Consider the following 57,671-nt stretch of genomic DNA (forward strand, 5'->3'; position numbering starts at 1 on the left):
TTATTCGATAAATTAACAGGTACAGAACTTGCAACAGTAACCACAACTCTGCCATTAACAGAAGATTTAAAGGTAAAAGTTTTAGCAAAAGTTAAAGAACTTACAGGAAAAGAAGTTGCGGTAGAAAATATTATAGACGAAAACATCTTAGGAGGTTTTGTTCTAAGAGTTGGAGATTTACAATACGACGCAAGTATTTTAAATCAACTAAGCAAATTAAAAAGAGAATTTATATTAAACTAATTATGAAAACTATTAAAACAACATTATTTATTGGGATCCTTCTTTTAGCTTTTTCTGCGAATGCACAAAAAGTTAAAATAAAGAAAGATATTGCCTATGTAAATAAAGTTGAATATTTAAAGTTTGACGACTGTGGTACTTTTTCTGCATCATGTACTATCATGAATTTAGATGAAGATGATGTAATAGTATTACAATACCAAAGTTTCGATAAGCCATCTCCATCACCTAGAAATCCAAAATCTAAAGCGCCTTACCAATCAATGGTAAAAGAAAATTACGCAGAGTTAAGGTTTTTAGATATAGATTTAGAGTGCGAAGTTCAATTATCAAGAAAAAAATTAATTAAAGCTTTATACAAGTCTGAGGTTTTTAACAAAGACGGAAGCGTTAATCAAGAAAATGCTTAGCGGTTTGCAAGGAAATACGATAGAAATGTTTCAGGAAACAGACCAACAATAATAATTACAAATTAGAATACAAGGAGTTTATCCTAAAAATTAAATAAATAATAAGATGGCAGAAGTAAAACCAGCTGAAGTATCAGCAATCTTAAAACAACAACTTTCAGGATTCGAAGCTAGCGCTTCATTAGACGAAGTTGGAACAGTATTAACTGTAGGTGATGGTATTGTACGTGCTTACGGATTAGCTAACGCTCAATATGGAGAATTAGTAGAATTCGAAGGCGGTTTAGAAGGTATCGTACTTAACCTTGAAGAAGATAATGTAGGTATTGTATTATTAGGAACTTCAGTAGGAGTAAGAGAAGGTTCTACAGTAAAGCGTACAGAACGTATTGCATCTATTAAAGTAGGTGAAGGTATTGTTGGTCGTGTTGTAGATACTTTAGGAAACCCTATTGATGGAAAAGGACCTATTACTGGTGAAACTTACGAGATGCCTTTAGAGCGTAAAGCACCTGGTGTTATTTACAGAGAACCAGTAACAGAGCCATTACAAACAGGAATTAAAGCCATTGATGCCATGATTCCAGTTGGTAGAGGACAACGTGAGTTAGTAATTGGAGATAGACAGACAGGTAAAACTGCAGTTTGTATTGATGCTATCTTAAATCAAAAAGAATTTTACGATGCAGGTGAGCCTGTATATTGTATATATGTTGCTGTAGGTCAAAAGGCTTCAACAGTAGCTTTAATTGCTAAAACTTTAGAAGAAAAAGGAGCTTTAGCATATACGACAATAGTAGCTGCAAACGCATCAGATCCTGCTGCAATGCAAGTGTATGCACCAATGACAGGAGCATCTATTGGAGAATATTTTAGAGATACTGGTAGACCAGCTTTAATTGTTTTTGATGATTTATCAAAACAAGCCGTTGCATACCGTGAGGTATCTTTATTATTAAGACGTCCACCAGGACGTGAGGCATATCCTGGAGATGTTTTCTACTTACACTCAAGATTATTAGAGCGTTCAGCAAAAATTATTAATAATGATGCTATTGCTAAAGAGATGAATGATTTACCAGATTCATTAAAACCATTAGTAAAAGGTGGTGGTTCTCTAACAGCTTTACCAATTATTGAAACACAAGCAGGTGATGTATCAGCTTATATCCCAACAAACGTAATTTCTATTACAGATGGACAAATTTTCTTAGATGGAGATTTATTTAACTCTGGTGTACGTCCAGCAATTAATGTAGGTATTTCTGTATCTCGTGTAGGTGGTAATGCTCAGATTAAATCCATGAAAAAAGTATCTGGAACATTAAAATTAGATCAAGCACAGTATCGTGAATTAGAAGCGTTTGCTAAGTTTGGTTCAGATTTAGATGCAGTTACTTTAAACGTAATTAATAAAGGTAAGCGTAATGTTGAGATTTTAAAACAAGGTCAAAACGATCCGTTTACAGTAGAAGATCAAGTAGCAATTATTTATGCTGGATCTAAAAATTTACTAAAGGACGTACCTGTAGAAAAAGTAAAAGAATTTGAACGCGATTATTTAGAGTTCTTAAACGCAAAACATAGAGACGTATTAGATACTTTAAAAGCAGGGAAATTAACAGATGAGGTTACAGACACTTTAACAACTGTTTGTAAAGACCTTTCTGCTAAATATAGATCATAATTAACATTACTGCTTTTAAACATTTAGAAGCAGGAATATTATATTTCATATTTTAAAATATGGCAAATTTAAAAGAAATACGTAATAGAATATCGTCAGTGTCTTCGACAATGCAGATTACTAGTGCCATGAAAATGGTATCTGCTGCTAAGTTAAAGAAAGCGCAAGATGCTATTACTGCAATGCGTCCTTATGCAGATAAGCTAACCGAGCTTTTACAGAGCTTAAGTGCAACTCTTGATGCAGATTCTGGAAGTCAGTATTCTGAAGAAAGAGACATTAAAAATGTACTTATAGTTTCAATTTCTTCAAATAGAGGTTTAGCTGGTGCTTTTAACTCGAATATTATCAAGCAAACACAACATTTAATTGATAATGTACATTCTGGAAAAAAGGTATCTGTAATAGCTATTGGAAAGAAAATTAATGATGCTTTTTCTAAAAAAGGTATTGTAGTTGCAAATCATAGTAGTATTTACGATGATTTAACTTTCGATAATGTTGCAACAATAGCAGAGGTTTTAATGGATAAGTTTGTAACAGGCGAATTTGATAAAATAGAAATCGTTTACAACAAATTTAAAAATGCGGCTACTCAAATTGTAATGACAGAGCAATTTTTACCAATAGTACCAGTAGAAGGAGAGGCTAATGTAAATTCAGATTATGTTTTTGAGCCATCAAAAATTGAAATTGTAGAGCAATTAATACCTAAGTCTTTAAAAACACAATTATACAAAGGGATTAGAGATAGTTTTGCAAGTGAGCATGGTGCACGTATGACAGCGATGCACAAAGCAACAGATAATGCAACCGAACTTAGAGATCAATTAAAATTAACATACAATAAAGCACGTCAGGCATCTATTACTAATGAGATATTAGAGATTGTTGGTGGTGCAGAAGCTTTAAATAATTAATTTCTATTTTTTTAGAAATAGAAAATTAAAAAGTTAGTATAAAAAACCTTGTTCAAATAGAGCAAGGTTTTTTTCGTTTTACCCACATATTGAATTTAATAAAAAACGGAATGAATATTGTTTTACTATATTTAGAATTAAATTTAAAAACATGAAACGATATAAAACAGTAGTATTTTTTACTTTATCAATAGTAATGCTATCAAGTTTAACACAATGTAAGTGTTCTAAAGAATCTACAACTATGGAAAAAGCTCAATCTACTAGTCATTCTCAACAAACAGACGAAATTGGACAAACAAATGAAGGAGACGAAAACCAAGTAACACAAGTTAGAGGTAAACAAATGCCTCTTTTTATAAGAGACACTTATTTTCAACGTTCTATTTCTGGAAAGGAAGAAGGAGGGTCTGGAATAAATATTTATTTTCCTACCTTAATTAATAAATCTAATTACAAACTAGAGAAGGTCTATTTTAGAGGGATGATTGGTGAAATGCAGTCTGGTAAAGCATCACATTTTGCAAATCTAAAATCAAATAAAGTTGGTCTTATCATGAGTAATGAGGACAAAGCCGAATATGGCAATACTGTTCCAACTAAGCCAGAACCTTTTCCTTTCGAATTAAAAGATAACGAATGCATGATTAGCTATCTGGACAATGGTGAAACTAAATATTTTCAAGTGTATAATATTGTTGAGAAAGCTGCAAAATATTATCCTTCTGCTCCTCCAAAACAAAATAAAGATTAGTTTTTTAGTGTAAGAGTACATAAACTAAAATTTAAACCCATTATCAAATGGCAAAATCTAATCTAAATACTTTTATAGGTCTCACAAAAACAATACATTTAAGCTAATAATTATATACCAATTTGAGCGGATTTAAATCTCTTTTTAAACAAACATTTATTTACGGTTTAGCAACTGTATTACCACGAATGTTAACCTTTATTTTGGTGCCATTGTATACAAATCCAACTGTATTATCTACAGCAGAGTATGGACGCGTTTCTTTTATATTTGCCTACTTCGTGCTTTTTAATGTGGTTCTAGCTTATGGAATGGAAACTGCCTTTTTTAGGTTTTTTAATAAAGTTGAAGATCAAGAAAAAGTAACTAGCACATCTTCCATTTCACTAATAATAAGTTCATTTGTTTTATTAGGTGGAGCTTTTCTTCTTAGAAATCATATATCAACACTAATTAATATAGAACTAAAATATCTAAACTTAATTTTTATAATTTTACTTTTAGATGCTTTGGTTATTATTCCATTTGCTTGGTTGCGAGCAACAGCAAGACCTATGCGCTATGCAATTATTAAAATATTAAACGTAGCAATAAATTTAGGTCTCAATGTTTTCTTGTTATTGTATTTAAAAGGCTTAGCTCAGAGTCATTCTGTTTTTAATATTATTTACATTCAGGATTTCGAAATCAGTTATATATTTATATCTAATTTAATTGCTAGTGCAATTACGTTAATACTATTACTCTCATTTTACACTAAAATTAAATTTAGATTCGACACAGAGCTTTGGAAAAAAATGATGCGCTATGCTATGCCAGTTTTAATTGCTGGTATTGCATTTTCTATAAACGAAACGTTCGATCGTATTTTATTAGAAAAACTATTACCAGAAAATATAGCAGATGAACAAATAGGAATGTACTCAGCCTGTTACAAACTCGCGTTGTTCATGACCTTATTTGCAACCGCTTTCCGTTTAGGAATTGAGCCTTACTTTTTTAGTCATTCTAAAACAGAAAATCCGCAAAAAAATTACGCAAAAATATTAGAGTACTTTGTAGCATTAGGCTCTGTAATTCTATTGGGTGTTGTTGTTTTTGCAGATGTTTTAAAACCTTATATAATTAGAAGTGAAGCCTATTACGAAGCCATGTGGATAGTACCATTTATTCTATTAGCAAACTTTTGTTTAGGTATTTATCATAACCTTTCCGTTTGGTACAAAATTACAGATCGCACAAAGTTTGGTGCTTATATTTCAATATTTGGAGCTATCATTACATTGGTATTAAATTATGTGTTAATTCCTAAAATTGGCTTTAAAGGCTCAGCTATCGCTACACTTTCAGCTTATGCTTTAATGATGTTTTTGTCTTTTTTCTTTGGAAGAAAATACTATCCTGTTCCATATAATTTAAAAAAGATTATACTTTATTTTGGACTGTCAACAACACTTTCTATGTTGTATTTTTACATTTTTAGAGGTGATTATATTATTGGAATTGGAGCATTAATTGTATTTTTAGGCATCGTTTTTCAGCTTGAAAAAAAGGAATTAAAACAATTATTAAACAAATAATCTAAATCTCATTCTGAATAAAAGTTAAGAATCTCAAATAAATTTTTAATGCAAATAAAAATAATAAACAAATCTGCTCACGCTTTACCACACTACGAAACCATTGCCTCAGCAGGAATGGATTTACGAGCAAATATTCAAGAAAACATAATACTAAAACCTATGGATCGTGCCATAGTGCCAACAGGCTTGTTTTTAGAACTTCCTTTAGGTACAGAAGCACAAGTAAGACCAAGAAGTGGTCTTGCAGCAAAAAAAGGCATTACAGTGCTTAACGCTCCAGGAACTATAGATGCAGATTACAGAGGTGAAGTAGGTGTAATATTAGTTAATTTATCTACAGAAGTATTTATAGTCGAAAATGGAGAACGCATAGCACAATTAGTTATTGCTAAGCATAAAAGGGCAGAATGGATAGAAGTTAAAACGCTTTCTGAAACTAAGAGAGGAGCAGGTGGCTTTGGAAGCACAGGGGTAAAATAATTTAGGAACATTAATCGTAAATTTCTAGAAAAAATAAATCAATAACTAAATAAAAAATAAACCAACCTTATAATATGAAAATAATTGTACCAATGGCAGGAAGAGGTTCTCGACTGCGTCCACATAGTTTAACAGTTCCAAAACCGTTAATTCCTGTTGCAGGACTACCAATAGTGCATCGTTTAGTTAAAGACATAGTAAAAGTATTAAATCAACCAATCGAAGAGATTGCTTTTGTATTAGGCGATCCAGCTTGGTTTGGTGACGATGTAGTAGCCAGCTTAAAAGACCTAGCAAAAAATTTAGGCGCAAAGGCATCTATTTATAGACAAGATCAACCTTTAGGAACAGGTCATGCTATTATGTGTGCAAAAGAGTCGCTTTCTGGACCAGCAGTTATTGCTTATGCAGATACACTTATTCGAGCCAGTTTTAACTTAGATCCAGAAGCAGATGCCGTAATTTGGGTAAAACAAGTAGAAAAACCAGAAGCGTATGGTGTTGTTAAGTTAAACGATAAAAAAGAGATTGTTGAATTGGTTGAAAAGCCAGAACAATTTGTAAGCGATTTAGCAGTTATTGGAATTTACTATTTTAAAGAAGTTTCAGTATTAAAAGCTGAGCTTCAAAAAGTGTTAGATAACAATATAATTAATGGAGGCGAATACCAAATTAACGATGGTATTAAAGGCATGATGTCTAACGGAAAAGTATTTAAAACAGGTGAAGTTAGCGAATGGATGGATTGTGGTAATAAAGCTGTTACCTTAGAAACTAACCAACGTATGTTAGGTTTTTTAAAAGCAGATGGTGAAGAACAATTAATAGCAACCTCTGTAAAAAACGAAAACTCAAACATTATTGAGCCTTGTTATATAGGTGAAAATGTAGTGTTAAAAAACACAACCATTGGACCAAATGTATCTATTGGTAACCATTGCGTTATTGAAAACAGTACAATTAAAAATAGCTTAATACAAAATAATACCACAATAAAAAACGCTAATTTAGACCAAGCTATGATTGGTAATCATGTTAAGTACGATGGTAAATTTACCAAAATTAGTATTGGTGATTATTCAGTTTTGGAATAACTATTGATTGTAGAATGTTACGCTGAGCTTGTTGAAGCATTTATAAAAATGAAAAACAAAATACATTATATATTACTTTTTATCTTCGGATTGCTACTCTTCTCTCAGGCTACATCTGCACAAGTAGATTCTAAAGCTAAACCAGATGATGATCTTGGAAATGTTACAGATGAGTTTCAAGAATTATTCTACGAGGCGCTTCAGCAAAAAGCAATAGAAAATTACGATAAAGCCATTGTTGCACTTCAAAAGTGTATTGCAATAGATGATTCTGAATCTATTCTTTATTTTGAATTAGGTAAAAATTACAATAAGCTTATAAACTATGGATCAGCAGAAGATGCACTTAAAAAAGCAATAAGCATTGTTCCAGATAACGAGTGGTATTTAGATGAATTATACGAAAGCTATGCGCAGCAAAAAGAGTATAGTAAAGCAATAAAAACAATTAAGCAGCTAGTAAAATACCATCCAGATTATAAAGAGGATTTAGCAGCATTATACGTTAAAACAAAAAATTATAAAGAGGCACTTAAAGTATTAGACGATTTAGATCAAGAGTTAGGAGTTACAGATGTTAGAGACCGTTTACGAAATCAAATTTACAATGCAACAGGTCAAAAAAAACAACAAATAAAAAACCTCGAAGATCGTGTTGATAATAATCCAGATGCCGAAAAAAACTATTTAGCACTAATCTTTAGATACAGTGAAAATAACGAGAATAAAAAAGCTTTTGAAACCGCTAAAAAATTATTGGAAATTAAGCCAGAATCACAACTAGTTCATCTCGCTCTTTATAAATTTTATCTTGAAGAAGACAATGTAACTATGGCAAAACAGTCTATGAAAGTTGTTTTATCAAGCAAACAAATAAAGCCAGAAGCTAAGTTAAAAGTAATAAAAGACTTTGTGAGTTTTGTAAGTAAAAACCCTGAATACGAAAAAGACTTAGTAGAAATCACAACTTTAGTTACAGAGGATACTGCAGATGCTAAAACGTTTGTAGAAATAGCAGAATATTATTTAGAAAAAAACAATAAAGTAAAAGCAATAGAATATTATACAAAAGCACAAGCACAAGAGCCTGAAAATTTTGGAATATTAAGAAATATTATTTTATTACATATCGATTTAAATGAGTTTGAACAAGCAGAACAAAAAAGTACTTTAGGTCTAGAAAAGTATCCATCTCAACCTGTACTTTATTTAATAAATGGTGTAGCATTTAATCAATTATCTCAACACAAACAAGCCATACAAAGTCTTGAAATAGGATTAGATTACATTATAGAAGATAATAAAATGGAAGCCGATTTTTATAAGCAGTTAAGTAAAGCTTACAAAGGTTTAAACAATTTAGCTAAAGCAAAAACGTTTAGTGATAAAGCTAAAAAGTTAGAAATCCCAAATTAAATGACCTTTAGACCACAAATATTTTCGCTAATACTTTTAATCTGTATTGGTTTTGTAAGTTGTAAATCTGCTAAAACAATAGCAGATAATGGCACCTTAAATACAAACCTTTCTGCAAAACAAATTATTAAAAACAATACTAAAAATAATACTAAGCTAAATACGTTAAGTGGACGATTAAAAATAGATTCTAACGATGGAGAAAAGTCGCAGTCTGCTTCTGTATCTTTTAGAATGGAAAAGGACAAAACTATTTGGATGAGTAAGTTAGGAATTGTTAAAGCACTTATTACTCCTAATAGAGTAGCTTTTTACAATAAATTAGATGGCACATATTTTGATGGAGATTTCACTTATTTAAGTCAGTTGTTAGGCACAGAGTTAGACTTTAACAAAGTACAAGCATTACTTTTAGGAGAGCCTGTTTTTAAACCCAATGCAAAAGATTATGAAGCTTCTGTTTTCGAAAAATCGTATATGCTTAAACCTATAACTCAAAATGACGTATTTGAATTGTTTATGCTATTTAATCCAACTCACTTTAAAATGGATTCTCAGCAAATAAGCCAATCTAAAGTGCAACGTCATCTTGAAATTAATTATTTAGCATATCAAAATGTTGAAAAAGAAATAGTACCAGAGCGCATTAAAATTATTGCCCTTGAGAATGACGATCAATTAAGTATAGATTTAGTATTTAAAGGTGTAGAACTAAATAAAAACCTTAGGTTTCCTTTCTCTATTCCTTCAGGTTATAAACTAATTACTCTTAAATAATGAAAAGCTTTAAACATACAATATTAGTTTTTAGCCTACTTCTTATTAGCAGTATCTCTGTATTTGCTCAAGGAGCAAAGCAAAAAGAGTTAGAGGCTAGGCGTTTAGAATTATCCAGAGAAATTCAACAAATAAATTCATTATTATCTTCAAACCAATCTAAAAAAAAGTCTCAAATCTCTCAAATTGAAGATCTAAATCATAAACTAAGTGTTAGAGAAAACCTCATTAAAGTTACCAATCAACAAGCCAATTTATTAACTCGAGAAATTAATAATAACCAGAAGCAAATTACTGCAAATAGAGCAGAGTTAACATTGCTAAAAGAAAGCTATGCAAGCATGTTACAAAAAGCATACAAGAATAAGAACAAACAAAGTCGTGTTATGTTTTTGTTGTCTTCAAACACTTTTAAACAAGCTTATAAACGTGTGCAGTATTTAAACCAATATGCAGATTACCAAAAAGAACAGGCAGAAAAGATTAAAGTAAAAACAAAGGATTTACAAGACGCTAACCTTAATCTTCTAGAGCAAAAAGAAGCAAAAAGTAAACTTATTGCTGAAAATAAAATTGAGCAACAAACGCTTCAGAAAGAACGTAAAGAGCACGAGGAGATTATGCAATCTATTAAAAAGGATTTAAATAAATATACTGCTCAAATTAAAGCAAAACAAAAAGAAGCTAGTCTAATAGATAGAGAAATAGATAAATTAATTAGTGAAGCTATTGCAGCCTCTAATAAAAAGGCTGGAGTAAAAACAACTACAAAATCTAAAAGTTTTGCTTTAACAGCAGAAGCTAAAGCGCTTGCAGCAGACTTTTTAGGCAATAAAGGTAAATTACCTTGGCCTGTAGAAAAAGGTGTGGTAAAACTGCGCTATGGCAAACAACCATCGCCTTTAGATAGAAACTTAACCATTAACAGTAATGGTGTGAGAATTTCTACAGCTAAAGGCGAAAAAGTACGTGCTGTTTTTAATGGTGAGGTTATGAGTATTTTAAAACCTAGACGTAGCAATCCTATTGTAATGATTAAACATGGTAACTATATTACCACCTATCAAAACTTAGGTAAAATTTATGTTAAAACAGGAGATAAGGTAACTACTAAACAAGAAATTGGCGAGGTGTTTACTAACCCAACTACAGGAGAAACTATTCTAAAATTTAGAATTGATAAGGATGATAAAACGCAAAACCCATCCAGCTGGATTTATAAAATGTAAAATTCCTAAGAGGCAATAATCTTATTAAATTTATTGAAACAATGCCTTCAATTCGGTAGCGTCGTTAGGTTTCATTTTGCCAGCTAAAACTAAACTTAATTGTTTGCGTCTTAAAGCACCTTCAAAACGTTCAATTTCTATTTTAGTTTCTGGAATTAATTCTGGAACAGGAACAGGTCTTCCCGTTTCATCTACAGCTACAAAAGTATAAATAGCTTCGTTGGCTTTCGCTTTTACACCAGATTCTCTGTCTTCAATCCAAACGTCTATATAAATTTCCATCGAGCTTTTAAAAGCGCGAGAGACTTTAGCATCTACAGTAACAACACTTCCTAATGGAATAGCACGATTAAAAGCCACGTGATTTACAGAAGCGGTTACAACAATACGTCTAGAATGACGACGCGCACTAATTCCAGCAGCACGATCCATTCTAGCAAGCAGTTCGCCACCAAAAAGATTATTAATTGGGTTGGTTTCACCAGTTAAAACCATATCTGTCATTATTGTTCTTGAGTGTTTTGCTGTTCTTGCTTCCATAGAAAATGATTATTTTTGATTTTCGCCTAGGCGAAAATCCATATGCAATACCTTCAGAATGTTTTCTAAAAATATTAACCACAAAGGTAAACCGATTTAGAATTTCAGCCTTAAGATTTAGGAAAATTTAAGAGAAAGTTTAGTCTAGTGCTTTAACTAACAACCACGCGTTTTCATTATCGCTTTGTCTAACACTTTTTAACTCACGTAATGCTTCGTTTCTATCACTAAAACTAGAATAAACTACTTGGTGTAAGCCGTATTTATTAGTTCCAATTTTTCTAGCTTTAAAACCTAAGGCTTTAAGTTCAGAAACTTTTTTATCGCAGTTTGCTTCAACTCTAAAGGCGCCAGCTACAATATGGTAGTTTCCAGATTGCTTACTTACATTTAAAGTAGCAGCTGGTAAAGGATTACTAATAATAAAAGTAGCTTCTTGAATTTTAGTTTCTAACTGTGCATTCGCTTCTTCTTGAGCAATTTCGTTTTGAGCGTTAATCTCGTTTACATAATAATTACCAGAAACTAAACCTCCTAGTGTAAGCGCTATTAAAGCAACAGCAGCATATTTAAGATAAGGTTTGGTGGTTTTTGAAGCCGAACGTTTTTCTGGAGTTATGGTTAAAGGAATAACTTTTTCAATAGCTTCAACCTCTTCCTTGTAAACTTCACGCGAAACAGCTGGAGAAACAAATTGAGACAATCCAAAAGCATCCGTTAAATAGTTTAAGTGGTAACTTGGGTTAAACTCTATTTTACTATGGTTATTAAGTTTTAACTCACCAATATTTTCAAGTGAAATGGTTTCACCTTGTGTTAAATTAGATTTTAACACTTTTACACGTTTTGCAATTTTTTCTGTGGCAGTTTCGTATTGAATTTTTTCCACATCAGCAATATAACGCGCTAACAAGCCATCGTTATTTTGAATTTGCTCGTTAAACAATAATTGTTTTTTTGGTGGATAAAATGCATTAGTAGATTCATGAACAGTTGCCGAAACACGTTGTGATAAAAAAGCACCAAACTCAGGCACAGTAACACATTCGTAACGGTATAATAAATCGCTTATGTAAGTTTCTAATTGCATAAAAACAAAGTTAATATTTTTTGTTACCTAATAAAATATAGTCGCTATTAGTTATTAACACCATGAAAATTCTTTTATTGTAGTCTCAAAATCAATGAAATAAAATGACAGAAAATAATTTGCTTTACACTTTAGCGTTACAAAACGTCACTAAAATAGGCGATGTTACTGCCAAAAAGCTCATTTCGCATTGTGGTTCAGCAGAAGCTGTGCTTAAAGAAAAGAAGCAAAATTTGTTAAAAATTGACGGTATTGGTAGTGTAACAATTTCAGATTTATTTAACCGAAATCACCTTGAAGCCGCAGAAGCTGAGCTTAAATTTATTAAATCAGAAAGCATAAAAGCACACTATTTTAATTCTGAAACTTATCCTGAAAGACTTAAACATTGCATCGATAGTCCTATTTTACTTTTTGAAGCTGGAAATATTAACCTTAACAAAAAACACATAATTAGTGTTGTTGGTGCTCGAAAAATAACCACTTCTGGAATTGCCTTTTGCGAAAAACTAGTGGAAGAACTCGCCATTTATAACCCAGTAATTGTATCTGGTTTTGCTTATGGTACAGACATTACAGCACAAAAAGCAGCAATAAAACACAATTTACAAACCATAGGTTGTTTGGCTCATGGTTTAAACCAAATTTACCCTAAAACGCATAAAAAATATATGGCTGAGGTGGAGAATAATGGTGGTTTTTATACCGATTTTTGGAGTACAGCAGCTTTTGATCGCAATAATTTTTTAAAACGTAATCGTATAATTGCTGGTATAAGTGAAGCAACTATTGTTATAGAAAGTGCAGAAAAAGGAGGAAGTTTAGTAACAGCAGATATTGCAAATTCTTATAATCGCGAGGTGTTTGCAGTTCCTGGTCGCACTACAGATTCGCAAAGTGTTGGCTGCAATAATTTAATAAAACAACAGAAAGCACATTTACTCTCCACACCTTTAGATGTACCATACTTACTCAATTGGCAATTAGAAGATACTATAAAACCTGTTGTACAAAAACAATTGTTTGTAGAACTTGATGAAAAAGAAAAAGTAATCTACAATTACCTAAAAGATAACGATAAGCAAATGCTTGACATTATTGCTTTACACTGCAATATGCCAACTTTTAAAATTGCTGGTTTGTTGTTAAATATGGAATTAAAAGGTGTGGTGAGACCTTTGCCTGGGAAATTGTTTGAGGTTATTTAGGCTGTCATTCCTGCGAAGGCAGGAATCTATTTTATTTTTTCTGAGAAGTATTAATCTTTTTTCTACTATTAAAAGCTTTTAAAAATTCGCCTTCAAGTTTGCTTTTATGTTTTCCTTCTTTATATGGATCTTTAAACAGGTAATCCTCGAATGTTAGTTCATCTCCAATTATTCTTTTATAAATTATAAAACTACCATCTATTAATTCAAAAGAGATAACATTTTCATTGATATATTGAATATTTGAATGTTTGATGTTTTCATCATTAATTATTAAATAAAGGACATTTTTTTCTTGAGTGTAAAAATATTCAATATTAAAACCATAAATATCTTGATAGACACTAATAACTTTATCAGAGATAAAAATTTCTTTATATGTAAAACCTTCTAAACCTTTATGTGGTGACAAATACCAATTACCTGTAATATCAATTTCTTTCTCTTGAGCATTACAAGAAAAAACTAGAAGTATTACAAGTATTGAAAGAAAGTGTTTCATAATTAATTAGTAGTAAAAGAATTAAATATGTTACTAAAATTATTTGTTCGTGGATCCTGCTTTCACAGGAATATAAGAATTAATACCCAACTTTACCTCTCACACGCTCTAAAACAACGTCTGCAATAAGCTTTGCTTTTTCTGCACCTTTAGCTAAAGCTTCATCTATTTTATTAAGGTTATTCATATAAAAATCATAACGCTCACGTTGAGTTTTAAACGTTTTTAAAATCAATTCAAACAAGGCTTGTTTAGCATGACCATAACCATAATTACCATTTGTGTAATTGGCTTTCATGGTTGTTATTTCAGCTTCAGAAGCTAATAAACTATAAATAGCAAAGCAATTACAGGTTGTCCAGTCTTTTGGGTCTTCAAGTGGAGTACTATCGGTTTCAATACTCATTATTTGTTTACGTAGTTTTTTTTCCGGTAAAAAAATATTGATGATATTGCCTTTACTTTTACTCATTTTTGCACCATCTGTTCCTGGAATAAGCATGGTTTCTTTTTGTATTTCTGCTTTTGGAAGGACAAAAGTTTCTCCCATTTTTGCATGAAAACGTGAAGCAACATCACGTGTCATTTCTATATGCTGTTCTTGGTCTTTTCCAACTGGGATAATTTCGGCATCATACAACAAAATATCTGCAGCCATTAATATTGGGTAGGTAAACAAACCAGAGTTTACATCTTCTAACCTATCTGCTTTGTCTTTAAAACTATGTGCTAATGTTAGGCGTTGAAAAGGAAAAAAGCAGCTTAAATACCAAGAGAGTTCTGTTACTTGAGGCACGTCGCTTTGTCTGTAAAACACTGTTTTTTCTATATCTAATCCAAAAGCCAACCATGTTGCTGCTGTAGAATACGTATTGTGTCTTAATGTTGCACCATCTTTAATTTGCGTTAACGAATGCATGTCTGCAATAAATAAAAACGAATTGTTTTTTTCGTCTTTAGACATTTCTATTGCTGGCATTAATGCACCTAATATGTTTCCTAAATGTGGTGTTCCTGTGCTTTGTATTCCTGTAAGTATTCTTGCCATGGCATTTCCCATGAAAATGGGAATCTGTTTAAATTAAACTTCATTTTAATTCTTGAGAAACAAAGGTATTTTTTTTCAATTAAAATAGCTCAAAACAATTGTGTATTTTTGGCGCTTATGATTGTATTTAAATACATTTTTTGGGTCTTGTATCGCATTTGGTTTTATATTATGGTGGCTTTGCCTATTATTATTATGTTTCCATTGCTAATAATCTCTATTTTAAAAGAGACTTGGTATCCTTATTTTTTTAAATTAGCGCGTATTTGGGCCAGAGTTATTTTAATTGGCATGGGTTTTAATACTAAAATTATTAGAGAACAAAATCCTAGTAAAGATAAAAGCTACATGTTTATAGCTAACCATACGTCTATGGCAGATATTATGCTCATGTTAGTCACGGTAAAAAATCCTTTTGTTTTTGTTGGTAAAGCTGAATTATCAAAGATTCCATTATTTGGTTTTTTTTATAAGCGTACTTGTATTTTGGTAGACAGAAGTAGTGCGAAAAGCAGACAAGCTGTTTTTTTAAGAGCACAAAGACGATTAAAACAAGGTTTAAGTATTTGTATTTTCCCTGAAGGTTTAGTGCCAGACGAAGACATTTTACTTGCAGATTTTAAAGATGGTGCTTTTCGTCTAGCCATTAATCACCAAATACCAATAGTACCTATTACTTTTGCAGATAACAAAACACGTTTTTCTTATACTTTTTTTAGTGGTGGTCCAGGAAGAATGAGAGCTAAAATTCACAAATTTATAGAAACAAAAGATTTAACAATTAAAGACACTTCTATAATACGAGAGCAGTCTAAAGCTTTAATTTATAATCAATTAATTGAATTTTCTTATCCTAAATAAATTAAAAAAGCTGCTCTAGCGAAGAGCAGCTTTTAAATCATCATAGGTGTTATAAAGTAGTAGTCTAACCAACTAAAATAACCTAAAACTTAAAATTTATAACTAAAACCAGTATAAACACCAATGATGTATGGTCTAAAGTTTCCAGACGTTTCGCTGTAAGCATTAATTTGATACTTGAAAGTAGGCTCTAAATTAAACTTAAAAGCTTTATTAAATTTATAATCTAAACCTATTCCTGCATTTGCACTAAAGCTTAAATTGTTAATATTATTGGCTTCGCCAATTTTTGTTTTTCTATTATCTACTTCGGTAACAACTTCATTATCACTTAAAATAAAAGTGCTAAAACCTCCAATTAAGTTAACTCCCAAACGTTTATTAACTACTGCATATTCAAGTTCTAAAGGCACTTCGAAATAGCTTATTCTTTGGCTTAATGCTGCGTTAAGATCGTCGTTTATAAAATTGTCTATTTGTTGTATAGATAAACTGTTAGAGCTTAACACAGATATGTTTTGTCCATTACTTGTTGGAATAAAATCTATATTTCTTAATGGAGTACTACTTGGAGTATTTGTAACGTTTTCGTAAACAATAACATTAGCAGTATCGTAACTTATATTAAGTTTATTTACTCCTGAACGCACTCTTAACCTATTGTTTAAAGCATAACCAACATTAACACCATAACTTGTGTTAATCTCTCCGTTTTTAGTATTATCGATAAATTGATCGTGAATGTGAGATCCTTTGCCAAGAGTATTATAGTAAACAGGTGCAGCATTTGCATTTACTGACCACCTGTCTACGTTTTCTTCTTCTTTTTCATCAAGATCTTCTATCTTGGCAAGAGCCTCTTCGATGGTGTTAGACGAGTTTGCGCTGTCTGGTTCCATCTTTTTTTCTTCTTCTTTTTCTTTTTCTTTATCACTATTAGTTGTCGCAACTACTGTATTAGATATTGCATTATTGGTATTTATAGTATTTGTATCTATAGTATTTTTATTGTTTAGGTTATTGTCATTATTAATGGTACTGTTTGAACTTATGTTCTTTGTAACATTATTGTTAGAAATAGTACTCTCTAAATTATTTTCGTTTGTTAGTCTAGTGTTGTTGTTTGTTGAATTTTTATTATTTGTAACTACACTATTATTATTGATAGCTGAATTAGGATTTAAGTTATTAGAAACTGAACTATCTTTTTTATCTTTTGAATTACGTTGCGCAATAGATTGAGAATCCTTAGAGGTATTTAAATCTACTTTATTTATTGAAGTTGTAACAAGATTATTGAAATTCTTTTTATTCGGACTTGCAACATAGTTAATAGTGTTTGCAGTATTTTGATTTGAAACACCTTCTGTATTTAATGCTTTAGAATTTAAAGAATTAACATTGTCTTTGTTGGTTTGTATGTTATGCTTGCTTTTAGACTTATCATCAATTACAACAGATTTATTTTCTAATAAATTATATTCACTACTTTTGGAATTAGTCTTTTCTGAGGTGTTTATTGTATTATTAGAAACACTATTTATGGTCTTGGTATTAGATGTGTTAGGTGTTGTGTTTTCTAGATTAGTATCTACAACATTTGTATTATTGTTTTCTTTATCATTGTTATTAAATGCTAAATTTCCAATGGTAAACAATAAAACTAATGCTGCAGCAATACTTGCAAAACGTAACCAAAGCGGTAATACTTTTTTTGGTTTTTGTTGTGGCTGTTCCATTTTATTTTGAATGCCAGACCACACATTACTGCTTGGCTTAGCTTCAAAATCCTTAAACTTTTCTTGAAAAAGTCTATCTATATGTTTTTTTTCACTCATTATAAAGATTGAGATTTTAGTCTCGTTTTATAGTCTGTTATTTTATCTTTTAAAATCTGTCTAGCTCTTGCTAAATTAGATTTTGATGTTCCTGTTGTTATTTTTAACATTTCGGCTATATCTTGATGCGAATAGCCATCCATTACATAGAGGTTAAAGACCAAACGGTATCTATCTGGTAGTTCTTGAATGATTTTTAAGAGATAATCTAGTGAAATATTATCTTCATCTTCTATTGTAATTGCAACATCTTCTATTAAATGGTCATTTACAATATCAAAAACGCCTTGTGTTCTATAACACTGCAATGCAGTATTTATGGTAATTCGTTTTAACCAGCCTTCAAAAGAACCTTTACTTTTATATTGCCCTATTTTTTTAAAAATAGTAACAAATGCATCTTGCAAATTATCTTCTGCTTCTGCATAGTTTCTTGAATACTTCAAGCATACTGAAAACAACTTGCTCGAAAAGAGCTTATAGAGTTCGCTTTGTGCTTTGGTATCATTAATCTTACAATTTTCTATGAGTTGGTTTAAACTCAAATTAAATCCACGTATTAGTTATTAATTATTCTACCACAGTAATCTCTTCTGTTAAGTAAATATCTTCTCCATTATCATCTTCACCTTGCCAAAATTTAAAGATATAAGTGCCTGCTATAGTTGGATTAAAATTAAATGAGGCTTCAAGCTCTGCGTTTAGCTCTGTACAATTGCCATTACTTTGAAAAACAGTACCAATAACATAAAAGTTTCTTTCGTTATCATGCTTTTGTAATAATATATTATTGAAGGCATGGCAAGTTGTAGGTCTTAAATAAGTTAGTGTAATGTCATACTCTTCATTTACAATAAATTCTTGTGGTAATGCAACAGATTCTATAGGCATTGCTTCTTGATAGTCGTCAAGTGAATCGTCGGCTGAGTTACAAGAAAAAATAGTTAAACCAATTAATAAAACAAGGAGTTTTTTCATTTTTTAAATTTGTATTCTAATTTACGTGTTTATCTGTAGATGCAAAAATGTCTAAAAGGTTGCGTCTAAAAACAAAAAAATCCCGAAAAAATCGGGATTTAGTAATTATGTAATGTTTTACATATCGTCTTTAATAGCTTGTTTTATTTTCTGTTCAAGCTCATCAAAAAGTTCAGGATTGTCTTTTATTATTGCTTTTACAGCATCTCGACCTTGTCCTAATTTTGTGTCTCCATAACTAAACCAAGAGCCACTTTTTTTAATTATTTCTTTTTCTACTGCCACATCTAAAATCTCACCAACTTTACTAACACCTTCTCCGTACATGATATCGAACTCTGCTAATTTAAATGGTGGTGCAACTTTGTTTTTAACTACTTTAACTCTAGTTTTATTTCCTAAAACAGCACCATCTGTACTTTTAATTTGTGTAGAACGTCTTATATCTAAACGCACTGAAGCATAAAATTTAAGCGCGTTACCTCCAGTTGTTGTTTCTGGGTTTCCAAACATAACACCAATTTTCTCACGTAATTGGTTTATAAATATTACAGTACAATTTGTTTTACTAATGGATGCGGTTAATTTTCTTAAAGCCTGAGACATTAAACGAGCGTGTAATCCCATTTTACTGTCTCCCATTTCACCTTCAATTTCACTTTTTGGAGTTAATGCAGCAACCGAGTCGATTACAACAATATCAATAGCACCAGAACGAATTAAATTATCTGCAATTTCTAATGCTTGTTCTCCATTATCTGGTTGAGAAATAATTAAATTATCGATATCTACACCAAGTTTTTCGGCATAAAAACGATCAAAAGCATGTTCAGCATCAATAAAAGCTGCAATACCACCTGCTTTTTGTGCTTCTGCAATAGCATGAAGTGTAAGTGTCGTTTTACCAGAAGATTCCGGACCATAAATTTCTATAACACGTCCTCGTGGATAACCACCAACGCCTAAAGCAATATCCAAACCTAAAGAACCAGAAGGAATGGCTTCGACATCTACAATTGCAGCGTCGCTCATTTTCATAACTGTTCCTTTTCCGTATGCTTTATCTAATTTATCTAATGTTAGCTTTAATGCTTTTAGTTTCGCTTCTTTTTCATTGCTCATAGTATCTTTTTTTTACTGTTATTCGTGCTAAAATACTACTTTTTTAATCTTTTTTTTAATTTCTCACGCAACCTTTTCAAACTTTTTGCATCTACTAATAAAGATGGGAAAGTTTTAGCTATGAAAAAGAAAAATTAACCTCATTTTTTAATTCATGTTTAATCTATTAAGTGTAATGACATGAGGTATTTAAAAAAAGTATTAACATCAAAAGCATTAGGTGTTTCAGTCTCTGTTATAGTTAATAGTAGCTGCAAAGCCGATGGAGGTTAGCTCGTTTGTTTTTTAGAGATAAAAGAATTTAATAACGAGTTAGTCTATTAAAAGTCCGTTACGCAAATAGCGGACTTTTTTTGTGCTTTATATTTTCAAACTTGCTACTTTCATTTAAAATAATACCTTTGTAGCTTTAAACCTAAAACGCTTCCTTTTGAGAAGTTACTTAGAAATTCTTTAACCTTAAAAAATTAGTATAGCATGCAACTGTACAACAAATTAAGCGCCAAAGAAAGAGCAGAGCTTATAGAAAAAGCTGGAAAAGAACGTTTAACATTATCATTTTACGCTTATGCTCAAATTGGCAATCCACAACAATTACGTGACGATTTATTTATTAAATGGGATAGTTTAGACGTTTTAGGACGTATTTACGTAGCCCAAGAAGGTATTAACGCGCAATTATCACTTCCTGCAGATAATTTTGAAGCCTTTAAAAACCATTTAGATAGTATTCCTTTTTTAAAAGGAATCCGTTTAAATATCGCTATAGAACAAGATAATATGTCTTTTCTTAAACTAAAAGTTAAAGTAAGAGACAAAATAGTTGCAGATGGTTTAAACGACGACACTTTTGATGTTACAAATAAAGGTGTTCACCTTTCGGCTAAAGATTTTAACGAGATGTTATCTAATCCAAACACAGTTTGTGTAGATATGCGAAACCACTACGAAAGTGAAATTGGGCATTTTGATGGAGCTGTAACTCCAGATGTAGATACATTTCGTGAAAGTTTAGATATTATTGAAGCCGATTTACGTGAACATAAAGAAGAAAAAAACCTACTAATGTATTGTACAGGTGGCATTCGTTGTGAAAAAGCAAGTGCCTATTACAAACACAAAGGTTTTAAAAATGTATACCAACTTGAAGGTGGAATTATAGAATATACCAGACAAGTAAATGCAGAAGGTATTGAGAATAAGTTTATTGGTAAAAACTTTGTTTTTGACGATAGACGAGCCGAAAAAATTAGCGACCATGTTATAGCAAAATGCCATCAATGTGGCAACCCTTTCGATGTGCATACCAATTGCGCAAACGATGCCTGCCATCTTCTTTTTCTGCAATGTGATACTTGTAAAGAAGAAATGAATAACTGTTGCTCAACCACTTGTAAAGATATTCATGCAATGCCCTTTGAAGAACAAAAAGAGCTAAGAAAAGGGCAAGGTAATAGTAACGATATCTTTAAAAAAGGAAGAGCAGACCACTTACCATATAAAAAAGATTTGAGAAACATTTTTGAGACTTTAAAAAAAGAGTAATAAGTTTAATTGTTAAGTATAAACCTGAGAAAGCATTCTCAGGTTTATTTATATTTTAAAGTCATAATAATAATCTTATCTTTACCGTTAGATTTTATTGTAAGCTGAAATCTTAATATTTCGGTATAAAATAAAATAGTATTAATCGTCTTCTGATGCTTAAACCAGACATTTAGCATGGTATAAAGTATTCAGAATCAATATATCTACTAATATATGGCTTGCGCAAGTTGCTCAACTAAAGACGGCCAACCTAAAGGCTGCAAAAACAATGGTACGTGTGGTACAGATAGTTGTAATAAACTAACCGTTTTCGATTGGTTAGCAAACATGTCTGTTCCTAATGGAGAAAAACCTTTCGATTTTGTCGAAGTTCGTTTTAAAAACGGAAGAAAACATTACTATAAAAACACAGAAAACTTATCACTATCTATCGGAGACATTGTAGCTACTCAAGCACAATCAGGTCACGATATTGGTATGGTAACTCTAACTGGTGAATTGGTTCGCGTACAAATGAAACGCAAAAAAATTAATGAGAAACCAGAAGAAGTTTTAAAAATATATAGAAAAGCCTCTCAAAAAGATATAGATATCTGGAGTGAAGCACGTGATAGAGAAGAGCCAATGAAGGTTCGTGCAAGACAATATGCAATAGACTTAAAACTTCAAATGAAGATTTCAGATATTGAGTTTCAAGGCGATGCTAGTAAAGCCACTTTTTATTACACAGCAGAAGAACGTGTAGATTTTAGAGACCTTATTAAAGTTTTTGCTCGCGAATTTAGAACGCGAATAGAAATGAAACAAGTTGGTTTTAGACAAGAAGCATCAAGACTTGGTGGTATTGGCTCTTGTGGTCGTGAATTGTGTTGTTCTACGTGGTTAACAGATTTTAGATCTGTAAGCACCAGTGCAGCACGTTACCAACAACTCTCGTTAAATCCACAAAAGCTAGCAGGACAATGTGGAAAGTTAAAATGTTGTTTAAATTATGAGTTAGATTCTTATCAAGATGCTTTAAAAGCTTTCCCAAAAACAGACACTAAATTATACACAGAAAAAGGAACTGCTGTTTGTCAAAAAACAGATATTTTTAAAGGCCATATGTGGTATGCTTACGAAGGTGAGTGGATGAATTGGCATAAAATAACTACAGATCAAGCTAGAGAAATTATTGAATTAAATAAGAAAAAGGAAAAGGTTGCAAGTTTAGAAGAATACGCATCAGAACTCGAAGAAGAAGTAGCTGTAACATTCGAAAATGTAGTTGGTCAAGATAGTTTAACACGTTTCGATAGTCCAAAAGGTAATAAAAAACGTAAAAACAATAAGAGTCGTAATCGTAATAACTCTAATAGCTCAAACAATAAGCTTCATAATAAACAAGAAAACAACTCAAAGCCAAAGGCAAAACACAAACCAAGACCGAGACCAAAGTCTCAAAATAAACCTAAGGATGCCAAGTAAATTGTTTTATTTTTTTTTACTATTCGCTTTAATTTTAGTGTCATGCGACACTAAAAGTGTATTCGATGATTACAAAACCGTTCCAAAAGTATGGAATAAAGATAAAACCATAAGCTTTAATGTCAATCCGCCAGATTCTACCAAAGCCTATAACTTATTTGTTAATTTACGCAACACACCAGATTATAAATACAGTAATTTATTTCTAATTGTTGAAATGAATTTTCCACACGGAAAAAACATTATAGACACCTTAGAATATAAAATGGCAAAACCAAATGGTGAGTTTTTAGGAACCGGTTTGTCTAGTGTTAAGGAGAATAAATTATGGTATAAAGAAGGTGTCGTGTTTAACGAAACAGGAGAATACGTAGTAAATATTAAACACGCCATGCGTGAAAACGGAGAAGTTAATGGCATTGCTAATTTAGAAGGCATTACAGATATTGGTTTCCGAATAGAAAAAACAGAATAAAATTAAATGTCAATTCGATTGATTTTGCTTTTAGCATCGTTGTATTGAGAAGAATTATTACATAAATGGCAAAGACAAAAACAAAACAAACACAAGATCCCCAGAGCTTCGAAAATTACGTACGTTGGTTTTGGAAACTATTTATAGGAGGCATTCTAGCTATTGCATTATTATTTTTATTAGCATCTTGGGATGTGTTTGGAGAAATGCCAAATCATACTGTTTTAGAAAATCCTAAAACAAATTTAGCAACCGAAATTATCTCTAGTGATGGCAAAACTTTAGGGAAATTTTACTTCGATGATAATAGAACTCCTGTAGGTTACGACGAGTTAACAGAAAACCTTGTAAATGCTCTTATAGCCACGGAAGACACAAGATATTTAGAACATTCTGGAATAGACGCAAGAGGAACTTTAAGAGCTATATTGAAACCAGGAAGTGGTGGAGCAAGTACAATTTCTCAACAACTTGCAAAGCAATTATTTCATGGAGAAGGCTCAAGAAATATTGTCATGCGTGTCCTTCAAAAAGCCAAAGAGTGGATTATTGCAACACGTTTAGAACGTCAATATACTAAAGAAGAAATAATTACTCAATACTTTAATATTTACGATTTTGGTAACAATGGTGATGGTATTCGTTCGGCATCAAACATCTATTTCGATAAAGAACCCAAAGACTTAAGTATTAAGGAGTCTGCAATGTTAGTTGGGATGTTTAAAAATTCTTCTTTATATAACCCTAGAACAAATCCTGTAGGTGTTAAAAACCGAAGAAATGTGGTGTTGTTACAAATGCATAAATACGGTTATATTACAGAAGAAGTAAAAGATTCACTTCAAAAAACAGCATTAGATTTAAGGTATTCTCCGCAATCACATCGTGATGGTACTGCAACGTATTTTAGAGAATATCTAAGAAGCTGGATGAAAGATTGGACAAACGATAAAGCCAATAGAAAACCAGACGGTAAAAAATACAACATTAATAGCGATGGTTTAAAAGTGTTTGTAACTATAGATTCTCGTATGCAAAAGTATGCTGAAACTGCAGTAAACAGGCACATGCCAAGACTGCAAGCAGCGTTTGATAACCAAAATACTCCCAAAAAAAATCCTACTGCACCTTTTTTAGAATTAACTAAAGACGAGGTTGAAGATTTATTAAAAAAAGGCATGCGTCGTGGAGAACGTTGGAGGATATTAAAAAAACAAGGAAAAAGTAACAAAGAGATTGAAGCTTCATTTGAAGAACCAATAAAAATGACTGTTTTTAAATGGGTAGATGGTAAAGCTAGTGAAGTAGATACTATCATGAAACCTATAGATTCTATGCGTTATTATAAATCATTTTTACGAACAGGAATGATGAGTATGGATCCACAAACAGGACATGTAAAAGCTTGGGTTGGTGGCATGAATTATAGACATTTTCAATACGATATGGTAAAACAAGGAAAACGACAAGTTGGTTCCACATTTAAACCTTTTGTTTATGCCACAGCAATGGATCAATTACACATGTCACCTTGCGATAAATTACCACTATCACAAATAACAATAGAAGCTAATAAATATGGAAATCCAGAAGCTTGGTCACCCAAAAATGATGATGGAAATTACGGTGGAGACAAAACATTAACAGATGCTTTGGCAAATTCTGTAAATACTATTACTGCAAGATTAATGGATAAGGTTGGACCACAACCAGTAGCAGATTTAGCAAGACGATTAGGTATAACATCAAATATTCCAGAAGTGCCTTCAATAGCATTAGGAACACCAGATATTAGCGTTTACGAAATGGTTGGAGCTTATTCAGCATTTGCAAACCAAGGTGTATATACAAAGCCAGTAATGATTGAGCGTATTGAAGATAAAAACGGAACTGTTTTATACCAATTTACACCAGAAACAAGAGATGTATTAAGCGCAGAATCTGCTTATGTAACCGTTAAGTTAATGGAAGGTGTAACACAAAGTGGTTCTGGTGCACGATTACGTAGAACTTGGATGCCAAAAACAGGAGTTTATCCAGAAATAATAACAGGTTATCCTTACGAATTTAAAAATCCAATTGCAGGAAAAACAGGAACAACACAAAACCAAAGTGACGGTTGGTTTATGGGAATGGTACCAAATTTAGTAACAGGTGTTTGGGTTGGAGCAGAGGACAGAGCGGCACATTTTAAAAGCATTACTTATGGTCAAGGCGCAGCAATGGCATTACCTATTTGGGGAATGTATATGAAAAGTTGCTATGAAGACGAGAAACTAGATATTTCAGATGAAAACTTCGAAAGGCCTAAAGATTTAACCATTGAAGTCGATTGCTCTAAATACCAAGCTGAAAATCCAGATGGTGGTACAGATACACCACTTGAGGAAATTCCGGATGGTTTAGAATTGTAATTATACTAAGAGTTATTAATTCAAATAGTTCTAAAGCTTAAGGAATTGTCTCAATAATTTTTAGATTATAATGTTTAAATTTTTAAAATGAATTTCCTCAAAAAATATAAATATAATTACTTACTAATAAGTGCAGTTGTAATATTCTGCACTTTTTTAATTTTATTTTTCGGTTTTTTCTATGAAGAGGAAATAAATGAAATACCAAGCAGATACGATTCTAATTTAGGTTTTTTACCTTTTGTTTTTTTAGCACTTATTTTTGCGCCACTTTTTGAAGAAATAGCTTTTAGAGGTTATTTTACTATGCATAAAGTATTAAAAATAGCTTCAATTTTAGTAATACCATTTTTCATTTTATTAATGAAAAATTATTTTATTTTAATAATAGCACTTCCATATTTAGTTTTGTTAATTATCAACATAATAAATAAAAAGCTTCTTATAAATGAGCATTTTTTATTTATTTATAGCGCAATTTTATTTGGCGCAATGCACTATAAATTAGAGCATTTAGAAAGCGTAATTACAATTTTACCAATTTTAGTTCAATTTTCGTTGGGACTATTATTGGTTTGGGTTGTTTTAAATTTTAATATAATAAAATCAATAATAGTGCACTGTATTTATAATTTAATTTTTCTTTTACCTGTTTTTATAGGTTTACAATTTCCGAATAATGAAGTTCAAAGTTTAAATTATAATAATCATAAAATAACTTGGGAACAAACACCAATAATTGGAGGTTTAAAAACAATATCAATACCTAATCCACAAGAAGTAATTGTAAAAAATTATACACCATTCGACGTTTATAAACTGTACGATTTTGATAATAAACCAAATCTAAGAAATGCAGAAATGTTTGTTAAATACAAGCTTTCAATAGAAAAGATAAATGATAATGCTATAAAATTAGATAGTATAACAGTAAAGGAAATGTTGTTAAAAGCGGAATTACTAATTAAAGATTAATAATTTCATTATTAAAAAAATTTAAAAGCCATTCATTACAGAATGGCTTTTTTATTTCATAAATTTAAGCCACGATTAAAAATAGAAAAATGATAAACAAAAAAGTAAACTCGGTTAACGAAGCTACAAAAGGTATAAAAGACAATATGACTTTAATGTTAGGGGGCTTTGGCTTGTCTGGAATTCCTGAAAACGCAATAACAGCTTTAGTTAAAAGTGGAGTAAAAGGTTTAACCTGTATATCTAATAATGCAGGAGTAGACGATTTTGGCTTAGGTTTATTATTACACCAAAAGCAAATCAAAAAAATGGTATCCTCTTACGTTGGAGAAAACGATGAATTTGAGCGCCAAATGCTATCTGGAGAATTAGATGTAGAATTAATTCCACAAGGTACTTTAGCAGAGCGTTGTCGTGCAGCACAAGCAGGTTTTCCAGCCATTTACACACCTGCTGGTTATGGAACCGAAGTTGTAGAAGGTAAAGAAACACGAGAATTCGATGGTAAAATGTATGTTTTAGAGCACGCTTTTAAAGCAGATTTTGCTTTTGTAAAAGCCTGGAAAGGCGATGCAGCTGGAAACTTAATTTTTAAAGGAACTGCAAGAAATTTTAATCCAAATATGTGTGGAGCTGCAAAAATTACAGTTGCTGAGGTAGAAGAATTAGTACCAGTTGGCGAATTAGATCCTAACCAAATACATATTCCAGGTATTTTTGTGCAGCGTATTTTTCAAGGTGAAAACTATGAGAAAAGAATAGAACAAAGGACAGTAAGAACAAGAGTGTAAAAATCTTTCCTATGTTTTCAGGAATCTAAAGATTAAGAAATAATATAGATTTCTGCTTTCGCAGAAATGACAAAACTAAAATTATGTTAGATAAAACAGGAATAGCAAAACGCATAGCAAAAGAAGTACAAGATGGTTACTATGTAAACCTTGGAATTGGTATTCCAACCTTAGTAGCAAATTATGTTCGTGACGATATTGAAGTAGAATTTCAAAGTGAAAATGGTGTGCTTGGTATGGGACCATTTCCTTTTGAAGGCGAAGAAGATTCAGATATTATAAACGCAGGAAAGCAAACCATTACTACCTTACCAGGCGCAAGTTTTTTTGATAGTGCAACCAGTTTCGCCATGATTCGTGGACAGCATGTAGACTTAACCATTTTAGGAGCTATGGAAGTAGCTGAAAATGGTGACATTGCCAACTGGAAAATTCCAGGAAAAATGGTAAAAGGAATGGGTGGCGCAATGGATTTGGTTGCAAGTGCAGAAAATATTATTGTTGCCATGATGCATACCAATAGAGCAGGAGAATCAAAATTACTTAAAACCTGTTCTTTACCATTAACTGGTGTTGGTTGTGTAAAAAAAGTAGTTACTAATTTAGCTGTATTAGAAGTTACAGATAAAGGTTTTAAATTGTTAGAACGTGCACCTGGAGTTACTGTAGAGGAGATTCAAAAAGCCACAGAAGGCACTTTAATTATTGATGGTGAAATTCCAGAAATGGATATTTAATGATTTTAGTATAAGTTATAATCCCTTAGGAATAGCATCAATCAACTTTTGTGTATATTCCTTTTTAGGCGCACTATAAATTTCATCAGCATCAGCGAGTTCTTCAATTTTGCCTTTATTCATAACCAATAATTGATCACTCATGTATTTTACAACAGCCAGATCATGAGAGATAAAGATATAAGTAAAGCCAAAGTTTTCTTTCAATTCATTTAATAAATTTAAAACTTGTGCTTGTACAGAGATGTCAAGTGCAGAAACCGACTCGTCGCAAACTATTAATTTAGGTTGTAAAGCAACAGTTCGTGCAATACCAATACGCTGTCTTTGTCCACCAGAAAATTCATGAGGATATCTATTAAAGTGAGACGCTTCTAAACCAACACGTTCTAAAATTTCAATAGTTTTTTCTTGTCTTTCAAAGTCATTAGAAAATAGATTATGAACTTTCATGGGCTCCATTATAGCCTCACCAACTGTTAATCTAGGATTTAATGAAGAGTATGGGTCTTGAAATATTATTTGAATGTCTTTTCTAAGCGCTTTTACCTGAGAAGTATTTAGTTTTGTAATGTCCACACCATGAAACAAAACAGTACCAGCTGTTGGTCTGTTTAACAATAATATTGCGTTTCCGAGAGTAGATTTCCCACAACCAGACTCTCCTACTAAACCTAGAGTTTCACCTTCGTATAATTTAAAACTTACATTGTTTACAGCTTTAAATTTTTCTGCTTTAGAAAACAATCCAGATTTAGAGAGATATTCTTTTTCAAGATTAATAACTTCTAATAAAGGTGGTTTGCTATATATTTTTTTATGTTGTATCGCTCTCAATTCTGAAGTAATTACTTCTGCTCCAACACTGTTATTCATAACATCCTCAATTGTTGGCAGCCTTTTTAATCGCGTTTCTAAAGACGGTCTAGAATTTATTAGCGCTTTTGTATAATTGTGTTTAGGAGTTTTAAAAATAGCTTCTACGGTGTTTTGCTCCACAATATTTCCCTTATACATAACAAGCACACGATTTGCAATTTGAGAAATCAATGATAAGTCGTGTGTAATAAAAATAATACTCATTTTAGTTTCTGCCTGTAACTCTTTTAATAATTTAATTATATCATTTTGCACAGTAACATCTAGAGCAGTAGTAGGCTCATCGGCAATTAATATTTGTGGTTTAGATGCAATAGCCATGGCAATCATAACACGTTGTTTCTGTCCTCCAGAAATTTCATGAGGATAGGAAGTAAAGACACGCTGTGGTTCTGGTAATTTTACTTTTTCAAAGAGTAACAATGTTTCTGCCTTTACTCCTTTTTTAGAGAGTTTTGTATGCTGAAATAAGATTTCTTCTACTTGCTTACCGCAAGTCATCGATGGATTTAGAGAACTCATAGGTTCTTGAAAAATCATCGCTATTTTTTGTCCTCTTATTTTTTGAAATGCTTTAGAAGATAAAACAGCTAAATCTTGTGTTTCAAAAACAATATTGCCAGATGTTATTTTAGAAATTTTATTTGGGAGCAATCCAAGTATAGCTAGTGAAGAGACTGATTTTCCTGAACCAGATTCACCAACAATTCCTAATATTTCATTGGTATTTAAATGATATGATATATTATGTATAATTTCTTTTTCAATTCCGTTTGAAAAAAATGAAATGGATAGATTTTTAATGGTAAGAAGTCTATTTTCTAACATTACACATGCAAAATTTCTTCATCTGTTAATATACTGTCACCACGTAACCTTAAAAAGATTTGTGCTACTGCAATTGTATCTTTCTCGCAGTAAGTAATAATGCGATCGATATCGTTTTCTTCATAATAAACACGATAGACTTCGCTTCCATCAATATCATCTTTTGGAGATGGTATACCTAAAACGTTGGTCATTAACTTTAAAGATGTGAAGGTTTTGTAGTCGCCAAATTTCCAGAGATCTAAAGTGTCTAAATGTGGTACTTCCCAAGGTTTTTTGCCAAACAGATTAAGTTTGTATGGCAATTCTATATTATGAATAATCATACGCCTTGCTATGTACGGGAAATCGAATTCTTTACCATTATGCGCGCACAGTAAATGTTTTGCTTGGCTAAAATGAGAAATTAATAAGTTTTTAAAATCTTTTAATAAGTTACGTTCTTCTCCATAAAATGAAGTGGTACGAAACAAACGTGTATTGCCTTGATTTGTAAAATACCCAACCGAAATACAAATAATCTTTCCAAATTCTGCCCAAATTCCTGCACGATCGTAAAATTCTTCTGCCGAGAACTCTTCTTTTCTTTGGTAGCGCGATTTTGCTTCCCAAAGGTCTTGTTTAGTTGTATCTAATTCAGAGAAATGCTGTGTTTCGGGAACCGTTTCAATGTCTAAGAATAAGATGTTTTCTAGGTTGAGTTTCGAGATCATGTTATTAAATAGTATTTCTTTTTATACATATAACTAAAACCATATAGACAAATTACAGCCCTAATTTTGCCTTCACTTTTGATGTAAGATCTAAAGCCTCGAGACCAAACAATATATTTGTTTTATCGAAAACCATATCAATTGAGTTTTCTTTAGCAACTTGACTTATTGCAGCATCTATTTTAGCGTAAATTGGTTCAAGTAGTTCACTTCTTTTATTCTTTATCTTAGAAACCATGTCTTGTTCAAATTTTGCAATAGCATTCTGTTCTAATTCAAATTTATTGCTTTCTTCTTCCTGTTGTTTTGGTGTTAGTAGTCCCTGAGCAATTTCATCTTGAATCTTTTCAAGCCTTTTCTGAAAAGCTTCTACCTTAGCTTGTCCTTGACTTTGAAGTTTCTTCTGTAGAGTTTCTAATGTGGCTTCGGCTTGCTTTACTTCTTGCATTTGTGATAAAATTAACGAGCTATCTACGTAAGCATTTTTTTGTGCTTGAGACGTATGTATTCCCATAAAAAGGAGAAAAACAAGTAATGAAGGAATTGTAAATTTAAGTTTCATAATTTATGTGTTTTATTAATTGTTATTCATCATCTTATAAGCTTCATCAATATAAATAGAGATGTCTTTTGTGTAACTACCAATACCTTCATCTGGAGATTTTTGGTGACCTAAACGTACAATAATGACATTGTCTTCTGGTTGCACAATTACATATTGTCCAAGATGTCCACGCATCATTTTAAAATCTTTACCATTGTGTTTTTTTAACCACCAACCATAACCATAAACAGGATCGAATTTTGGTGTTAAAGACTTAGCAACAAATGTAGAATCCAGTATTTGTTTACCATTCCATTTTCCGTGGTCTTTGTATAGTTTCCCAAAACGCGCAAAATCTTTTGCATTACTAGCAATACAACAATAGGCTTTTACTAAATCGTGTGCTTCACTATCTACTTGCCATAAGGTTTGGTTTTCGCTTCCTAGAGGTTTCCAAAAGCTATCTTCAAAATAATTGTGTAATTTTTTGCCTGTAGCTTTTTCAATCACCATTGCTAACATTTGTGTGTCTCCACTTGCATATTTAAAGGCTGTTCCTGGCTCGTTTACTACTTTAAGGCCATTCATTACTTTGGCTAAATCGTCATCAAAATAAGCACGTGTTGTGATTGATAAAGGCGAATAATAGGCTTCGTCCCAATTGGTACCAGAACTCATGGTAGATAAGTCTCCAACTGTCATTTTTGCTGCTAAACCATCACAAAATGCTGGTAGAAAGTCGCAAACAGGTTGGTCTACACTTTTTATGTAACCTTCCATTATGGCTTTTCCTAATAATCCAGAAACATAGCTTTTTGCCATAGAAAACGAATTGGATTTTGAGTTTTCGTTGTAACCATCGTAATAGTTTTCAAACCAAATACTATCGTTTTTTATAATAACATAAGCTACAGTTCCATAATCTGTATTGGCTTTATTTAATTTTTCAGTTTCTTTTACAGAGTTGTAATTCTTATGGTTTGGCCAAGGTTGTGGTGAACTAATATCTATTGTCTGGTTATCAAATTTTTTATAATCGTCTAAAAAAGCAGTGGTATAGCCTTGTGCATAAATGGTTCTTACTGCTTTTATTAAGTAATCTGTGTCTGTAATGTATAGTATTGCGATGAGTAATCCACAAAGAATTACAAAGGCTTTAAGTGGTTTTTTTAAAAATTTCATGTAGTTGTTAATTTGGTGCTTAAATATAAGTTAAAGAAAGGAAATTAAAGGCTTGACCATTAGAATTTTTAAAGTTCTATAATCGTTGTGGTATCCTCAAGGCGTTTTTTTTATTTCCATAATTTCAAAAAATACTTTAATAATTAAAAATGGTAGAATGGCTGCAAGCGATTTATTAAAATCAATATTCAACTGCATATCTATTATTTTACCGCTTAAAAAAGCCCATAAAAAAATCCCAAATATTATAGAGAGATGAAGTGTTATAATGCCGTTAGATAAAATGTGTCTTACTTGAAGACTTTGCTCTTTATGCACATATATTAAAGCGGTTTCACGTAAGAAAAAACTAAATATAGTAAAATTAAAAAATGAATTTTTAAATAGGAGGACTTCAAAATTACCAATAACTATCGCATCTGAATTCCAATCTATTACCAGACCAAACATTACAAAAATAAAAACAAAATATACAGATAACATAAAAAACCTGCTACTAATAATCTTGCTGATAGCTCTGTCTTTGTAATAAAATTTATAGGTTAAAAAATCGGAAATAGTTTTAATAAACTCATCAAACCAGAACAAATAAATAAGATAAAATATGCTTACTTGTTGCTCTAAAATTGCAAAAATGGTAATACCACTAAAAAAAATGAGCGAGATAATTTTTGCCGTTTTATTTTCTTTAATTACCATTTACTTTTAGAAAAGTTGAAGTTGCTTTAATGGGTTTTCATGCGCAATAAGCCATTTCTTTCTATGCAAACCACCAGCATAACCTGTTAAACTACCATCGCTACCTATAACACGATGGCATGGTACAATTATCCAAAGCGGATTTTTACCATTAGCATTTGCGACTGCTCTTATCGCTTTTTCATCGCCTAATTGTCTCGATAATTGTAAGTATGATATTGTTTTACCATATGGTATACTTAATAAAGCGTCCCAAACACGTTCTTGAAAAATAGTACCTTTAGGATTTAGTTTTAAGCTGAATTGTTTTCGAGAACCTTCAAAATATTCGTTAAGTTGAAGCACACAGTCCTCAAGCATCTCAGGAATAATATCTGAAACTTTTTCGGTTGAATTCAATACAGAAACAGAAGCAATACCATCTTCATCACCAACAATTTTGGTGATTCCTATAGGAGAGTTGATATAGCAGGTTTCTTCCATTACTGGTTGTCTTGAATGTTCTCTATGATACCTAGTTTTTTTGCACGTGCCTCCCAGTTTTTTCTAGCTTGATGCTGTAAGTCGCTAACATTATCGCTTTCATCCATAATTTCTAAACCAAGCAATGTTTCTATAACATCTTCCATAGTTACTAAACCACTTACAGTTCCATATTCGTCTATAACAAGTGCCATATGGTTTCTGGTTTCTACTAATTGTTCAAATAATATAGGTATTGCCATATCTCTATTTACAATAATAATATCTCGTTTTAATTCTGATAATTTTTTAGTTCCGTTTCCTAAGGCCATTTCTTTAAAGATTTCATCTTTTAAAACAAGGCCATTTATGTTGTCTTCTGTACCTGAATATAAAGGGACTCTAGAAAAACGTAAGTTCAAGTTTTTATTAAAAAAATCCTCTACAGTAGTCTCATCACTTTCTGCTTTCATGACTGTTCTGGGAGTCATTATACTTTTAGCCATTATATCTTTAAACGTTAATAGGTTTTTAATAACCTTACTTTCACTTTCTTGAAAAACACCTTCTTCATGAGCCATATCTGCCATTACTAAAAAGCCTTCTCTACTTAGTACACTACCATGCCCTTTGCCACCAATGAGCTTTGTTGTTAATTGCATTATCCAAAGTAGACCTGTCCATTTTAATGGGGAAATTAAAACTTTTAATGCTTTGGTAGTGAAATTAGCTAAGCTTTTCCAGTAAGTAGCACCTATTGTTTTTGGTATAATCTCTGAAGCCACTAAAATTAAAATAGTCATGACAGCAGACACTATAAAAACGCCATAACCATCACCATTTCCATATAACCCTTCGGCTTCTTTTCCTACTAAAATGGCACCAACGGTGTGCGCAATTGTATTTAATGTTAGAATAGCAATAAGAGGTCTATCGACATCTTTTTTAAGGCTTCTAATGCTGTTGCATACTCTTTTCCTGCTTGTTTTTTAACATTAATAAAGGTTGGTGTTACACTTAAAAGTACAGCTTCTAAAATGGAACATAAAAATGAAAAAAAGATGGAGATAACTCCGTAAAATATTAATAATCCCATGGATTTTAAGTTTGTTTTTGGCTAATTTACGATATTAATTTTACTACATCCTTAGCAAAATAGCTTGCAATAACATCTGCGCCAGCACGTTTTATGGCTGTAATTTGCTCTATCATAACTGCATCATGGTCTAACCAACCTTTTTCTGCTGCTGCTTTTAGCATAGCATATTCTCCAGAAACTTGATATACTGCAACAGGAACATCGACTTCGTTTTTAATTTCTCGTACAATATCTAAATAGCATAAACCGGGTTTTACCATTACAATGTCTGCGCCTTCGTCAATATCCATTTCGGTTTCACGAATGGCTTCAAAACGATTAGCGTAATCCATTTGATATGTTTTTTTGTTTTTTGGAATATCTTGAGCATCTACTGGTGCAGAGTCTAAAGCATCGCGAAATGGGCCATAAAATGCTGAGGAGTATTTAGCCGAATAGCTCATGATGCCTGTATCTGTAAAACCTTCGTCTTCTAATGTTTCACGAATTGCTAAAATACGTCCATCCATCATATCACTTGGTGCCACAAAATTTGCTCCAGCTTGTGCATGAGACAAACTCATTTCGGCCAAAACATCTACTGTAGCATCGTTTACTATTTTTCCGTTTTCTATAATGCCATCATGACCAAAAGCGGAATATGGATCTAGTGCAACGTCTGTCATCACTAGCATATCAGGACATACATTTTTAACGGTCTTGATAGCTCGTTGCATTAATCCGTTTGGGTTTAGAGCCTCTGTGCCTTTATTGTCTTTTAGATTATCTGGTACTTTTACAAAGAGTAAAACCGATTTTAAACCTAGTGCCCAAAGTGCTTTCACTTCAGCTTGTAATAAATCTAAGCTAAAACGATAGTAATTTGGCATAGATGCTATTTCTTCTTTTATACCTTTTCCTTCCACTACAAATAATGGTACTAGAAAGTCGTTTGGAGAAATTATGGTTTCACGAACTAAGCTTCTAATGGCTTCGTTGGTTCTTAGTCTTCTATTTCTTTTTATAGGATACATAGTTATTTGTTTTTGGCATAACCTAAGTAATACCATTTATCGTTTTCTTTTATAAAGGCAGATTTTTCATGAATAACATCAATGTTTCCGTTTTCATAAAAATAAGCATTAAATGTTACTGTTCCTTCTTTGTCCTTTTCTAAACCATTTAAGGTTTCAAGCAGTTCTAGTTTTATCCATTCTACAGATTTTGCCCATTTTACTATTGCCTTTTTTTCTTTTATTGGTCTTGTAGATTTATGGTGTGTTTGCATTAAATAATTGCCATTTGCTAATACAAAGGCACTATACCTAGAGCGCATTAACTGTTGTGCAGTTTCGGTTTGTCCATTATTTAAATGAAAAATTTCGCAACATGTATTGTAGCTCTTAATATTTCCGCAGTAGCATTTCATCTTAAATCCAATCTATTGGGTTTTTTAATACTTCGATTAAACGTTCTTCTTCACTTCCAGCTTCTGGATGATGATCGTAAACCCATTGGACATGTGGTGGTAAACTCATTAATATACTTTCTATTCTACCATTGGTTTTTAAGCCGAAAAGCGTGCCTTTATCGTGCACTAAGTTAAATTCTACATAACGACCTCGACGTATTTCTTGCCATTTACGTTGTGCTTCGGTATAATTTAAATCTTTTCTTTTTTCCATAATAGGAAGATAGGCAGAAACAAAACTGTTGCCAACTTCGGTAACAAAATTGTACCAGTTTTCCATACTCATTTCATCTGAAGCTTTGCAATAATCGAAAAACAAACCTCCAACACCTCGACCTTCGTTTCTATGCGAGTTGTAAAAATACTCGTCGCAACGTGCTTTGTATTTTGAGTAGAATTCTGGATTATGCTTGTCGCAAGCGGTTTTACAGGCTCGGTGAAAATGTGTTGCATCTTCATTAAACAAATAATATGGTGTTAAATCTTGACCACCACCAAACCATTGGTCTACAATGTTTCCCTCTTTATCGTACATTTCAAAATAACGCCAATTTGCGTGAACCGTTGGTACCATTGGGCTTTTAGGATGAATAACCAAGCTTAGTCCACAGGCAAAAAAATCGGCATCTTTAACACCAAAATACTGTTGCATAGAATCTGGCAATTTACCGTGTACACCAGAGATATTTACACCTCCTTTTTCTATAACATTTCCATTTTCAATAACACGTGTTCGTCCACCACCACCTTCAGGACGTTTCCAGATGTCTTCTTGAAACTTAGCTTTGCCATCTGCAGCTTCAAGAGCTGAGGTTATGGTGTCTTGTAATTGGTGTATGTATTTAAAGAATTTATCTTTCATTTATTATTGTTTATATAATTCATATAATTCCATATCTAGAGCTTGTTTTCCAATAGGAGTAAATTCTTTTTCTAAGGTTCTTTGCCAAACAAAACCATTATTTAAAGCTACGTTTATACTTGACAAATTGTCTTTATGAGCAATTATTTGGAGTGTTTCTAACTCTAAAGTGTTTAAAGCATAATCAGAGAGTGCTTTTATAGCTTTCGAGATTAGATTTTTTCCTTTAAAGTTATAATCGATGCAGTATGCAAATTCTCCTTGTTTTAAAGACCAATCTAATTCTTTAATGTAAACAATTCCTATTAGTTTTTGTATTTCAGAGTGTTTTAAAGTGAATAAAAATTCTTCCTTTTTACTAAACTGTTTTGTTTTTTGTTCTACAAAAAACGTCGACAATGTTGGATTTAAATTTTCCTTTAAAGTCGCTGGAAAATAACGCTTAAAACGGTCTGCATTTGTAACCATAAAACCGCATAGTTTCCAAGCATCACCTTTGTGAATTGGGTTTATTTCAAAGCCATCAAACGTTAATAACATTTTATTACAGTTTTACTCTTTTACTAATTTATTTTCTGCTTTTAAAAGCTGAACAGTTTGTGTTGTTGCCGCTGTTACAGAAAGCGGCAGCACGATTATTATTCCAATAATTGGTATAAACAAAAACAGCATAAAAACAATACCGTTTCCTATTGCTAAACCTCTATTTTTTCTAACAAAAGCAATACTTTCTTTGTACTTAAAATGGCGTTCTAGTGTGTAGTCTATATTACCAAAACCAGTATAATAAGCTTGAATTAGTAATAATAATATTGCCGAAAAAATATTGACTACAGGAATAAATTTTAGCACTAAAAGTGGCACAGAAAAGAGTAATTCTCTTAATAAGTTTCTACCATTTATTCTAATACCTCTCCAAAGTTGTGCTTTAAAAGATGTGTTTCTGTGTTTATTATTTTTATTTTCTGTTAAATGAGTTTCAATTTTTTCTGAAACCGGACTCATAAATGGTGCAGAAAGCGCCATAACAATGTGTTTGTATAAAATAAACCCAATAACTACAATAATAATGGCACCAACAATTGTAGAAAAAGAAGTAAATGTTTCTTTTCCCCAATCCCAAATCCACACTTTAGCAAAAAAATTGCCTAGATTATCTGATAATCCATAAGCAGAAAAACCAATAATACTAGCTGTAATAATGCTTATTATAATTGGAATAAGAAAATATTTCCAAAGTTTTAATTTTGAAATTAATGCTAAAGTTCCTGTGTAAGCTTTAATACCTTTTAGTATGTTTTTAATCATTAAATAAGTGTATAATTAAACATAAATAAAAGACGCATAAAGTTTGATAAGTTACATTAATATTTACGCCTTGTATTCCTTAACAGCGTCTATAAATGCTTTAGCGTTTTCTAACGGAATATTTGGTAAAATACCATGACCTAAATTTACAATGTATTTGTCTTTACCAAATTCGTTAATCATTTGGTGAACCATTTTCTTTATCTCTGAAGGTGGTGAAAACAACCTTGTAGGATCAAAATTTCCTTGTAAAGTTATATTTCCACCAGTTAAATAACGTGCGTTTCTTGCAGAACAAGTCCAATCTATACCTAAAGCAGAAGCTCCAGATTTAGACATCTCACCAAGAGCAAACCAACAACCTTTTCCAAAAGCAATTACTGGTGTTTCGTCTTTTAAAGCATTTATTATTTGTTGGATATATTGCCAAGAAAATTCTTGATAATCTACTGGAGAAAGCATTCCTCCCCAAGAATCAAATACTTGAACAGCATTTACACCTGCTTTTACTTTTTCTTTTAAATAGGCTATTGTAGTATCTGTGATTTTTTGTAATAATTGGTGTGCAGCGATTGGATTAGTAAAACAAAATTCTTTGGCTTTATCAAAGTTTTTAGAGCCTTGACCTTGAACACAATAACAAAGAATGGTCCATGGAGAACCTGCAAAACCAATTAATGGAATGTCGTTGTTTAGTTTTTCCTTAGTCATTTTAATAGCTTCGTAAACATAGCCTAAGCTTTCTTTTACGTCTGGTACAATAACATTGTCGACATCTTTTTGAGTACGTACAGGATTTGGCAAATAAGGACCAAAGTTTGGTTTCATTTGTACTTCTATATTCATGGCCTGTGGAATTACTAAAATATCACAGAATAAAATAGCGGCATCCATTCCATATCGTCTAATAGGTTGAACAGTTATTTCACTTGCTAATTCTGGTGTTTGGCAACGTGTAAAGAAATCGTATTTAGCCTTTATCTCCATAAATTCTGGCAAATACCTTCCTGCTTGTCTCATCATCCAAACTGGTGGACGCTCAACGGTTTCTCCTTTTAATGCTCTTAAAAATAAATCGTTTTTAATCATAATCTACTCTAACCTTAATTGGTTATTACGTTAGTTATTGCAGAGAGTAAGGGATTCGAACCCTTGGTACCTTTGCAGGTACACTACCTTTCCAAGGTAGCACGATCGGCCGCTCTGTCAACTCTCTTTTTATATTTTATTTTCATTCTAGTTTTAAGCCAAAAAAGCTATACATAGTGTTCGTTAACCAATTCAATTACACTTTCAACAGTAGGAAGCTTAGCAACTCTAACATCTTTAAAATGTTTACTAGCCTCTTTTGCTGTAGAATCGCCAATACAAAACGCAATGGTATTATCTTCTACTGTATTTTCCTGTTTATAGCTTTTAACCGTAGATGGACTATAAAACATGACGCCTTCTACGTTACTATCTATTTTTATGCCATCAAATTTTGTTTGATAGGCCTCAATTTCGTTTACTTTTATATTGTTTTCTTCGAGAATATTAGGTAAATCGTCTAGTCTTAAATCACTACAGAAATAAGACACTTCGCTACCTTCCATGAATTCAACTAAATGTTCTGCTAATTTTTTAGCATTGTTTTCGCTGTGTTTTACTTTTCCTATTCTGTTTTCTACTAAACGTTTTGTTCGACGGCCAACACAGTATATGTTTTTAAATTGCAGTTCGATTGCAGAAAAGTTTGTTAGTAAAGCTTCTACAGCATTTTTACTTGTAATGACAACATTCTCAATCTCATTTTTTAAGAATCTTGGTGCAATTCTATTTAAGCTAATTTTAATAAAATCGCTACTTTTAGCATTTACTTTCTCATTAAACAATAAACGTTGATCTTCTGTAAAAGATTTTGTTGAATAGATATTTGTTGGCTTACTAGATTGTTTAATAGCATCCATTAATCGCTTACCTCCTTTATCTATAACGTAATTGGCACACCACTGAGCTAAATCGGTATGTTCGCCTAGCGCTTTTACACGTTCTACAGTAATTTTTTTAGTACCATTAGGACTTAATAAAACACCCTCAAAATAAACTTCTTCGTCTTTTATATAACATAGAGCACCAATAGGAGCAGTACATCCACCTTCTAATCGGTTTAAAAACTCACGTTCTATGGTTGTGCAAATTTCAGTCTCTTTGTCATTTATTTCTGCTAAAATATCGAGTATTTCATCATCTTTTTCTAAAGCAGTTGTCATAATTGCACCTTGACCAGGAGCAGGAACCATCCATTCTAAATTATCTGCTGTTTCTGGGCGCACGTCTAAACGACCAAGACCAGCTGCAGCAAATATGGCAGCATTCCAATGTTTTGTATTATTTAATTTTTCTAAACGTGTCGCCACATTACCACGAATATCTTCTATGGTATGTGTTGGATAACGGTTGAGCCATTGTGCTTTTCTACGTAAACTACTAGTTGCAATAACAGCTTCTCGTCCACCTAAAAATTCTTCAGTTCCTTTAAAAACGATGGTATCGCGAACATTACCACGTTTCATTACTGCGCCTTGAACAATACCTTTTGGTAAAATAGTTGGTACATCTTTTAGGGAATGCACAGCAATGTCTATTTCTCCATTTAGCATAGCAATATCTAGAGTTCTGGTAAATATTCCAGTAATACCAAGTTCGTAAAGTGGTTTATCTAAAACAATGTCACCAGTAGACTTTACAGGTACTAGAATTGTTTTATGCCCTAGGTTTTCTAATTGATTTCTTACTGCGTTGGCTTGATATAATGCTAACTCACTGTCGCGAGTTCCTATTCTAATTGTTCTAGACATTTTTTAGTGGTTCTAACTGAAATACTTTTTGAATAAGTTCCAGGCTTTCGTTTGTAGAAATGGCGTCTTCTTTTAAATGATGCGCGAAGTGATTTGTTATTTTTTGAATGAGTTTATTACTAATTAACTCTGCTTGCGCTTCGTTAAAGTCGGCATTTTTTTTACGTTGTGTCTCTAATTCTGTTTTTTTAAAGTCTTGTAATTTAATTTTTAAAGCTTTAATTGTGGGCGCAAATTTTCTTGTTTCTAACCAACTATTGAATTCTGTTTTTACGTCTTCAATAATACTTTCGGCTAATGGGATTTGTAGTTTCCTCTTTTGTAATGTTTCATCGGTAATTTGCGATAAATCGTCTAAATGAAACAGATTAACATTATTTAGTTCCTTAACGTTACTGTTAACGTTTTTTGGAATTGATAAATCTAAAATGAGTAATTCTTTTTTAGATTGAATAATATGTTTATCTATTGTTGGGTTTTGTGCTCCAGTGGCAACAATTAAAATATCTGAAGCATTAATTTCTTCTTGCAGATTTGCATAATCTTTTACAACTAAGTTAAATTTTCCTGCTATAGCCTCTGCTTTTCCTTTTGTTCTATTAATTAAGGTAATTTGTTCGTTTTTGGTATGCTTTACCAGGTTTTCGCAGGTATTTCTTCCTATTTTTCCTGTTCCGAAGAGTAAAATGTTTTTTTCTGAAATATGCTCTACATGTTTCATTATATATTGCACAGAAGCAAAAGAAACAGAAGTTGCACCTGAAGATATATTGGTTTCTGTTTTTATTCGCTTACTAGCTTGAATAACTGCATTTACCAAGCGCTCTATAAAGTGATTAAGTAAACCTTGTTTTTTTGAAGCTCTTGCAGCTGTTTTTAACTGACTTATTATTTCGAAATCACCAAGAATCTGGCTGTCTAAACCAGAACCAACCCGAAACATGTGAGAAACAGCTTCTTTATTTTTGTACACATAAGCCACTTTTTGAAATTCTTCTACTGTGCCCTTTGTGTTATCGCAAAGTAATTTTATAAGTTGAAAAGGATGTTCTGCAAAACCAAAAATCTCTGTTCGGTTACAGGTAGAAGTTACTATTAAACTCTCGATATTATTAGCTTTTGCTTGCTCTAACAGCATTTGTTTAGCCTCTTCACTTAGGCTAAAATTACCACGAATTTCAGCATCGGCTTTTTTGTAGCTTAAGCCAATGGCATAAAATGTTGTGCTTTTTGAGATGTTGTATTGTTTCATAAATCTAACTACAGCAAAAGTAATAGCTAAAAAATCTTAAAAACAACGATAAAAGAACTATTAATATCGATTCTGGTTTTTTTGCGTTGTTTTTTAATTATTTTCTTTTTAAGGACTATATTTGTTATGGAAACAAGCTTTTTTTGTTTTATAATTTAGAATAAATCTAAATAGTATTGTGACAAATTTAGAAAAGATAAGTAACAAAAGTATCGCTAGAGGTTTTTTTGTAGAAACACTTGCAGACGATGGTGTTTTTATTTTAACTCATCAAAATGAGACACAGGATGTTAAGGTTATAGAACGAGAAATTGATAGTCGTTATATTCAATTTCATTTTTGTGTTAAAGGTAATGCTCAATTTTTATTTAATAATGGTAATTATACCATAAATCTTGCTGAAGAAACTTCTTTATTATTATATAATCCACAACGTGATCTGCCTATTCACCTAGAAGTTAAACCTCATTCTTGGTTGGTATCTGTTATTATTTCAATAAAAAAATTTCATGGTTTATTTTCTCAAGAAGCCAATTATATTACATTTTTGAGTGAAGATAATCGTGATAAAAAATATTATAAAGATGGTAAAATATCACCATCAATGGCCATTGCACTAAATCAGTTGGTAAACTACAATCTTAACCATAGCATAAGAAACATTTATTTTAAAGCGAAAGCTTACGAGGTTTTAAGTTTGTATTTTAATAAAAGTGAAGATGCAGATATAGAACAATGCCCATTTTTAGTTGACGAGTCTAATGTTATAAAAATTAGAAAGGCTAAAGATATTGTAATATCAAGACTAGCAGAGCCACCAACGCTACAGGAATTAGCAAACGAAATTGGTTTAACACTCAAGAAATTAAAAGAAGGGTTTAAACAAATTTATGGAGATTCTGTTTTTAGTTTTTTGTTAGATTATAAAATGGAAGTAGCTAGAAAACTACTTGAATCTGGTACACATAATGTAAACGAAGTTGGTTTAAAAGTAGGTTACAGTACATCTAGCCATTTTATTGCTGCTTTTAAGAAAAAGTATGGGACAACGCCTAAGAAGTACGTGCAGTCTATTGGTTAGAGTTTTTGAGACAGAATACTAAATTAAAAAACACAAATACTTATAACCTACTTAAATAGGTTTTCAAGAAGTTTTATCTCCTATTTATGTGCTTTCTTGTTTTATACTTCACTAAGTCTAAAACATCATCTATTAGTTCTTCTTCTTTATCATTTTCATCTATGTATTTTCCACTGTAACTAGACTCAAAATATATATTTGTAACTAATTTGTTGTTTTTTTTTGTCTCTAAAAATGCAGCATAGTAAAGCTTACTCGAATCGTTATAGTCTTTCTTTTTAACCAATTTAAAAAAGTAAATGGTGCCTTTTTTATTGTTATCTGTTTCAAAAAATTTTTGGGCTAAAAAAGAAATGGAATCTCTTCCAGTTTCAATATTTACATCGCTAAAAAGATATGATTTTGCATACTTTAATTGAGATATCTCTTCCAATAAGTAAGGTTCTCTAAGTCCTAAATCATACAACTTATCTACCAATAGCGATTGATTTCTGTAATCGTAAAGTGTTTTGTTTTTAAGCTTAGCAGGAATTGGCTCTTTCGCTTTTTCTAATAAAACATAATAGGTGGTTAAAGCTTCTGCATTATCACAATCAATTAATTTCTCGAAAAAAGCTTTAGCTTGAGCTTCTTTTCTAAACGGGAAAATTAGCTTTACGTAGCTATAGAGTGAGCTATTTCTAGAGCCATAACCAGAGGCTTCACTTATACTGCGTTTAATTTCTATTTTACCATCGTTAATTATTGTTTTTTTATACTTTTTGTAGTCTTTAGATTTTACAATGCTACTGTCTTTTAGTTTTGCTAATAAATTATAAACTGGCTCTTTATACTCTTGAATACTTGTGTATTCTAAAAGTTCTGGAAATAAAGCTTTTTTAAGTGCTAAAGAGTCTTTATAGGTATAAAACAAAGAGCTAACAGCATATTGCTCGAGTGGTAAATCTTTACGCATGAGTGCTAAGACTTCTTTATTTAGCGTTCTGTCTTTTTTATTAAGAAAGGCCTTTAATATGGCGGTTTGAATTTTTGGATTAGAGTAAGACTCTGCATATAAATCTTTTAAAAACGGAACTGCTTTTTTCTCATCTAGTTTTATAAGCTCATTTATTAAATTTATTTTAATTTTCTCTTTGTTTTCTGGAAATTCAAAGTTTTTAACTAAGTCTATAATAGTATTCGTATGCGATGTATTGAATTTTAATAAATCGAATGCATTAAAAACAATACTGTCGTCTTTTTTTAGAGCTTCAAAAAACAGTCCTGTTTTATCTTTAAAAACAGACTTTCCCATTACGGTGTCTATTGGTTTAAACGTTTCATAAAAATTTGTAATAAATGGAGACGGATTAGTTATAGAATCGTTTAGTGATTTAATGGTATATAACACACCTTCTTTTAAAATATGCTTTACTTTAATTGATTTTGCACTAAGAGTATCTGAAAGTGTGTAACTATAGGTATAAATATTATCCTTTTTTGTTTTTTTAGTATGACCAATTTTTAATGGTTTAGTATTGTCTACATTATATTTTGATAATTTTGCATCATCCATTTCTTGCCACAAACTATCAATATCTGTGTACATTTGAAAGTCATGAAACTTAGTTCTACTTACATAAATCTGCTCATTAGCCTTAGAGTAGTAGCTTGCTTGTTTGGTCTCAGCTTCGTAGTCTTTGTTTTTATTATTGTTGTAGCTATTACGTCTTGATATTACAGGTTTTGTATTGGTTAATACAGTAAAATGCAAGGAAGTATCGGTTCTGGTTTCAAAACCATCATGAGTTGTTTTGTTAAACTTAAAGGAACTAAAAAAGGCTTTAGCTTTATTTTTCTCGAAACCAGAGTAGCCTAACAAATAATAACTTCCGTCTTTTACAATAGTTTTTAAATGGATTTTTCTTTTGGAAACCGAATCGAATGTAGCAATAGCCTCGTAACTTTTATAAGTTCTGTTATTATATTTGCCAGACATACTATCGTCTATTTTTAACTCCTTAAAAAAGTTTTCTGCTATGTATTTGGCTTCAAATTCGTCTTCTTCTATGTAATAAGTATCATGGTTTACAGATTCTTTTAAAAAATAATAATTTTCGCCAATATTGGCTTGAATTAATTTATTTCCAGCATTATTAAGATTGTCCTGTGTGTTAAATTTAGGTAAACGCACTTGGTATTTACCATATGGAGATTTAAAAGTTTCTATAATTTTAGAAGGTGTTTTAAACCGAATAGATTCGAAAAGCACTTTTTCATAATCTAAAACGTAATGTTTAGGACCTCCAAATTTTATAATTATAAGTTCTAAAGGTGTTTTGTAAATATGATACTTTTGGTAATCGCCTTTCTTTGTTTTGTTTAAAACGCTTAAGCCAGGAAAAGGACTTGTTATTATTTTTTTTGAAATAATATCGCCAGGAATATCTTCAAATAGAAAGTTCTCTAAACGCTCTAACGTAATGTTATCTTCACTTGGTAAAAACTCTAATAAATTAAACCTGCTTATAGTTAAAAAAGCACCATTAGTCATATCTGGTGAAACAGAGAATTTTTGACCATTATAGAAAAAATCTTTAAGGTCGTTAAAACTATTCATAGTTATAAAACCATCTGCTGTAGTGTATTCTTTTAAACTAGGTGGAGCAATAAAGTCTTCTATTTTTTGCTTTTGCTCTTGACCATTTTTTGTTTGTTCAGAAAGCAACGCTTTTACAGTATAACCTTTATCTCGAAGCGATTTAAGCATACCACGTTTTCCTGGTAAATGCGCAGCACCAACACCAGCAAAAACAGACTTATTCTGTATTATACTATCTAACTTTAACCATATTATCGTTACGAATAAACAACATATGCTCTCTAAAATATGGCGTGTTAGAGGCTTCACCAATAGAGTCTAAAAGTGCTAAGTTACGTTCGCGATAGGTGTTTTCTTGTAACAAATATGGGCTTTCTTTTTCATAAACCTCTGTAAGCCAAGGATCCATTTTTTTCTTGTAAGCATTTGTACTCGCTTTAGCTGTTAAGTACTCTGCCTCTTCTAAGTACTCTAGGCTTATTATAGATTTATTTTGCTTTTTTCCTGCTTGATAAATAAACATATCAAGATAGGTTTCTTCTTCAAAATTATCTAATTGCGAGTTTTTTCTATATAAATAGCCATTAAGCATTCTATTATCTTGCCTAATGGCTCCCCTAATTAAAAGTTCGTCTGGATGTTCTAAATTAAATAAAGAAGTGTAGAACCCATCTTTATAGTTACTACTAAAATTTTGAGGCGATAAAATTGCTGTTTTATAACTATGGTCTAACCAAGTAGATGGATCGCTTTCTAATGCAATAGCTTCACTTTTTTCAAGAGCTTCAAAAAAAACATCGTCTAATCTAAAGGCAACCTTTTTACTAACATGCATAGTACCATAGATGTAAGAGGATTGTTTTAAACCATTGCCAGAAATCTCCCAAAGTAAACTTTGTTCCTGTTCTTGAGAAAAACTAATAAACCCTATAAATAGAAAAAGCAATCGAAACGTTTTATGCATAGATTTGTTTTTGTGCGAATAGTAAATATATTTAATTCGTTTAAACTTAAAGTAAAATATAGAAATTTAACTTGTTTATAACATAACCAGCGTTTTAAACTATAGATAAATACCATTTAGTATTGTATTTTTGCTAAAAAGAAAAAGAAAGCAGATTTCTATCTTTACTGGAACAACTTCAGGAAAAAACGGAAATAAAATAAAGATAATTAATGAAAGGAGCACTACTCGTAAACTTAGGATCACCAGACAGCCCAGAACCTAAAGATGTAAAAAAATACTTAGGCGAATTTTTAATGGACGAACGTGTAATCGATGTGCCACTTTGGGCAAGAACATTACTAGTAAAAGGTATTATTTTAAATACAAGACCAAAAGCCTCTGCAAAAGCCTATAAAAAAATATGGTGGGAAGAAGGTTCGCCATTAATTGTATTGTCTGAGCAGTTACAGGAAAAAGTTCAAGAACACGTTGCTTTTCCTGTTGCACTTGCTATGCGTTATGGAAGTATGACTATTAAAAAAGGACTACAAGAATTGGTAGATAAAGGTTGTGACGAGGTGTTTTTGGTACCTTTATATCCACAATTTGCAATGGCAACAACAGAGACTATTTTAGTTTTAGCCGAAGAGATAAGACAAGCACATTTTCCAAACCTTAAAATAGAGTCTTTAAAACCTTTTTATAACAATCCAGAATATATTTCAGTCCTAGCCAACAGCATAAAAGAAGACTTAAAAGATAAAGAATATGAGCATTTGCTCTTCTCATATCATGGTATTCCAGAACGACATATACGTAAAAGCGATATCACTAAATCGCACTGTAAACCAAGCAATAAAGAAAATTGTGTCTGTTGCAAAACACCAAGCAAAGCACACGAATTTTGTTATAAACATCAATGTAAAGAAGTTACGCGTCTAGTTGGTGAGTATTTAGAATTGGAACCAGATACGTATTCTACTTCTTTTCAATCCCGTTTAGGTTTCGATCCTTGGTTACAACCATATACAGATAGAACCATAGAGCGTTTAGGTAAAAAAGGCATTAAAAATATGGCTATTGTAACACCTGCTTTTGTAAGCGATTGTTTAGAAACTTTAGAAGAAATAGCAATGGAAGGCGAAGAAATTTTCCACGAAGTAGGCGGAAAAGACTTTACTACTATTCCTTGTTTAAACACTAATAAAGATTGGGTAGTGTTTCTTGCAAAACAAATTAACGAATGGTCTAAAGCAAAAGTACAAGCTTAGAACATGGAATATTATTTTTACATAAAAGCCTTACACCTTATTTTTGTAATCACATGGTTTGCAGGATTGTTTTACATTCCAAGGTTATTTGTGTACCATATAGAATCTTCTCAAAAACCATCACCAGAAAAAGAGATACTAACCAAGCAATTAAAACTAATGTCAAAACGTTTATGGTCTATAATAGCATGGCCATCAGCTATTTTAGCAGTGTTTTTTGGGTTACTATTATTTTATTTAAATCCCTATTTAATACAAAACAGCTGGATGCAAGTAAAATTGGGTTTTATAGTTTTACTCATCATATATCATTTGCAAACACATGTTTATTATAAACAATTACAGAATGATGTTGTAAAAAAGTCATCTAATTTTATGCGTATTTGGAACGAAGGCGCAACCTTTATTCTATTTGCAGTAATTTTTTTAGTTTTATTAAAAAGTGCTTTCAATTGGATTTTTGGCGTCTTAGGTATTTTTATTTTAGGCCTACTATTAATGTTAGGTTTTAAGGTTTATAAAAACATTAGAAATACAAATCCAGAAGCCTAGTTTTTTTTGCATTCCCTAAAGGTCGTGTTTTACACTATATCTTTTTTTTGCATTTAGGCAACAAAAAAAAGGATGCCGTTTCAACCACTAACGCGAAATAGTGGTTCGATTATTGTTATCTTTAATGCAACAAAAAACAAATGAAGTTAAAAAAGCTGTCTTTACGAACCAGAATATTCATAGCCATGATTTTGCTGGTATTATTGTCTTCAATTTTAATTGCTGCAGTTTCTATATACCAATATAACGAAGAAACCCAAGACTATCACAAACAGCGTCTAGACAGAAAAGAAACCGCTATTATTAGAAGTTTAGATTTTGTTATTCGCGAAACTACATTTCCAGTAACAACAGCAAATGTGCCGCTAATTTTTAAAACTAAAATCTACGAAGTTGCAGAGGTACATAACATACAAATAAACCTGTACGATTTAGAAGGCTCTTTGCTTATTTCATCTAAAGCAGATATAAAACAAGAAGTTACCGAAAAATGTCTAGAACCAAACGTTTTAAATGCATTATCCAACACTGCAGAGCATCGTTTCGAAGAACGTCGAGAGGAAGAAGATAAAGCTTGGAGATCTTCTTATCTCTATATTACAGATGCAAAATTTAAAGATTTAGCAATATTAAATTTACCTTATTTAGAGAAAGATGATTTTCTAGCAAAAGAACTTGAAGAGTTTCTAGAACGGCTAGCGTATACTTCATTGCTTGTTATGCTTGCTGCAGTTGCACTTGCTTTTTTCTTGTCAAAATACATTACTAAATCGCTAAAAACCATTAGCGAAAAAATGAAGAATACGCGATTAGAGAAACGTAACGAAAAAATAAATATTAAAAACACAAGTGAAGAAATTGCAGTATTAGTGAACTCTTACAATAGCATGATTGACGAACTAGAAGAAAGTGCAGTGCAATTAGCTACAAGCGAGCGTGAACAAGCTTGGCGAGAAATGGCAAAACAAGTAGCGCACGAAATTAAAAACCCATTAACACCAATGCGTTTAAGTGTCCAAAGTTTTCAACGTAAATTTAATCCTGAAGATGAGAATATTCATCAAAAAGTAGATGAATATTCTAAAACGTTAATCCAGCAAATAGATACTATGAGTTCTATAGCAAGCGCCTTTTCTAACTTTGCGAAAATGCCAGCTCAAAAAAACGAAATGCTTAATGTTGTTGAGGTTGTAGATTTAACACTCGATATTTTTAACGAAGACTACATTACGTTTCAGTCTAATACACAAGAGATTATAGCAAAATTTGATAGAACACAACTTATTAGAGTTATTACAAATTTAATTAAAAATGGCATTCAAGCGATTCCTCAAGACAAGCAACCAGAGATTCTTGTTAATGTTTCAGACGAAAATAATTTTGTTAAAATTACAGTTTCAGATAATGGAATTGGTATAACCGATGAAAATAAATCAAAGATTTTTGAACCTAAATTCACCACAAAATCTAGCGGAATGGGATTAGGCTTGGCTATGGTAAAAAATATTATGGAAACTTATGGAGGAACAATTACCTTTGTAACAGAAAAAGGCAAAGGCACAATTTTTACGGTGGCTTTTCCTAAAAATTAAAACGTTCTCGATACAGAATTCTTAAAAAAGAATTTTACTAAAACTGATAGATCAATTTATTTTGTCACTTCGAGTAATTTTTGAAGCACGAGAAAACAGTAACAATAAGCCAAATAAAATAAAAAACAACATTTTATATGACATACGAAAACATACTTTCAGATTATCAAAATGGTATTACAACTATAACCATAAATAGACCTTCAAAATTAAACGCTTTAAACAAAGCAACCATAGAAGAACTTCATGAAGCTTTTAAAGCGGCAAATAATGATAATGAAACTAAAGTAATCATTATCACAGGAAGTGGCGAAAAAGCCTTTGTTGCAGGAGCAGATATTAGTGAGTTTGCAAACTTTAATATAGAGAATGGAGGTAAGCTAGCTGCAAAAGGGCAAGAATTGTTGTTCGATTTTGTAGAGCATTTAAGCACTCCAGTAATAGCAGCAGTTAATGGCTTTGCACTTGGTGGTGGTTTAGAATTGGCAATGGCAGCACATTTTAGAGTGGCCAGCGATAATGCAAAAATGGGATTGCCAGAAGTCTCATTAGGTGTAATTCCTGGTTATGGAGGTACACAACGTCTACCTCAACTAGTAGGTAAAGGTCGTGCTATGGAAATGATTATGACAGCAGGAATGATAGATGCAAATACAGCCAAAGATTACGGTTTGGTTAACCACGTAGTAACACAAGAAGAACTAATACCATTGACCAAAAAAATTGCCAGCAAAATCATACGTAATTCTACAGTCGCAATTAGTAAAGCTATAAAAGCAGTTAATGCTAATTATCAAGATGGCGTTAATGGTTATGAAACTGAAATAAAACAATTTGGAGATTGTTTTGGTACCGAAGACTTTAAAGAAGGTACAACAGCTTTTTTAGAAAAACGTAAGGCTGAATTTCCTGGGAAATAAGACTTAAATTAAATTTAACCTCATGGTAATATTTATTATGAGGTTTTTTTATTTCTCACCTTTACATTCCGCAAAAAACTGCTCTAAAAAGCCAATCATATAATCATGGCGTTTTTTTGCTATTTTTTTACCAGAATTGGTGTTCATTTTATCTTTTAAAAGTATTAGCTTCTCGTAAAAATGATTAATTGTTGGCGCAGTAGAGGCTTTATACTCCGCTTTTGTTAAATTAAGATTTGGGGTAATTTCTGGATTATAGATAGCTCTATTTTTAAAGCCACCATAGTTAAAGGCACGTGCAATACCAATGGCTCCTATAGCGTCTAGTCGGTCTGCATCTTGTACCACTTGTAATTCTAGAGAATTAAAAACATTTGTTTTTTCAATACTAGAACTAAAAGAAATGTTTTCTATAATTTTTATAACGTGTTCGATAATTACAGAATCTACACTTTTTTCAAACAGAAACTTCCTTGCTTTTTTAGGACCTACAGTATCATCTCCATCATGAAATTTACTATCGGCAATATCATGTAATAAAGCACCTAAAGCAACAATTTCTATATTTACGGTTTCATTTTTAGCAATAAGCATTGCATTATTATAAACACGCTCAATATGAAACCAATCGTGACCACCTTCTGCATTAGCCAATTCTTTTTTTACAAAAGCTTTGGTAGCTTCTATTAAATCGTAATTCATGCTATAACTTTGCAGGATCTACCCATTTAAATTGAAATGAATTTTCAGGTATTTTAATACGTTCAGACAAACGATACATTCTAGGAGGCAGTTTCATTAAATAATCTCTAGCTTTTTCAGCTTCTTCATTTAAACCAGTAATTTTTCCAATCTCCCAACGATCAATAAGTTTTTGTAAAATATCGACATAATCGTTAGATGTATAAACACCAATACGTTGAGCAGTATTCGAGAATTCTTCGAAAGCAGAACCTATTTGGCCACCAGATTCTCTTAAAAAATGTGCTGGCATAGCAATTTTTCGTTTCATCATGTCATGAAAAGCCATCATCATTTGGTTTGGATCTACAGTAAAGATGCGTTCTACAAATTCGCTGTAAGCGTGATGGTGTCTCATTTCGTCTCCAGCAATAATTTTACACATTTTAGCTAATTGTTTACTCCCTTTTTGCTTAGCAATTTTTGCAACACGATTGTGCGAAACATAGGTTGCTAACTCTTGAAAGCTGGTATAAACAAAGTTCTTATAAGGATCTCTTCCTGTACCAATATCATGTCCATCTGCAATAAGGTGTTGCGTGGTCTTTTCAATCTCTTTCATATTAACTCTCCCAGAAAGATATAAGTATTTGTTAAGCACATCTCCATGACGGTTTTCTTCACCTGTCCAATGTCTTATCCACTTAGACCATCCATTGGCTTCTATTTGGTCTATACCTTCAACATCCATGAGCCAAGATTCGTAACTTGGTAAAGCTTCTTCGGTAATCATGTCACCAACCAAAACCACCCAAAAATCATATGGGAGTTCTTTAGAAAGCTCCCTAATTTCTCTAACCTCTTCAAAAAAAGAATCTTTTGTAGAGTCTGGTAAAAAATCTGTAGGCTGCCAAATGGTATCAATAGGAATCAAATATTTTTCAATAAGAGAATCCACATCCTTTTCAAGATGTTGCATCACTTCTAATCTTACATTTTTTAATGACATATTATTATATTTTAACACTGTTTTTTATTGTTGATTCTAAATGTAAAAGAAGCTTATCTGTAGAGCTAAAGTCTTTTGCACGAATTGGTTTGTGTACTGTAAACGTTATGTGGTTGCCTGTTCCCATTGGAAATTTACCATAGCGCAACGTTTTCCATGAGTTATTAATTGTTAATGGCACAATCATAGCACTTGGAATATATTTTATTAAGGTTTCTAAGCCTTTAGTTTGAAATGGTTTTGGTTTCCCATCTCTACTTCTGGTGCCTTCAGGAAAAATAACAGCTGCACGATTTGTAGACTCTATATAATTTGCAAATTTTTTAATAGCTACAATGGCTTGTCTTGGATTTTTTCGGTCTATTAAAGCAGAGCCTCCTTTAAGCAAACTGTAAGATACACTTGGAATACCTTTGCCTAATTCTTTTTTACTCACAAATTTTACATGATGCTTTCTAAAATACCACATAATTGGTGGAATATCTGCCATACTTTGGTGATTAGACACAATTATAAGAGGTTGACTAGTACTTAGCTTATATGGATTTATTAATGTATGCCAATTACCTAAACAATTTATACATCGCATTAAACAAAACTGTAAAAGATCTGCACTTTTTCTGTGCGCATTGTAGCCAAAGCCATTAAAACATAACCATTGTATGGGATGAAATATAAGTAAACACAATCCAAAAAAAAGGAAATATATACAGGTTAATGGATAAGCTAATAGTTTTCTCATTTTTAATAAAAATCTATATTCCAAAAATAGAAAAACCACGTTTAACAAACGTGGTTTTTCTATAATACTTGGTTTAAAACAAGCTAATTAAGTTGTTTTAAAATAGGTGTTAGCAATGCTCGTTGTAAGCATCCATAAGGTTTTCTGCAATTAGTTCTGCAGAACGACCTTCAATGTGATGACGCTCTAACATGTGTACTAATTCTCCATTTTTAAATAAAGCCATACTTGGCGAACTTGGAGGAAAAGGAACCATATGCGCTCTTGCTTGGTTTACTGCTTCTTTATCTACACCTGCAAAAACAGTGACGATAGTAGTAGGTTTTTTATCGTTTTTTAAACTCATTTTTGCGCCTGGGCGTGCATTTGCTGCAGCACAACCACAAACCGAATTTACAACTACTAATGTAGTCCCTTCTTTTTTTATAGCTGCATCTACTGCCTCTACAGTGTGTAATGCTTCAAAACCTGCGTTTGTTAAATCTTCGCTCATAGGTTTTACTAATTCTGCTGGATACATATCTTTTATAATTTATATTATTATTCCATTTATGCAAAGTTAATCAAAAACTGTGCAATAATTATTATTGCTTACTCATATAACACTTATGGTGCCATAAGGTCAGGCTATCACTACTTAAGCTTTACTTGGCATTTAAAAATAAAGTTTATATTGAGTATAGTTTAATTTTTAAGTTGTTAATGGGTTTATTTATCAAGTGACATAGCGAACCATACTAATTGACAACTAACAAAGTATTATATTTACAATCTTAAAATTTTAGTTATATCAATGAATGGATTAAAATGGATTGGCGTCACCTTAGGTTGGTCTTTTGGTGGACCAATAGGTGCAATAATAGGATTGCAATTGGTAGTATAGGCGATGCTTTCGCATCTGGTAAAGGCGGTTTTTTACTAGGTGATGGAGACCATCCGTTTGGCAGCCAACAATCACGACAAGGTAGAAGACCTCAATACGAACAAAGACCAAATTATAGAACACAGCAAGAACGACGTGACCAAACAACTTCTGGAGATTTTGAAGTAAGTTTACTGGTTTTAGCATCTGTAGTTATAAAAGCAGATGGTAAACAAGACCAACGCGAATTAGATTTTGTGCGTAAAGAATTTGTAAAAATGTATGGCAAAGAGAGAGCTAATAAAGCCTTCGATTTGTTTAAACGAGTAAGCCAGCAAACCATACCATTACGTAAAGTATGCTTACAAATTCAGCACATGATGGATCACTCGTCTCGTTTACAACTCATACACTTTTTGTTCGGTATTGCAAAGGCAGATACAATGGTAACTGATGACGAAGAACTTCAAATTTTTACCATTGCAGGTTATCTAGGTATAAGTTCTCGCGATTATAATAGTATAAAAGCGATGTTTTATAATAGCAGTAATAATGCTTATAAAATTTTAGAAATCGATAAATCTGCTTCAGTAGACCAAATTAAAAAAGCTTACCGCACAATGGCCAAAAAATACCATCCAGATAAAGTAGAACATTTAGGAGATGAGCATAAAAAAGGAGCCGAAGATAAATTTAAACAAGTTCAAAAAGCTTACGAGCAGTTGCAGAAAGAACGTGGGTTTTAATGAAGAAGTTAATTATTATTTTTTTTTTTTAATATTTCATTGTATGCACAAGAGTGTGATTATGAAGAATATTATCAATTGGTTAGTCTAGCAAAAAAACAAACTGATCAAAAAGACTATATCCAAGCCAATTCTAATTTCAAAAAAAGCTTTTTTAAAAGTTGATTTTCCTTTAGGTAAAGATTTAGGCTATGCATTGCTAGTTGCACAAAAAACAAATGATGACAGCTTGGCAATGGAAATTTCTATAAAGCTTGCAAAAGGTGGAGTCCCAATTCGATATTTTACGCATCTCTATAAAATGAGTTGGTATAAAGATTTTAAAGAAAACTTTAAAACCTATACCTCTTTTTTCAAGTCGAATTATAATCAAGAGTTAAAAGATAAATGGATAGACTTAATTTTAAAAGACAGGTATTTTAACAAAGAAAGGTACCATGCTCACAGAGAAGGGGAAATAGATATAAGTTTAGAAGAACTTATTAACGAAGCATCCATGATTTCTAAAGAATTAAAAGGTATGGTTAATGTTTATGGTTTTCCACACGAAAAACAAATGGGTTACCTATATATTAAAGGTCAGAATAGAATAAGTGACTATCCTATAGATATTGTTTTAAGACATATTTATCAAAGAGGCGAACTGATTTTTGAAAATAAGGAAATAGATAATTTTATTTGCGCGGGCAATTTAAGAACAAAAGAAAATATTTCTCAGGAATCTATAGGATTATGGTATGGTCTAGGTTTAAAAAATGTGATGACGAAATTTTACAACAGATACAGTAAATACTAACCTCTAAACAAAAAGAAATCATCTTTCATATCTTCAATCTGCGCATCTCGATTTGTAATAATGTAATCGATAGCTTTAGAGGTGAAAGTGTCTCCTTTTTTTGTAAGTGAAACAATATTTTTATCAACTACAATCATATTATTTTTAAGCGCTAATTCTAGTACAGCTTTAGCTCTTACTCTTTGCCAATTAATATGCTCACGTAAATGGTTAACATGCCTTTCTTCTAACTCAGTATGGTTTTTTAAATGCAATAAAAAGGTTAATAAAGAGACTTCGGCACGTTGTTGTTTTTCGCGATATAGCACTGCAATTACACCTTTACTAGGTGCAAATAAATACACAAATAAGAAAATTAAACCTAACATTGTTGTAATTGAACCAGCAATAGAAGCATCTAACCAATGTGCAAACCAATAGCCAGAAATAGCACTTAACACACCAAAACCAATGGCAAGTGCTAGCATTTTTTTTAAATCTGTGGTTAATAGATATGCGGTTGCAGCAGGCGCAATCATTAAAGCGACTACTAAAATAGCACCAACAGCATCAAAAGCACCAACGGTTGTAACCGAAGCGACACTCATTAATCCATAGTGTATAATTGCTGGCGAAAAACCAAGAGAAGCTGCTAATCCAGCATCAAAAGTACTTACTTTTAGTTCCTTGAAAAAAGCAATTAAAAGCGTAATTGTTATAAATAAAATAACACCAATAATCCATAAGGCTTTTGGGCCAACATCTGTACCTAGAATTAATAATCTATCGAAAGGAGCGAAAGCTAATTCGCCTAATAAAACTGCATCTACATCTAAATGTACATCATTAGCGTTTTTAGCAATTAAAATAACACCAATACTAAACAAAGCCGGAAATACTAACCCAATAGCTGTATCTTCTTTTACCAAACCTGTTTTTTGAATATATTCTACCAAAACGACTGTAATAATACCAGTAAAAGCTGCAAAAAGAATTAGTATTGGAGAGTTGAGGTCTTGTGTTAAAAAGAAACCAATAACAATGCCTGGCAAAATGGAATGACTAATAGCATCGCTAATCATTGCCATTTTTCTAAGCACTAAAAAAGTGCCTGGAATAGCACAAGCTATAGAAACCAAACTTGCAATAATTTGTATTTCTATTTGAGCGTTATTCATTGTCTGTAGATTTTTTAGTGTATAAATTTGCGGCAGTTTCAAAACCAATTTTGGTTAAACTCCACATACTGCCTTTAATTTCCACATAATTTTTTTCTACTAATTTTTGAAGTGTAGAACGCGTATAACCTTGAAAATTATTTAGTAGTATAATAGCATGAGGATGCGAAATATCATCATGTGTTTCTGCAATATGATGCATGAAAGCAAGGGTTTTATGAAGCTCTAAATCACGCCTATTTTTAATAAACCGGATTTGTTTAAATAACAAACCACGACTTGGAGAAAACACAAACGAAAAGAAAACAAAAACAGAAGCCACCAAAACAATTACTGGACCTGTAGATAAATTGGTTTGACTTGCACTAATGGCTGTTCCAAAAACACCAGAAAACGCGCCAAAAATAGCAGCTAAAAACACCATAGTTGC

General features: G+C 31.8%; 56 protein-coding genes, 1 tRNA gene and 2 pseudogenes (1 of these 59 running past the window's edge). 27 read left to right on the forward strand and 32 right to left on the reverse strand.

Annotated features, from left to right (window positions below):
• From P8H50_RS00470 to P8H50_RS00520, 11 genes are all read left to right on the forward strand, one after another.
• On the forward strand, window positions 1–243 hold a 243-nt coding region (locus tag P8H50_RS00470), incomplete at its 5' end, for a F0F1 ATP synthase subunit delta (RefSeq protein ID WP_300204209.1).
• Window positions 244–245: 2 nt separating this feature from the next.
• Entirely contained in the window at window positions 246–653 is a 408-nt protein-coding gene (locus P8H50_RS00475; protein WP_300204212.1) for a hypothetical protein, read from the forward strand.
• A gap of 106 nt (window positions 654–759) precedes the next feature.
• Complete coding sequence (atpA, locus tag P8H50_RS00480) at window positions 760–2,340, forward strand: F0F1 ATP synthase subunit alpha (protein WP_300204215.1); 1,581 nt, start codon at window positions 760–762, stop codon at window positions 2,338–2,340.
• Window positions 2,341–2,399: 59 nt separating this feature from the next.
• Window positions 2,400–3,260, forward strand: a complete 861-nt coding sequence (gene atpG, locus P8H50_RS00485) for an ATP synthase F1 subunit gamma (RefSeq protein ID WP_300204218.1) — start codon at window positions 2,400–2,402, stop codon at window positions 3,258–3,260.
• A 151-nt stretch (window positions 3,261–3,411) separates the two neighbouring features.
• Window positions 3,412–4,014 (forward strand): hypothetical protein, encoded by a 603-nt coding sequence (locus P8H50_RS00490; protein WP_300204221.1) that lies wholly within the window; start codon window positions 3,412–3,414, stop codon window positions 4,012–4,014.
• 122 nt (window positions 4,015–4,136) lie between these two features.
• The gene (locus P8H50_RS00495; RefSeq protein ID WP_300204224.1) at window positions 4,137–5,594 is read left to right on the forward strand and encodes an oligosaccharide flippase family protein; all 1,458 of its coding nucleotides are present in this window, start codon (window positions 4,137–4,139) and stop codon (window positions 5,592–5,594) included.
• Between the two features lie 48 nt (window positions 5,595–5,642).
• Window positions 5,643–6,077: a dUTP diphosphatase gene (gene dut / locus P8H50_RS00500; protein ID WP_300204227.1), complete on the forward strand. Its 435-nt coding sequence runs from the start codon at window positions 5,643–5,645 to the stop codon at window positions 6,075–6,077.
• 74 nt (window positions 6,078–6,151) lie between these two features.
• Entirely contained in the window at window positions 6,152–7,171 is a 1,020-nt protein-coding gene (locus P8H50_RS00505; protein WP_300204232.1) for a sugar phosphate nucleotidyltransferase, read from the forward strand.
• Window positions 7,172–7,219: 48 nt separating this feature from the next.
• A complete protein-coding gene (locus P8H50_RS00510) occupies window positions 7,220–8,587 on the forward strand; it encodes a tetratricopeptide repeat protein (RefSeq protein ID WP_300204237.1) in 1,368 nt (455 codons plus the stop codon).
• Window positions 8,588–9,364 (forward strand): DUF4292 domain-containing protein, encoded by a 777-nt coding sequence (locus P8H50_RS00515; RefSeq protein ID WP_300204241.1) that lies wholly within the window; start codon window positions 8,588–8,590, stop codon window positions 9,362–9,364.
• Window positions 9,364–10,593 (forward strand): peptidoglycan DD-metalloendopeptidase family protein, encoded by a 1,230-nt coding sequence (locus P8H50_RS00520; RefSeq protein ID WP_300204244.1) that lies wholly within the window; start codon window positions 9,364–9,366, stop codon window positions 10,591–10,593. Before P8H50_RS00515 ends, P8H50_RS00520 begins: the two co-directional genes overlap by 1 nt.
• Window positions 10,594–10,623: 30 nt before the next feature.
• Here P8H50_RS00520 and P8H50_RS00525 read toward each other — a convergent pair whose 3' ends face one another.
• Window positions 10,624–11,133, reverse strand: a complete 510-nt coding sequence (locus P8H50_RS00525; protein ID WP_300204248.1) for an acyl-CoA thioesterase — start codon at window positions 11,131–11,133, stop codon at window positions 10,624–10,626.
• Window positions 11,134–11,272: 139 nt separating this feature from the next.
• A complete protein-coding gene (locus tag P8H50_RS00530; RefSeq protein ID WP_300204252.1) occupies window positions 11,273–12,223 on the reverse strand; it encodes an SPOR domain-containing protein in 951 nt (316 codons plus the stop codon).
• A 104-nt stretch (window positions 12,224–12,327) separates the two neighbouring features.
• Here P8H50_RS00530 and dprA point away from each other — a divergent pair, with 104 nt between their 5' ends.
• Entirely contained in the window at window positions 12,328–13,431 is a 1,104-nt protein-coding gene (gene dprA / locus P8H50_RS00535; RefSeq protein ID WP_300204255.1) for a DNA-processing protein DprA, read from the forward strand.
• Window positions 13,432–13,462: 31 nt separating this feature from the next.
• On the opposite strand, the gene P8H50_RS00540 is transcribed toward dprA, so the two are convergent.
• Window positions 13,463–13,933: a hypothetical protein gene (locus P8H50_RS00540; RefSeq protein WP_300204259.1), complete on the reverse strand. Its 471-nt coding sequence runs from the start codon at window positions 13,931–13,933 to the stop codon at window positions 13,463–13,465.
• A gap of 79 nt (window positions 13,934–14,012) precedes the next feature.
• The gene (gene trpS, locus P8H50_RS00545; RefSeq protein WP_300204262.1) at window positions 14,013–14,981 is read right to left on the reverse strand and encodes a tryptophan--tRNA ligase; all 969 of its coding nucleotides are present in this window, start codon (window positions 14,979–14,981) and stop codon (window positions 14,013–14,015) included.
• A gap of 117 nt (window positions 14,982–15,098) precedes the next feature.
• Here trpS and P8H50_RS00550 point away from each other — a divergent pair, with 117 nt between their 5' ends.
• A complete protein-coding gene (locus tag P8H50_RS00550) occupies window positions 15,099–15,842 on the forward strand; it encodes a lysophospholipid acyltransferase family protein (RefSeq protein ID WP_300204265.1) in 744 nt (247 codons plus the stop codon).
• A gap of 89 nt (window positions 15,843–15,931) precedes the next feature.
• On the opposite strand, the gene P8H50_RS00555 is transcribed toward P8H50_RS00550, so the two are convergent.
• From P8H50_RS00555 to recA, 4 genes are all read right to left on the reverse strand, one after another.
• Window positions 15,932–17,680 carry a hypothetical protein gene (locus tag P8H50_RS00555; RefSeq protein ID WP_300204268.1) on the reverse strand — a complete coding sequence of 583 codons (1,749 nt, stop codon included), beginning with the start codon at window positions 17,678–17,680 and terminating at the stop codon, window positions 15,932–15,934.
• The gene (locus P8H50_RS00560; RefSeq protein WP_300204273.1) at window positions 17,680–18,225 is read right to left on the reverse strand and encodes a sigma-70 family RNA polymerase sigma factor; all 546 of its coding nucleotides are present in this window, start codon (window positions 18,223–18,225) and stop codon (window positions 17,680–17,682) included. The genes P8H50_RS00555 and P8H50_RS00560 overlap by 1 nt, the downstream gene beginning before the upstream one ends.
• A 25-nt stretch (window positions 18,226–18,250) precedes the next feature.
• Window positions 18,251–18,658, reverse strand: coding sequence for a hypothetical protein (locus P8H50_RS00565; protein ID WP_300204277.1), 408 nt, complete (start codon window positions 18,656–18,658; stop codon window positions 18,251–18,253).
• Between the two features lie 117 nt (window positions 18,659–18,775).
• Window positions 18,776–19,780 (reverse strand): recombinase RecA, encoded by a 1,005-nt coding sequence (gene recA / locus P8H50_RS00570; protein ID WP_300204280.1) that lies wholly within the window; start codon window positions 19,778–19,780, stop codon window positions 18,776–18,778.
• Window positions 19,781–20,257: 477 nt separating this feature from the next.
• Between recA and P8H50_RS00575 the strand changes: the two genes are divergently transcribed.
• The 7 genes from P8H50_RS00575 (at window position 20,258) to P8H50_RS00605 (ending at window position 28,187) form a co-directional block, all read left to right on the forward strand.
• A complete protein-coding gene (locus P8H50_RS00575; protein ID WP_300204284.1) occupies window positions 20,258–21,325 on the forward strand; it encodes a rhodanese-related sulfurtransferase in 1,068 nt (355 codons plus the stop codon).
• Window positions 21,326–21,541: 216 nt separating this feature from the next.
• Window positions 21,542–22,795, forward strand: a complete 1,254-nt coding sequence (ricT, locus tag P8H50_RS00580; RefSeq protein WP_300204287.1) for a regulatory iron-sulfur-containing complex subunit RicT — start codon at window positions 21,542–21,544, stop codon at window positions 22,793–22,795.
• The gene (locus P8H50_RS00585) at window positions 22,785–23,270 is read left to right on the forward strand and encodes a gliding motility lipoprotein GldH (RefSeq protein WP_300204291.1); all 486 of its coding nucleotides are present in this window, start codon (window positions 22,785–22,787) and stop codon (window positions 23,268–23,270) included. Before ricT ends, P8H50_RS00585 begins: the two co-directional genes overlap by 11 nt.
• Window positions 23,271–23,335: 65 nt before the next feature.
• Window positions 23,336–25,684: a transglycosylase domain-containing protein gene (locus tag P8H50_RS00590; RefSeq protein ID WP_300204293.1), complete on the forward strand. Its 2,349-nt coding sequence runs from the start codon at window positions 23,336–23,338 to the stop codon at window positions 25,682–25,684.
• A gap of 87 nt (window positions 25,685–25,771) precedes the next feature.
• On the forward strand, window positions 25,772–26,659 hold the full coding sequence (locus tag P8H50_RS00595) for a CPBP family glutamic-type intramembrane protease (RefSeq protein ID WP_300204297.1): 888 nt from the start codon (window positions 25,772–25,774) through the stop codon (window positions 26,657–26,659).
• A gap of 89 nt (window positions 26,660–26,748) precedes the next feature.
• Window positions 26,749–27,450: a CoA transferase subunit A gene (locus P8H50_RS00600; protein ID WP_300204300.1), complete on the forward strand. Its 702-nt coding sequence runs from the start codon at window positions 26,749–26,751 to the stop codon at window positions 27,448–27,450.
• 83 nt (window positions 27,451–27,533) lie between these two features.
• Window positions 27,534–28,187, forward strand: a complete 654-nt coding sequence (locus tag P8H50_RS00605; RefSeq protein WP_300204302.1) for a CoA transferase subunit B — start codon at window positions 27,534–27,536, stop codon at window positions 28,185–28,187.
• A 15-nt stretch (window positions 28,188–28,202) separates the two neighbouring features.
• Here the strand turns inward: P8H50_RS00605 and P8H50_RS00610 are convergent, their stop codons facing one another.
• The 16 genes and pseudogenes from P8H50_RS00610 to hemA form a co-directional block, all read right to left on the reverse strand.
• Window positions 28,203–29,894: an ABC transporter ATP-binding protein gene (locus P8H50_RS00610; RefSeq protein WP_300204306.1), complete on the reverse strand. Its 1,692-nt coding sequence runs from the start codon at window positions 29,892–29,894 to the stop codon at window positions 28,203–28,205.
• A complete protein-coding gene (locus P8H50_RS00615) occupies window positions 29,894–30,607 on the reverse strand; it encodes a 3'-5' exonuclease (protein ID WP_300204310.1) in 714 nt (237 codons plus the stop codon). Before P8H50_RS00615 ends, P8H50_RS00610 begins: the two co-directional genes overlap by 1 nt.
• A 52-nt stretch (window positions 30,608–30,659) precedes the next feature.
• Window positions 30,660–31,169: an OmpH family outer membrane protein gene (locus tag P8H50_RS00620; RefSeq protein WP_300204313.1), complete on the reverse strand. Its 510-nt coding sequence runs from the start codon at window positions 31,167–31,169 to the stop codon at window positions 30,660–30,662.
• Between the two features lie 15 nt (window positions 31,170–31,184).
• Complete coding sequence (locus tag P8H50_RS00625) at window positions 31,185–32,333, reverse strand: serine hydrolase (protein WP_300204317.1); 1,149 nt, start codon at window positions 32,331–32,333, stop codon at window positions 31,185–31,187.
• 96 nt (window positions 32,334–32,429) lie between these two features.
• Window positions 32,430–33,032, reverse strand: a complete 603-nt coding sequence (locus tag P8H50_RS00630) for a hypothetical protein (RefSeq protein WP_300204320.1) — start codon at window positions 33,030–33,032, stop codon at window positions 32,430–32,432.
• A 6-nt stretch (window positions 33,033–33,038) separates the two neighbouring features.
• Window positions 33,039–33,515: a methylated-DNA--[protein]-cysteine S-methyltransferase gene (locus P8H50_RS00635; protein ID WP_300204325.1), complete on the reverse strand. Its 477-nt coding sequence runs from the start codon at window positions 33,513–33,515 to the stop codon at window positions 33,039–33,041.
• Window positions 33,515–34,590: pseudogene (locus P8H50_RS00640) on the reverse strand (hemolysin family protein). Before P8H50_RS00640 ends, P8H50_RS00635 begins: the two are co-directional and overlap by 1 nt.
• A gap of 26 nt (window positions 34,591–34,616) precedes the next feature.
• Window positions 34,617–35,606: a porphobilinogen synthase gene (hemB, locus tag P8H50_RS00645; protein WP_300204329.1), complete on the reverse strand. Its 990-nt coding sequence runs from the start codon at window positions 35,604–35,606 to the stop codon at window positions 34,617–34,619.
• 2 nt (window positions 35,607–35,608) lie between these two features.
• On the reverse strand, window positions 35,609–36,001 hold the full coding sequence (locus tag P8H50_RS00650) for a YchJ family metal-binding protein (RefSeq protein WP_300204333.1): 393 nt from the start codon (window positions 35,999–36,001) through the stop codon (window positions 35,609–35,611).
• 1 nt (window position 36,002) lies between these two features.
• Window positions 36,003–36,905 carry an oxygen-dependent coproporphyrinogen oxidase gene (gene hemF, locus P8H50_RS00655; RefSeq protein WP_300204337.1) on the reverse strand — a complete coding sequence of 301 codons (903 nt, stop codon included), beginning with the start codon at window positions 36,903–36,905 and terminating at the stop codon, window positions 36,003–36,005.
• A 3-nt stretch (window positions 36,906–36,908) separates the two neighbouring features.
• Window positions 36,909–37,445: a GNAT family protein gene (locus tag P8H50_RS00660; protein ID WP_300204340.1), complete on the reverse strand. Its 537-nt coding sequence runs from the start codon at window positions 37,443–37,445 to the stop codon at window positions 36,909–36,911.
• A gap of 12 nt (window positions 37,446–37,457) precedes the next feature.
• Complete coding sequence (locus tag P8H50_RS00665) at window positions 37,458–38,213, reverse strand: EI24 domain-containing protein (RefSeq protein ID WP_300204343.1); 756 nt, start codon at window positions 38,211–38,213, stop codon at window positions 37,458–37,460.
• A gap of 63 nt (window positions 38,214–38,276) precedes the next feature.
• Window positions 38,277–39,302, reverse strand: coding sequence for a uroporphyrinogen decarboxylase (gene hemE, locus P8H50_RS00670; protein WP_300204346.1), 1,026 nt, complete (start codon window positions 39,300–39,302; stop codon window positions 38,277–38,279).
• Between the two features lie 40 nt (window positions 39,303–39,342).
• A tRNA-Ser gene (locus tag P8H50_RS00675) sits at window positions 39,343–39,429 on the reverse strand.
• Between the two features lie 40 nt (window positions 39,430–39,469).
• Window positions 39,470–41,053, reverse strand: a complete 1,584-nt coding sequence (gene hemC / locus P8H50_RS00680) for a hydroxymethylbilane synthase (protein ID WP_300204350.1) — start codon at window positions 41,051–41,053, stop codon at window positions 39,470–39,472.
• On the reverse strand, window positions 41,046–42,305 hold the full coding sequence (gene hemA / locus P8H50_RS00685; protein ID WP_300204355.1) for a glutamyl-tRNA reductase: 1,260 nt from the start codon (window positions 42,303–42,305) through the stop codon (window positions 41,046–41,048). Before hemA ends, hemC begins: the two co-directional genes overlap by 8 nt.
• A gap of 178 nt (window positions 42,306–42,483) precedes the next feature.
• On the opposite strand from hemA, the gene P8H50_RS00690 reads away from it, so the two are divergent.
• The gene (locus P8H50_RS00690) at window positions 42,484–43,386 is read left to right on the forward strand and encodes an AraC family transcriptional regulator (protein WP_300204359.1); all 903 of its coding nucleotides are present in this window, start codon (window positions 42,484–42,486) and stop codon (window positions 43,384–43,386) included.
• A 73-nt stretch (window positions 43,387–43,459) separates the two neighbouring features.
• Here P8H50_RS00690 and P8H50_RS00695 read toward each other — a convergent pair whose 3' ends face one another.
• Window positions 43,460–46,276, reverse strand: a complete 2,817-nt coding sequence (locus P8H50_RS00695) for a TraB/GumN family protein (protein WP_300204364.1) — start codon at window positions 46,274–46,276, stop codon at window positions 43,460–43,462.
• On the reverse strand, window positions 46,200–46,931 hold the full coding sequence (locus P8H50_RS00700; RefSeq protein WP_300204368.1) for a TraB/GumN family protein: 732 nt from the start codon (window positions 46,929–46,931) through the stop codon (window positions 46,200–46,202). Before P8H50_RS00700 ends, P8H50_RS00695 begins: the two co-directional genes overlap by 77 nt.
• Window positions 46,932–47,143: 212 nt before the next feature.
• On the opposite strand from P8H50_RS00700, the gene hemH reads away from it, so the two are divergent.
• The 4 genes from hemH (at window position 47,144) to P8H50_RS00720 (ending at window position 51,248) form a co-directional block, all read left to right on the forward strand.
• Window positions 47,144–48,184, forward strand: coding sequence for a ferrochelatase (hemH, locus tag P8H50_RS00705; protein ID WP_300204372.1), 1,041 nt, complete (start codon window positions 47,144–47,146; stop codon window positions 48,182–48,184).
• A gap of 3 nt (window positions 48,185–48,187) precedes the next feature.
• The gene (locus P8H50_RS00710; RefSeq protein ID WP_300204377.1) at window positions 48,188–48,736 is read left to right on the forward strand and encodes a CopD family protein; all 549 of its coding nucleotides are present in this window, start codon (window positions 48,188–48,190) and stop codon (window positions 48,734–48,736) included.
• Window positions 48,737–48,876: 140 nt separating this feature from the next.
• Window positions 48,877–50,328, forward strand: a complete 1,452-nt coding sequence (locus P8H50_RS00715; RefSeq protein WP_300204380.1) for an ATP-binding protein — start codon at window positions 48,877–48,879, stop codon at window positions 50,326–50,328.
• A gap of 137 nt (window positions 50,329–50,465) precedes the next feature.
• The gene (locus tag P8H50_RS00720; protein ID WP_300204383.1) at window positions 50,466–51,248 is read left to right on the forward strand and encodes an enoyl-CoA hydratase-related protein; all 783 of its coding nucleotides are present in this window, start codon (window positions 50,466–50,468) and stop codon (window positions 51,246–51,248) included.
• 48 nt (window positions 51,249–51,296) lie between these two features.
• On the opposite strand, the gene P8H50_RS00725 is transcribed toward P8H50_RS00720, so the two are convergent.
• The 4 genes from P8H50_RS00725 to P8H50_RS00740 all read right to left on the reverse strand — a co-directional run bounded on the left by P8H50_RS00725 (window position 51,297) and on the right by P8H50_RS00740 (window position 54,200).
• The gene (locus P8H50_RS00725; RefSeq protein ID WP_300204386.1) at window positions 51,297–51,950 is read right to left on the reverse strand and encodes an HD domain-containing protein; all 654 of its coding nucleotides are present in this window, start codon (window positions 51,948–51,950) and stop codon (window positions 51,297–51,299) included.
• A gap of 1 nt (window position 51,951) precedes the next feature.
• Complete coding sequence (locus tag P8H50_RS00730) at window positions 51,952–52,938, reverse strand: acyl-ACP desaturase (protein WP_300204391.1); 987 nt, start codon at window positions 52,936–52,938, stop codon at window positions 51,952–51,954.
• A 4-nt stretch (window positions 52,939–52,942) separates the two neighbouring features.
• The gene (locus tag P8H50_RS00735) at window positions 52,943–53,680 is read right to left on the reverse strand and encodes a lysophospholipid acyltransferase family protein (RefSeq protein WP_300204394.1); all 738 of its coding nucleotides are present in this window, start codon (window positions 53,678–53,680) and stop codon (window positions 52,943–52,945) included.
• A 109-nt stretch (window positions 53,681–53,789) separates the two neighbouring features.
• Window positions 53,790–54,200, reverse strand: a complete 411-nt coding sequence (locus P8H50_RS00740; RefSeq protein WP_300204398.1) for a BrxA/BrxB family bacilliredoxin — start codon at window positions 54,198–54,200, stop codon at window positions 53,790–53,792.
• 273 nt (window positions 54,201–54,473) lie between these two features.
• Between P8H50_RS00740 and P8H50_RS00745 the strand changes: the two are divergent.
• Together P8H50_RS00745 and P8H50_RS00750 are read left to right on the forward strand one after the other, a co-directional pair.
• Window positions 54,474–55,288, forward strand: a pseudogene (locus P8H50_RS00745) (molecular chaperone DjiA).
• A 235-nt stretch (window positions 55,289–55,523) separates the two neighbouring features.
• Entirely contained in the window at window positions 55,524–56,084 is a 561-nt protein-coding gene (locus tag P8H50_RS00750; protein WP_300204402.1) for a hypothetical protein, read from the forward strand.
• Here the strand turns inward: P8H50_RS00750 and P8H50_RS00755 are convergent.
• Together P8H50_RS00755 and P8H50_RS00760 are read right to left on the reverse strand one after the other, a co-directional pair.
• The gene (locus P8H50_RS00755) at window positions 56,081–57,241 is read right to left on the reverse strand and encodes a metal ABC transporter permease (protein ID WP_300204406.1); all 1,161 of its coding nucleotides are present in this window, start codon (window positions 57,239–57,241) and stop codon (window positions 56,081–56,083) included. The two genes, P8H50_RS00750 and P8H50_RS00755, sit on opposite strands and share 4 nt — an antisense overlap.
• Window positions 57,234–57,671 carry the end of a metal ABC transporter permease gene (locus P8H50_RS00760; RefSeq protein ID WP_300204410.1) on the reverse strand. The gene runs 690 nt beyond the window's last position, so the window shows 438 of its 1,128 coding nt (coding positions 691–1,128); its start codon lies off the right edge, out of view; its stop codon occupies window positions 57,234–57,236. Before P8H50_RS00760 ends, P8H50_RS00755 begins: the two co-directional genes overlap by 8 nt.

Origin of the sequence: Lacinutrix sp. (assembly GCF_029238095.1) — a bacterium.
Classification (GTDB): Bacteria; Bacteroidota; Bacteroidia; order Flavobacteriales; family Flavobacteriaceae; genus Lacinutrix.

Excerpts from the sequence above, each read along its gene's own strand:
- P8H50_RS00550 (WP_300204265.1), top strand. The coding sequence starts at position 15,099 with ATGATTGTATTTAAATACATTTTTTGGGTCTTGTATCGCATTTGGTTT.
- atpA (WP_300204215.1), top strand. The coding sequence starts at position 760 with ATGGCAGAAGTAAAACCAGCTGAAGTATCAGCAATCTTAAAACAACAA.
- P8H50_RS00475 (WP_300204212.1), top strand. The coding sequence starts at position 246 with ATGAAAACTATTAAAACAACATTATTTATTGGGATCCTTCTTTTAGCT.
- P8H50_RS00590 (WP_300204293.1), top strand. The coding sequence starts at position 23,336 with ATGGCAAAGACAAAAACAAAACAAACACAAGATCCCCAGAGCTTCGAA.
- P8H50_RS00725 (WP_300204386.1), bottom strand. The coding sequence starts at position 51,950 with ATGAATTACGATTTAATAGAAGCTACCAAAGCTTTTGTAAAAAAAGAA.
- dprA (WP_300204255.1), top strand. The coding sequence starts at position 12,328 with ATGACAGAAAATAATTTGCTTTACACTTTAGCGTTACAAAACGTCACT.
- dut (WP_300204227.1), top strand. The coding sequence starts at position 5,643 with ATGCAAATAAAAATAATAAACAAATCTGCTCACGCTTTACCACACTAC.
- P8H50_RS00720 (WP_300204383.1), top strand. The coding sequence starts at position 50,466 with ATGACATACGAAAACATACTTTCAGATTATCAAAATGGTATTACAACT.
- P8H50_RS00520 (WP_300204244.1), top strand. The coding sequence starts at position 9,364 with ATGAAAAGCTTTAAACATACAATATTAGTTTTTAGCCTACTTCTTATT.
- hemH (WP_300204372.1), top strand. The coding sequence starts at position 47,144 with ATGAAAGGAGCACTACTCGTAAACTTAGGATCACCAGACAGCCCAGAA.
- P8H50_RS00610 (WP_300204306.1), bottom strand. The coding sequence starts at position 29,894 with ATGTTAGAAAATAGACTTCTTACCATTAAAAATCTATCCATTTCATTT.
- P8H50_RS00615 (WP_300204310.1), bottom strand. The coding sequence starts at position 30,607 with ATGATCTCGAAACTCAACCTAGAAAACATCTTATTCTTAGACATTGAA.
- P8H50_RS00585 (WP_300204291.1), top strand. The coding sequence starts at position 22,785 with ATGCCAAGTAAATTGTTTTATTTTTTTTTACTATTCGCTTTAATTTTA.
- P8H50_RS00750 (WP_300204402.1), top strand. The coding sequence starts at position 55,524 with ATGGAAATTTCTATAAAGCTTGCAAAAGGTGGAGTCCCAATTCGATAT.
- P8H50_RS00540 (WP_300204259.1), bottom strand. The coding sequence starts at position 13,933 with ATGAAACACTTTCTTTCAATACTTGTAATACTTCTAGTTTTTTCTTGT.
- P8H50_RS00490 (WP_300204221.1), top strand. The coding sequence starts at position 3,412 with ATGAAACGATATAAAACAGTAGTATTTTTTACTTTATCAATAGTAATG.
- P8H50_RS00740 (WP_300204398.1), bottom strand. The coding sequence starts at position 54,200 with ATGTATCCAGCAGAATTAGTAAAACCTATGAGCGAAGATTTAACAAAC.
- P8H50_RS00575 (WP_300204284.1), top strand. The coding sequence starts at position 20,258 with ATGCAACTGTACAACAAATTAAGCGCCAAAGAAAGAGCAGAGCTTATA.
- P8H50_RS00505 (WP_300204232.1), top strand. The coding sequence starts at position 6,152 with ATGAAAATAATTGTACCAATGGCAGGAAGAGGTTCTCGACTGCGTCCA.
- hemF (WP_300204337.1), bottom strand. The coding sequence starts at position 36,905 with ATGAAAGATAAATTCTTTAAATACATACACCAATTACAAGACACCATA.
- P8H50_RS00605 (WP_300204302.1), top strand. The coding sequence starts at position 27,534 with ATGTTAGATAAAACAGGAATAGCAAAACGCATAGCAAAAGAAGTACAA.
- P8H50_RS00595 (WP_300204297.1), top strand. The coding sequence starts at position 25,772 with ATGAATTTCCTCAAAAAATATAAATATAATTACTTACTAATAAGTGCA.
- P8H50_RS00660 (WP_300204340.1), bottom strand. The coding sequence starts at position 37,445 with ATGTTATTAACGTTTGATGGCTTTGAAATAAACCCAATTCACAAAGGT.
- P8H50_RS00715 (WP_300204380.1), top strand. The coding sequence starts at position 48,877 with ATGAAGTTAAAAAAGCTGTCTTTACGAACCAGAATATTCATAGCCATG.
- hemC (WP_300204350.1), bottom strand. The coding sequence starts at position 41,053 with ATGTCTAGAACAATTAGAATAGGAACTCGCGACAGTGAGTTAGCATTA.
- atpG (WP_300204218.1), top strand. The coding sequence starts at position 2,400 with ATGGCAAATTTAAAAGAAATACGTAATAGAATATCGTCAGTGTCTTCG.
- P8H50_RS00710 (WP_300204377.1), top strand. The coding sequence starts at position 48,188 with ATGGAATATTATTTTTACATAAAAGCCTTACACCTTATTTTTGTAATC.
- P8H50_RS00630 (WP_300204320.1), bottom strand. The coding sequence starts at position 33,032 with ATGGTAATTAAAGAAAATAAAACGGCAAAAATTATCTCGCTCATTTTT.
- P8H50_RS00600 (WP_300204300.1), top strand. The coding sequence starts at position 26,749 with ATGATAAACAAAAAAGTAAACTCGGTTAACGAAGCTACAAAAGGTATA.
- P8H50_RS00650 (WP_300204333.1), bottom strand. The coding sequence starts at position 36,001 with ATGAAATGCTACTGCGGAAATATTAAGAGCTACAATACATGTTGCGAA.
- trpS (WP_300204262.1), bottom strand. The coding sequence starts at position 14,981 with ATGGCAAGAATACTTACAGGAATACAAAGCACAGGAACACCACATTTA.
- P8H50_RS00565 (WP_300204277.1), bottom strand. The coding sequence starts at position 18,658 with ATGAAAAAACTCCTTGTTTTATTAATTGGTTTAACTATTTTTTCTTGT.
- P8H50_RS00735 (WP_300204394.1), bottom strand. The coding sequence starts at position 53,680 with ATGAGAAAACTATTAGCTTATCCATTAACCTGTATATATTTCCTTTTT.
- P8H50_RS00525 (WP_300204248.1), bottom strand. The coding sequence starts at position 11,133 with ATGGAAGCAAGAACAGCAAAACACTCAAGAACAATAATGACAGATATG.
- hemA (WP_300204355.1), bottom strand. The coding sequence starts at position 42,305 with ATGAAACAATACAACATCTCAAAAAGCACAACATTTTATGCCATTGGC.
- P8H50_RS00515 (WP_300204241.1), top strand. The coding sequence starts at position 8,588 with ATGACCTTTAGACCACAAATATTTTCGCTAATACTTTTAATCTGTATT.
- P8H50_RS00620 (WP_300204313.1), bottom strand. The coding sequence starts at position 31,169 with ATGAAACTTAAATTTACAATTCCTTCATTACTTGTTTTTCTCCTTTTT.
- P8H50_RS00665 (WP_300204343.1), bottom strand. The coding sequence starts at position 38,213 with ATGATTAAAAACATACTAAAAGGTATTAAAGCTTACACAGGAACTTTA.
- ricT (WP_300204287.1), top strand. The coding sequence starts at position 21,542 with ATGGCTTGCGCAAGTTGCTCAACTAAAGACGGCCAACCTAAAGGCTGC.
- P8H50_RS00700 (WP_300204368.1), bottom strand. The coding sequence starts at position 46,931 with ATGCATAAAACGTTTCGATTGCTTTTTCTATTTATAGGGTTTATTAGT.
- recA (WP_300204280.1), bottom strand. The coding sequence starts at position 19,780 with ATGAGCAATGAAAAAGAAGCGAAACTAAAAGCATTAAAGCTAACATTA.
- P8H50_RS00730 (WP_300204391.1), bottom strand. The coding sequence starts at position 52,938 with ATGTCATTAAAAAATGTAAGATTAGAAGTGATGCAACATCTTGAAAAG.
- P8H50_RS00755 (WP_300204406.1), bottom strand. The coding sequence starts at position 57,241 with ATGAATAACGCTCAAATAGAAATACAAATTATTGCAAGTTTGGTTTCT.
- P8H50_RS00510 (WP_300204237.1), top strand. The coding sequence starts at position 7,220 with ATGAAAAACAAAATACATTATATATTACTTTTTATCTTCGGATTGCTA.
- hemB (WP_300204329.1), bottom strand. The coding sequence starts at position 35,606 with ATGTATCCTATAAAAAGAAATAGAAGACTAAGAACCAACGAAGCCATT.
- P8H50_RS00530 (WP_300204252.1), bottom strand. The coding sequence starts at position 12,223 with ATGCAATTAGAAACTTACATAAGCGATTTATTATACCGTTACGAATGT.
- hemE (WP_300204346.1), bottom strand. The coding sequence starts at position 39,302 with ATGATTAAAAACGATTTATTTTTAAGAGCATTAAAAGGAGAAACCGTT.
- P8H50_RS00625 (WP_300204317.1), bottom strand. The coding sequence starts at position 32,333 with ATGAAATTTTTAAAAAAACCACTTAAAGCCTTTGTAATTCTTTGTGGA.
- P8H50_RS00555 (WP_300204268.1), bottom strand. The coding sequence starts at position 17,680 with ATGAGTGAAAAAAAACATATAGATAGACTTTTTCAAGAAAAGTTTAAG.
- P8H50_RS00635 (WP_300204325.1), bottom strand. The coding sequence starts at position 33,515 with ATGGAAGAAACCTGCTATATCAACTCTCCTATAGGAATCACCAAAATT.